At 39.9% G+C, this 57,671-nt stretch carries 58 protein-coding genes, 4 pseudogenes and 1 riboswitch (1 of these 63 running past the window's edge); of the genes and pseudogenes, 46 read left to right on the top strand and 16 right to left on the bottom strand.

Annotated features, from left to right (window positions below; all coding sequences use genetic code 11):
- The 6 genes and pseudogenes from ACFSBH_RS18955 to ACFSBH_RS18930 form a co-directional block, all read left to right on the top strand.
- Positions 1–952, top strand: partial view of a DUF6612 family protein gene (locus ACFSBH_RS18955; protein WP_251516021.1) — the 3' portion only. The gene continues 227 nt to the left of window position 1, outside the view; the window shows 952 of its 1,179 coding nt (coding positions 228–1,179); the start codon falls outside the window, past its left edge; its stop codon occupies positions 950–952.
- A 174-nt stretch (positions 953–1,126) separates the two neighbouring features.
- Positions 1,127–2,691: pseudogene (locus ACFSBH_RS18950) on the top strand (spore germination protein).
- Positions 2,692–2,734: 43 nt separating this feature from the next.
- Positions 2,735–3,844 (top strand): GerAB/ArcD/ProY family transporter, encoded by a 1,110-nt coding sequence (locus tag ACFSBH_RS18945; RefSeq protein ID WP_379599141.1) that lies wholly within the window; start codon positions 2,735–2,737, stop codon positions 3,842–3,844.
- On the top strand, positions 3,834–5,009 hold the full coding sequence (locus tag ACFSBH_RS18940) for a Ger(x)C family spore germination protein (RefSeq protein ID WP_379599139.1): 1,176 nt from the start codon (positions 3,834–3,836) through the stop codon (positions 5,007–5,009). Before ACFSBH_RS18945 ends, ACFSBH_RS18940 begins: the two co-directional genes overlap by 11 nt.
- A gap of 5 nt (positions 5,010–5,014) precedes the next feature.
- Positions 5,015–5,197 carry a hypothetical protein gene (locus ACFSBH_RS18935; RefSeq protein ID WP_379599137.1) on the top strand — a complete coding sequence of 61 codons (183 nt, stop codon included), beginning with the start codon at positions 5,015–5,017 and terminating at the stop codon, positions 5,195–5,197.
- A 386-nt stretch (positions 5,198–5,583) separates the two neighbouring features.
- Positions 5,584–8,940 (top strand): S8 family serine peptidase, encoded by a 3,357-nt coding sequence (locus ACFSBH_RS18930; protein WP_379599135.1) that lies wholly within the window; start codon positions 5,584–5,586, stop codon positions 8,938–8,940.
- Positions 8,941–9,000: 60 nt separating this feature from the next.
- Here ACFSBH_RS18930 and ACFSBH_RS18925 read toward each other — a convergent pair.
- Together ACFSBH_RS18925 and ACFSBH_RS18920 are read right to left on the bottom strand one after the other, a co-directional pair.
- Positions 9,001–9,168, bottom strand: a pseudogene (locus ACFSBH_RS18925) (universal stress protein); the annotation flags it as partial.
- Positions 9,164–9,481 (bottom strand): annotated as a pseudogene (locus ACFSBH_RS18920) (response regulator); the annotation flags it as partial. The pseudogenes ACFSBH_RS18925 and ACFSBH_RS18920, both read right to left, overlap by 5 nt.
- A gap of 187 nt (positions 9,482–9,668) precedes the next feature.
- Here ACFSBH_RS18920 and ACFSBH_RS18915 point away from each other — a divergent pair.
- The 6 genes from ACFSBH_RS18915 (at position 9,669) to ACFSBH_RS18890 (ending at position 15,344) form a co-directional block, all read left to right on the top strand.
- Positions 9,669–10,103, top strand: coding sequence for a hypothetical protein (locus ACFSBH_RS18915; RefSeq protein WP_379599133.1), 435 nt, complete (start codon positions 9,669–9,671; stop codon positions 10,101–10,103).
- A gap of 13 nt (positions 10,104–10,116) precedes the next feature.
- Complete coding sequence (locus ACFSBH_RS18910; protein WP_251515997.1) at positions 10,117–10,731, top strand: DUF2306 domain-containing protein; 615 nt, start codon at positions 10,117–10,119, stop codon at positions 10,729–10,731.
- Positions 10,732–10,830: 99 nt separating this feature from the next.
- Positions 10,831–11,024, top strand: a riboswitch (cobalamin riboswitch).
- Between the two features lie 134 nt (positions 11,025–11,158).
- Positions 11,159–13,393 carry a ribonucleoside-diphosphate reductase subunit alpha gene (locus tag ACFSBH_RS18905; protein ID WP_379599130.1) on the top strand — a complete coding sequence of 745 codons (2,235 nt, stop codon included), beginning with the start codon at positions 11,159–11,161 and terminating at the stop codon, positions 13,391–13,393.
- Positions 13,378–13,824, top strand: coding sequence for a flavodoxin (locus tag ACFSBH_RS18900; RefSeq protein ID WP_251515995.1), 447 nt, complete (start codon positions 13,378–13,380; stop codon positions 13,822–13,824). Before ACFSBH_RS18905 ends, ACFSBH_RS18900 begins: the two co-directional genes overlap by 16 nt.
- A complete protein-coding gene (locus ACFSBH_RS18895) occupies positions 13,805–14,848 on the top strand; it encodes a ribonucleotide-diphosphate reductase subunit beta (RefSeq protein WP_379599128.1) in 1,044 nt (347 codons plus the stop codon). Before ACFSBH_RS18900 ends, ACFSBH_RS18895 begins: the two co-directional genes overlap by 20 nt.
- 31 nt (positions 14,849–14,879) lie before the next feature.
- Positions 14,880–15,344: an acyl-CoA thioesterase gene (locus ACFSBH_RS18890; protein ID WP_251515993.1), complete on the top strand. Its 465-nt coding sequence runs from the start codon at positions 14,880–14,882 to the stop codon at positions 15,342–15,344.
- A 66-nt stretch (positions 15,345–15,410) separates the two neighbouring features.
- Here the strand turns inward: ACFSBH_RS18890 and crcB (ACFSBH_RS18885) are convergent, their stop codons facing one another.
- The 4 genes from crcB (ACFSBH_RS18885) to ACFSBH_RS18870 form a co-directional block, all read right to left on the bottom strand.
- Complete coding sequence (gene crcB / locus ACFSBH_RS18885) at positions 15,411–15,770, bottom strand: fluoride efflux transporter CrcB (RefSeq protein ID WP_251515992.1); 360 nt, start codon at positions 15,768–15,770, stop codon at positions 15,411–15,413.
- A gap of 1 nt (position 15,771) precedes the next feature.
- Positions 15,772–16,152 carry a fluoride efflux transporter CrcB gene (crcB, locus tag ACFSBH_RS18880; protein WP_379599126.1) on the bottom strand — a complete coding sequence of 127 codons (381 nt, stop codon included), beginning with the start codon at positions 16,150–16,152 and terminating at the stop codon, positions 15,772–15,774.
- Between the two features lie 147 nt (positions 16,153–16,299).
- Complete coding sequence (locus ACFSBH_RS18875; protein WP_379599125.1) at positions 16,300–17,703, bottom strand: M28 family peptidase; 1,404 nt, start codon at positions 17,701–17,703, stop codon at positions 16,300–16,302.
- A gap of 355 nt (positions 17,704–18,058) precedes the next feature.
- Positions 18,059–19,102 (bottom strand): M14 family zinc carboxypeptidase, encoded by a 1,044-nt coding sequence (locus ACFSBH_RS18870; RefSeq protein WP_251515988.1) that lies wholly within the window; start codon positions 19,100–19,102, stop codon positions 18,059–18,061.
- 387 nt (positions 19,103–19,489) lie between these two features.
- On the opposite strand from ACFSBH_RS18870, the pseudogene ACFSBH_RS18865 reads away from it, so the two are divergent.
- From ACFSBH_RS18865 to ACFSBH_RS18855, 3 genes and pseudogenes are all read left to right on the top strand, one after another.
- A pseudogene (locus tag ACFSBH_RS18865) lies at positions 19,490–19,929 on the top strand (MarR family winged helix-turn-helix transcriptional regulator).
- Between the two features lie 55 nt (positions 19,930–19,984).
- Entirely contained in the window at positions 19,985–20,926 is a 942-nt protein-coding gene (locus ACFSBH_RS18860; protein ID WP_379599123.1) for a ring-cleaving dioxygenase, read from the top strand.
- Between the two features lie 20 nt (positions 20,927–20,946).
- A complete protein-coding gene (locus tag ACFSBH_RS18855) occupies positions 20,947–21,168 on the top strand; it encodes a DUF896 domain-containing protein (protein WP_379599121.1) in 222 nt (73 codons plus the stop codon).
- A gap of 53 nt (positions 21,169–21,221) precedes the next feature.
- Here ACFSBH_RS18855 and ACFSBH_RS18850 read toward each other — a convergent pair whose 3' ends face one another.
- Together ACFSBH_RS18850 and ACFSBH_RS18845 are read right to left on the bottom strand one after the other, a co-directional pair.
- Complete coding sequence (locus ACFSBH_RS18850) at positions 21,222–21,692, bottom strand: DUF1648 domain-containing protein (RefSeq protein WP_379599119.1); 471 nt, start codon at positions 21,690–21,692, stop codon at positions 21,222–21,224.
- 482 nt (positions 21,693–22,174) lie between these two features.
- Positions 22,175–22,639: a VOC family protein gene (locus ACFSBH_RS18845; RefSeq protein ID WP_379599117.1), complete on the bottom strand. Its 465-nt coding sequence runs from the start codon at positions 22,637–22,639 to the stop codon at positions 22,175–22,177.
- Between the two features lie 538 nt (positions 22,640–23,177).
- Between ACFSBH_RS18845 and ACFSBH_RS18840 the strand changes: the two genes are divergently transcribed.
- Positions 23,178–24,272 carry a glycerol dehydrogenase gene (locus ACFSBH_RS18840; RefSeq protein WP_379599115.1) on the top strand — a complete coding sequence of 365 codons (1,095 nt, stop codon included), beginning with the start codon at positions 23,178–23,180 and terminating at the stop codon, positions 24,270–24,272.
- Between the two features lie 10 nt (positions 24,273–24,282).
- Here ACFSBH_RS18840 and ACFSBH_RS18835 read toward each other — a convergent pair whose 3' ends face one another.
- A complete protein-coding gene (locus tag ACFSBH_RS18835; RefSeq protein ID WP_379599113.1) occupies positions 24,283–26,130 on the bottom strand; it encodes a heavy metal translocating P-type ATPase in 1,848 nt (615 codons plus the stop codon).
- 291 nt (positions 26,131–26,421) lie between these two features.
- Here ACFSBH_RS18835 and ACFSBH_RS18830 point away from each other — a divergent pair, with 291 nt between their 5' ends.
- From ACFSBH_RS18830 to dnaB, 9 genes are all read left to right on the top strand, one after another.
- Positions 26,422–27,204 carry a MerR family transcriptional regulator gene (locus ACFSBH_RS18830; RefSeq protein ID WP_251515979.1) on the top strand — a complete coding sequence of 261 codons (783 nt, stop codon included), beginning with the start codon at positions 26,422–26,424 and terminating at the stop codon, positions 27,202–27,204.
- Positions 27,188–27,853: a DMT family transporter gene (locus ACFSBH_RS18825; protein ID WP_349774369.1), complete on the top strand. Its 666-nt coding sequence runs from the start codon at positions 27,188–27,190 to the stop codon at positions 27,851–27,853. The genes ACFSBH_RS18830 and ACFSBH_RS18825 overlap by 17 nt, the downstream gene beginning before the upstream one ends.
- On the top strand, positions 27,850–28,164 hold the full coding sequence (locus ACFSBH_RS18820) for a DMT family transporter (protein ID WP_251515978.1): 315 nt from the start codon (positions 27,850–27,852) through the stop codon (positions 28,162–28,164). The genes ACFSBH_RS18825 and ACFSBH_RS18820 overlap by 4 nt, the downstream gene beginning before the upstream one ends.
- An 89-nt stretch (positions 28,165–28,253) precedes the next feature.
- Positions 28,254–28,763 carry a type 1 glutamine amidotransferase domain-containing protein gene (locus ACFSBH_RS18815; protein ID WP_251515977.1) on the top strand — a complete coding sequence of 170 codons (510 nt, stop codon included), beginning with the start codon at positions 28,254–28,256 and terminating at the stop codon, positions 28,761–28,763.
- A 163-nt stretch (positions 28,764–28,926) separates the two neighbouring features.
- On the top strand, positions 28,927–29,430 hold the full coding sequence (locus ACFSBH_RS18810; protein WP_379599109.1) for a hypothetical protein: 504 nt from the start codon (positions 28,927–28,929) through the stop codon (positions 29,428–29,430).
- 132 nt (positions 29,431–29,562) lie between these two features.
- Positions 29,563–29,736: a helix-turn-helix domain-containing protein gene (locus ACFSBH_RS18805; protein ID WP_379599107.1), complete on the top strand. Its 174-nt coding sequence runs from the start codon at positions 29,563–29,565 to the stop codon at positions 29,734–29,736.
- Between the two features lie 74 nt (positions 29,737–29,810).
- A complete protein-coding gene (locus tag ACFSBH_RS18800) occupies positions 29,811–30,533 on the top strand; it encodes a DnaD domain-containing protein (RefSeq protein ID WP_379599105.1) in 723 nt (240 codons plus the stop codon).
- Complete coding sequence (locus tag ACFSBH_RS18795) at positions 30,530–30,865, top strand: hypothetical protein (RefSeq protein WP_379599103.1); 336 nt, start codon at positions 30,530–30,532, stop codon at positions 30,863–30,865. The genes ACFSBH_RS18800 and ACFSBH_RS18795 overlap by 4 nt, the downstream gene beginning before the upstream one ends.
- A complete protein-coding gene (gene dnaB, locus ACFSBH_RS18790) occupies positions 30,804–32,114 on the top strand; it encodes a replicative DNA helicase (RefSeq protein WP_379599101.1) in 1,311 nt (436 codons plus the stop codon). Before ACFSBH_RS18795 ends, dnaB begins: the two co-directional genes overlap by 62 nt.
- A 199-nt stretch (positions 32,115–32,313) precedes the next feature.
- On the opposite strand, the gene ACFSBH_RS18785 is transcribed toward dnaB, so the two are convergent.
- Positions 32,314–33,123 carry a BglII/BstYI family type II restriction endonuclease gene (locus ACFSBH_RS18785; RefSeq protein WP_379599099.1) on the bottom strand — a complete coding sequence of 270 codons (810 nt, stop codon included), beginning with the start codon at positions 33,121–33,123 and terminating at the stop codon, positions 32,314–32,316.
- Positions 33,124–33,166: 43 nt separating this feature from the next.
- The gene (locus ACFSBH_RS18780) at positions 33,167–34,555 is read right to left on the bottom strand and encodes a Sau3AI family type II restriction endonuclease (RefSeq protein WP_379599097.1); all 1,389 of its coding nucleotides are present in this window, start codon (positions 34,553–34,555) and stop codon (positions 33,167–33,169) included.
- Positions 34,556–34,852: 297 nt separating this feature from the next.
- Between ACFSBH_RS18780 and dcm the strand changes: the two genes are divergently transcribed.
- Both dcm and ACFSBH_RS18770 read left to right on the top strand, forming a co-directional pair.
- Positions 34,853–36,109 carry a DNA (cytosine-5-)-methyltransferase gene (gene dcm / locus ACFSBH_RS18775; protein WP_379599095.1) on the top strand — a complete coding sequence of 419 codons (1,257 nt, stop codon included), beginning with the start codon at positions 34,853–34,855 and terminating at the stop codon, positions 36,107–36,109.
- A 36-nt stretch (positions 36,110–36,145) separates the two neighbouring features.
- Positions 36,146–36,361, top strand: a complete 216-nt coding sequence (locus ACFSBH_RS18770; protein WP_379599093.1) for a hypothetical protein — start codon at positions 36,146–36,148, stop codon at positions 36,359–36,361.
- A gap of 109 nt (positions 36,362–36,470) precedes the next feature.
- Here the strand turns inward: ACFSBH_RS18770 and ACFSBH_RS18765 are convergent, their stop codons facing one another.
- Entirely contained in the window at positions 36,471–36,899 is a 429-nt protein-coding gene (locus ACFSBH_RS18765; RefSeq protein ID WP_379599091.1) for a very short patch repair endonuclease, read from the bottom strand.
- A 324-nt stretch (positions 36,900–37,223) separates the two neighbouring features.
- Here ACFSBH_RS18765 and ACFSBH_RS18760 point away from each other — a divergent pair, with 324 nt between their 5' ends.
- Genes ACFSBH_RS18760 through ACFSBH_RS18740 form a run of 5 tightly spaced genes read left to right on the top strand, consistent with a single transcriptional unit; the run spans position 37,224 to position 41,657 of the window.
- Positions 37,224–39,164: a hypothetical protein gene (locus ACFSBH_RS18760; RefSeq protein ID WP_379599089.1), complete on the top strand. Its 1,941-nt coding sequence runs from the start codon at positions 37,224–37,226 to the stop codon at positions 39,162–39,164.
- On the top strand, positions 39,154–40,005 hold the full coding sequence (locus tag ACFSBH_RS18755; protein ID WP_379599087.1) for a hypothetical protein: 852 nt from the start codon (positions 39,154–39,156) through the stop codon (positions 40,003–40,005). The genes ACFSBH_RS18760 and ACFSBH_RS18755 overlap by 11 nt, the downstream gene beginning before the upstream one ends.
- The gene (locus tag ACFSBH_RS18750; protein ID WP_379599085.1) at positions 40,002–40,775 is read left to right on the top strand and encodes a DUF6339 family protein; all 774 of its coding nucleotides are present in this window, start codon (positions 40,002–40,004) and stop codon (positions 40,773–40,775) included. The genes ACFSBH_RS18755 and ACFSBH_RS18750 overlap by 4 nt, the downstream gene beginning before the upstream one ends.
- A 48-nt stretch (positions 40,776–40,823) precedes the next feature.
- On the top strand, positions 40,824–41,270 hold the full coding sequence (locus ACFSBH_RS18745) for a hypothetical protein (protein WP_379599083.1): 447 nt from the start codon (positions 40,824–40,826) through the stop codon (positions 41,268–41,270).
- A 36-nt stretch (positions 41,271–41,306) separates the two neighbouring features.
- Positions 41,307–41,657 carry a nucleotidyltransferase domain-containing protein gene (locus ACFSBH_RS18740; protein ID WP_379599081.1) on the top strand — a complete coding sequence of 117 codons (351 nt, stop codon included), beginning with the start codon at positions 41,307–41,309 and terminating at the stop codon, positions 41,655–41,657.
- Between the two features lie 78 nt (positions 41,658–41,735).
- On the opposite strand, the gene ACFSBH_RS18735 is transcribed toward ACFSBH_RS18740, so the two are convergent.
- Entirely contained in the window at positions 41,736–42,392 is a 657-nt protein-coding gene (locus tag ACFSBH_RS18735; protein ID WP_251516775.1) for a hypothetical protein, read from the bottom strand.
- A gap of 212 nt (positions 42,393–42,604) precedes the next feature.
- Here ACFSBH_RS18735 and ACFSBH_RS18730 point away from each other — a divergent pair, with 212 nt between their 5' ends.
- Positions 42,605–43,684: an NAD(P)H-dependent flavin oxidoreductase gene (locus ACFSBH_RS18730; protein WP_379599078.1), complete on the top strand. Its 1,080-nt coding sequence runs from the start codon at positions 42,605–42,607 to the stop codon at positions 43,682–43,684.
- 45 nt (positions 43,685–43,729) lie between these two features.
- Here the strand turns inward: ACFSBH_RS18730 and ACFSBH_RS18725 are convergent, their stop codons facing one another.
- On the bottom strand, positions 43,730–44,269 hold the full coding sequence (locus ACFSBH_RS18725) for a hypothetical protein (RefSeq protein WP_251516770.1): 540 nt from the start codon (positions 44,267–44,269) through the stop codon (positions 43,730–43,732).
- 202 nt (positions 44,270–44,471) lie between these two features.
- On the opposite strand from ACFSBH_RS18725, the gene ACFSBH_RS18720 reads away from it, so the two are divergent.
- The 10 genes from ACFSBH_RS18720 to ACFSBH_RS18675 all read left to right on the top strand — a co-directional run bounded on the left by ACFSBH_RS18720 (position 44,472) and on the right by ACFSBH_RS18675 (position 53,806).
- Positions 44,472–44,621, top strand: a complete 150-nt coding sequence (locus ACFSBH_RS18720; protein ID WP_251516769.1) for a hypothetical protein — start codon at positions 44,472–44,474, stop codon at positions 44,619–44,621.
- Between the two features lie 192 nt (positions 44,622–44,813).
- Positions 44,814–45,449, top strand: coding sequence for a hypothetical protein (locus ACFSBH_RS18715; RefSeq protein WP_379599075.1), 636 nt, complete (start codon positions 44,814–44,816; stop codon positions 45,447–45,449).
- A gap of 13 nt (positions 45,450–45,462) precedes the next feature.
- Positions 45,463–46,176: an ABC transporter ATP-binding protein gene (locus tag ACFSBH_RS18710; protein WP_251516765.1), complete on the top strand. Its 714-nt coding sequence runs from the start codon at positions 45,463–45,465 to the stop codon at positions 46,174–46,176.
- Positions 46,145–48,607 carry an FtsX-like permease family protein gene (locus tag ACFSBH_RS18705; RefSeq protein WP_379599072.1) on the top strand — a complete coding sequence of 821 codons (2,463 nt, stop codon included), beginning with the start codon at positions 46,145–46,147 and terminating at the stop codon, positions 48,605–48,607. Before ACFSBH_RS18710 ends, ACFSBH_RS18705 begins: the two co-directional genes overlap by 32 nt.
- A gap of 14 nt (positions 48,608–48,621) precedes the next feature.
- A complete protein-coding gene (locus tag ACFSBH_RS18700; RefSeq protein ID WP_379599070.1) occupies positions 48,622–49,122 on the top strand; it encodes a PadR family transcriptional regulator in 501 nt (166 codons plus the stop codon).
- 155 nt (positions 49,123–49,277) lie between these two features.
- The gene (locus ACFSBH_RS18695; RefSeq protein WP_379599068.1) at positions 49,278–49,976 is read left to right on the top strand and encodes a response regulator transcription factor; all 699 of its coding nucleotides are present in this window, start codon (positions 49,278–49,280) and stop codon (positions 49,974–49,976) included.
- The gene (locus tag ACFSBH_RS18690; RefSeq protein ID WP_379599066.1) at positions 49,969–51,369 is read left to right on the top strand and encodes a sensor histidine kinase; all 1,401 of its coding nucleotides are present in this window, start codon (positions 49,969–49,971) and stop codon (positions 51,367–51,369) included. The genes ACFSBH_RS18695 and ACFSBH_RS18690 overlap by 8 nt, the downstream gene beginning before the upstream one ends.
- A gap of 99 nt (positions 51,370–51,468) precedes the next feature.
- Positions 51,469–51,927: a hypothetical protein gene (locus tag ACFSBH_RS18685; RefSeq protein WP_379599064.1), complete on the top strand. Its 459-nt coding sequence runs from the start codon at positions 51,469–51,471 to the stop codon at positions 51,925–51,927.
- A gap of 59 nt (positions 51,928–51,986) precedes the next feature.
- Positions 51,987–53,108 carry an ABC transporter permease gene (locus tag ACFSBH_RS18680; protein ID WP_379599062.1) on the top strand — a complete coding sequence of 374 codons (1,122 nt, stop codon included), beginning with the start codon at positions 51,987–51,989 and terminating at the stop codon, positions 53,106–53,108.
- The gene (locus ACFSBH_RS18675) at positions 53,108–53,806 is read left to right on the top strand and encodes an ABC transporter ATP-binding protein (RefSeq protein WP_379599060.1); all 699 of its coding nucleotides are present in this window, start codon (positions 53,108–53,110) and stop codon (positions 53,804–53,806) included. The genes ACFSBH_RS18680 and ACFSBH_RS18675 overlap by 1 nt, the downstream gene beginning before the upstream one ends.
- A 253-nt stretch (positions 53,807–54,059) precedes the next feature.
- Here the strand turns inward: ACFSBH_RS18675 and ACFSBH_RS18670 are convergent, their stop codons facing one another.
- Positions 54,060–54,383, bottom strand: coding sequence for a CHY zinc finger protein (locus ACFSBH_RS18670; RefSeq protein ID WP_379599058.1), 324 nt, complete (start codon positions 54,381–54,383; stop codon positions 54,060–54,062).
- A gap of 358 nt (positions 54,384–54,741) precedes the next feature.
- Between ACFSBH_RS18670 and ACFSBH_RS18665 the strand changes: the two genes are divergently transcribed.
- Complete coding sequence (locus ACFSBH_RS18665; RefSeq protein ID WP_379599056.1) at positions 54,742–54,894, top strand: small acid-soluble spore protein P; 153 nt, start codon at positions 54,742–54,744, stop codon at positions 54,892–54,894.
- A gap of 756 nt (positions 54,895–55,650) precedes the next feature.
- Positions 55,651–56,466 carry an N-acetylmuramoyl-L-alanine amidase gene (locus ACFSBH_RS18660; protein WP_379599054.1) on the top strand — a complete coding sequence of 272 codons (816 nt, stop codon included), beginning with the start codon at positions 55,651–55,653 and terminating at the stop codon, positions 56,464–56,466.
- Between the two features lie 67 nt (positions 56,467–56,533).
- Here the strand turns inward: ACFSBH_RS18660 and ACFSBH_RS18655 are convergent, their stop codons facing one another.
- Positions 56,534–56,902 (bottom strand): DoxX family protein, encoded by a 369-nt coding sequence (locus ACFSBH_RS18655; protein WP_379599052.1) that lies wholly within the window; start codon positions 56,900–56,902, stop codon positions 56,534–56,536.
- A gap of 209 nt (positions 56,903–57,111) precedes the next feature.
- Between ACFSBH_RS18655 and ACFSBH_RS18650 the strand changes: the two genes are divergently transcribed.
- Positions 57,112–57,384, top strand: coding sequence for a hypothetical protein (locus ACFSBH_RS18650; RefSeq protein WP_251517586.1), 273 nt, complete (start codon positions 57,112–57,114; stop codon positions 57,382–57,384).
- Positions 57,385–57,671 lie beyond the last annotated feature (287 nt).

Raw genomic sequence — 57,671 nt, 5'->3', positions numbered from 1 at the left:
TATGTCGATGGGGATGACAGGTTTCACGATGGATGTGGAAGTTTATGTCGTTGGTGAAGAGGCATATATGAAAATGTTTGGTGAATGGGTCATGATGGATGCAGAAGAAATCGTCGGTTTGGAAGGCTTTGACCAATTGAATCAAACAGAGCTAGAAAAGCTCAATGATTTCATCGACCATTTTGAAATGACGGAAGAAGATGGCATGTATGTCTTGACGTTAACCGGTGAGGGAGAAGAGTTCCAAACGTTGATTGACACTTATCTAGAGGCATCTATGGGTGACTTAGCTATGGATCCAAGCATTGAAGAAGATTTATATACAGATCTAGTCGTCAACAGTCTAAAAATGGAATTGAAAATCGATAAAAAGTCGATGATCATCCAAGAACAAAGTGTGGATGCAGATCTTAGTTTAGATGGGGAATCGTACGCCATCAAAGCAGATACAATCATCTCAAACGTGAATGAAGTGGAGCCAGTAGCAATACCAGATGAAGTAAAGGATAATGCAGTCACTGAAGATTCATTATTGGACTTCGGTTTTACAGAGGAATCCTTGCCACTGGAAGAAATTCGTGAGATTGTTGATTACACGGTTCCTGAAGCAACATTCGTACCTGAAGGATTTGAATTGACAGATTCCTCCTATTACGAGGATGAAATGATAGAAATGGTTTATCTTTCGTATGATAAAGACGGGGATAATTATTTTGGGTTGACTGTTTATCCTTCAAAGGAAGCATATGTTGAAGCTTTTGGGGAAGTTTATGAAGACGAATCGACTGAGACAATCTCTATCAACGGAAGTGAAGGTGTTCTGGAAGTGCTCGACGAGAGTTTCTTGTTTCTGACTTGGGAGCATGAAGATGGAGCATTTTTGGAATTGATTAGTGAAGGTACAGATATCACGAGAGAAATACTTATGGAGATCGCGGAAGGCATTCAATAAATCATGACATGAAAGCAATAGCTCGTAATGAGCTGTTGCTTTTTTATTTATTCTGGAAGCAGGCCGCGATTCCATGAGTTCGAAACATGGGAATAACGTGGAGAAGTTTGTATAAAAAGGAAGGTTTGGGGCAAAAGAAGGATAGAATTTAATTTACCTAAATGAGGGAATAAAATGGCGAGACGTTCCATCTTTAACCGGCTGATGAAGAGTACTAGTAATAGGAATGAAAAAAACGAACAACAAGGGGCATCCCATCCTGTTATAACGAAAAGTTTGGATGACAATATTCAAACAATCAAGCATACGCTTGGAAATCCAACTGATTTAGTTGTCCGTGAACTGATGATTGGCGGAATCGAAAAGCGTGCAGCAATCATTTATATTAGCGGAATTACGGACGAGAAAATGATAAATAGTAATATCTTACAGGCGATTCAGCTTAATCTAAAGAAGTTTGAGACAAATATTTTAGAGCATATACATAATGAAGTTGTGGCGATTACAGATATCGAGAGAGCAGAAACGTTTGACGATGTATCGGTCGGTATCTTAAACGGGAGTTCAGCTTTTTATTTAGATGGGCATAAAGAGGTATTGCTGATGGGGACGAGCGGTGGAGAAGACCGCAGTATAGGAGAACCGGAGTCTGAAACATTGATTCGTGGTCCGAGGGATGGTTTTGTAGAGAATATCCATACGAATATGGCACTGGTACGCCGCGATATTAAAGATACTAATTTGCGCTTTAAACAACATGTGGTAGGAAAAAGATCTAAACAAAAAGTGGTCGTCTGTTATGTTGAAGGTATCGTCAACCCTGAACTGGTGGATGAAATCAATCGGAGAATAGAATCCATTAATATCGGATATATTTCCGATTCGTCGTTTGTGGAGCAGTGGATAGAAGACAACATTTATTCCCCATTTCCCCAATTTATTGATACAGAAAGACCAGATATGGTTTCGGCAGCGGTGACGCAAGGAAAAATAGGGATTATTGTCGATGGGTCGCCCTTTGCACTAATTGCACCGATGACGTTCAGTGATGGTTTAGCTTCACCCGAAGATTATACCCAGCGCTGGATGTCTGCGACTCTTATTCGCATACTCCGTTACTTGGCCGCTCTCATTGCGGTGTTTTTGCCGGGGCTTTATGTGGCATTGGCATCCTTTCATCCAGGGATGATACCGAGTACACTGGCCTATTCCATTGCAGCTTCAAGAGAAGGGGTTCCTTTTCCGAGTGCCATCGAAGCGATCCTGATGGCGGTCACATTTGAACTGTTGCATGAGGCTGGAATCCGGCTTCCTAATGTAATTGGACAAACAATTGGTATAGTTGGTGGCTTAGTCATTGGTGAAGCAGCGGTCAGTGCGGGGATTGTCAGCCCGGTTATGGTAATTGTAACCGCACTAACTGCCATCGCTTCTTTCAGTATACCTTCCTATAGCATGAGCATTGCTTTTCGTTCCTTACGATTTGCTGTGTTGCTGGCAGGCGGATAGGGTTATACGGTATTATTCTCGTATTTATGATGATTACGATACATCTTGTCAACTTGAAAAGTATTGGTATGCCTTATTCCACTCCATTAGGACCGACGTTTTTAAAGGATTTGAGAGATGTTCTTATCCGGGCTCCTATTACAAGACTGAAGAATCGGCCAGCTTACATGAAAACACTTGATAAAGTTTCCAAGGATACATCGGTGAAACAGAAAAAAGCGGATAAATGAACCCATTTAGACATGCCCCCTCCATGGAAGGAGAAAGTGAATCATGTCCACCTTTAAATATGCAGATGAAAAGATCAAATCACAAGATATTATGATTGCTGTACCCTCTATGGTGATCGCGGTCGGTATTTTTAATTTTCCAGCCACTTTAGCAGAGTCGACGAGATATGCTGATGGATGGGTTGGCGTTCTCATAGGTGGCATCATTGTGATTTTATTTACATGGGTCGTCGCAAAACTCGCTTCTTTGTTTCCTAATCAGTCATTTCTATCTTACTCATCTTTCCTTGTCTCCAAACCTGTCGCTTCTGTATTGACCATACTGTTTGTCCTGCAAGGGATATTAATTGCTGCTTTTGAAGTTTCGACCATCAGTATTGTGTCTCATCTCTATTTATATGAGCGGACTCCTTATGAGGTTGTGGCAATCACCTTTTTACTGGTGGTTGTATATGCTGTTTCTGGCTCCCGGGCAGGAATCTTCCGCATTAATGTATTGTTCTTACCGCTCATTTTTCTCATATCGGGATTGTTGATGTTGTTCTCTATAAACTTTATGGAAATCAAAAATGTCTTACCAGTATTCACCACAGATATAAGAGGTCATGTTAGAGGGACGTTTGATAGTGCTTTAGCGTATTCGGGAGTTGGGATATTATTCTTTTATATCTCTTTAGTAAGGGACACTGAAAAAGTACCAAGTCGGGCAGTATTTGGAATGTCTTGGGTAGTTGTTTTATATCTCTTTGTTTATTTAACATGTATCGCGGTCTTCGGTCAGGAAACGACAGAGGTGATTCACTTTCCATTCATTGAATTGGCGCAATCGGTGGAAATCCCTGGAGGATTCTTTGAAAGAATGGAATCCATCTTCTTTGTCATTTGGATCACTGCGATCTTCACCACGGCGATGATGTCGTTTGATGTATCGATTATGGCATTGCAATCGCTTTTTCCGAAGTTAAATAAACACACCGCCGTCTTTATTCTGTCACCTATCATCTACTTCATTGCCATGGTCCCCAATAATTACCTCGATCAAATAAAATTCGGGAAGTTGTTGTCTTATGCTACTTGGATTTTACCGGGGTTTGTAGCTATCCTGTTATGGGTCATGTACGCAGTAAAAGGAGGGAATAGGCTTGAAAAATAAGTGTCTGCCACTCGTTGTTATTCTCTCCATCTCATTGTTTATTTTACCTGGCTGTTGGGATGAGGTAGAAATTGAGGATAGAGCATTTATAGCAGCTGTTGCAATTGACTTGGCTGAGGATACGGGAGATGAAACGATTATCGAAATGACGGAACAAATTGTAGTGCCTGCTGGTCTTGGTACATCTACCCATCCTGGAACCGGTAAAGCATATCGGAATATAACGAGATCGGGTAAAAGTATCTATGAAATAAATCGGGATATATCCAGGCAAGAAAGCAGGATATCGAATGTCGAGCATTTAGGATTGATTATCTTGTCTAAAGAATTTGCAGAGCAGGAAGGAATGCTTGCAAATATCCTTGATGTGTTTATTCGTCAGCAATATATGCGCAGAGGCGTTATGGTGGCAGTGACAGATACGAAAGCAAAAGACCTTTTAAGTGTTGAAGTGGAACATATGAAGCTGCCTTCGATAAATATTATCGACATGTTGGAGAAAGACCAGACTGCTGTAACGAAAGAGCCGGCACGGTCTGGGGACGTTCAGGAAAAGCTGTTGTCAAAAAGAAGCTATGCGTTACCCCTGCTTACCATCTTACCCGATCATACCGTAGAATATGAAGGAATTGGCGTCATGGCGGAGGAGCCAAGTAAATTAGTAGGAACATTAACAGATGGTGATGCGAAAGGGCGCCATTTTATTATTGGGAAAAGTCAGCGAGGTAGCGTAATTGCTGAAGTCGATGGAGAGCTCGTCACTTTTGATATTATACTGGGTAATAGTAAATATACGCTCACCAATTCCGATAAAAATTCACTGGCCTTTACCGTGGATATTGAGCTGACTGTTTCCATCAGGGAATATTTTGGCACGAAGAATTTATACAAGGAAGAAGTCAAGAAGGAATTCCAGAATGAATTGGAAAAAGAAGTGAAAAAGTTGACTCATCGGGCTCTCGTTAAAATAAAAGATGAATTCCAAGTGGATGTGTTGGAGTTCGATCGCTATCTCCAAATCCATCACAATAAACTATGGACAGAAATAAAAGATAACTGGGACTATGGGGAAAATTACTTTTCACAAAGCGAGGTAACCATTAACGTAAAAACGAACGTTAGGGAACCGGGAGCCTCTGTAAAAATAAAAGCGAAAGGAGAATGATGGTGATGTGGGGTACATTTGCGGAATGGTTGCCGTCAGGGTTGGGATTGTTCTGTACCTTTTTAGCATTTTTCATTCCATTTATCATCCACAAGATCTCCCGTAAACTAAATCAAAACTCCAACCCTCCATGGAAAAAGGAAGAACAACAGAAAGCATCTCCTTCGTATCCGGGAAAAAGTGAATGATAAAGAAATGAGTCAGATATACTTTTAATCAGTACGATTAGTAAAAAAGCCCTTGTTTTCTTCATTGGAGAAAATGAAGGGCTTTTTTATATTTTTCTGTAGTGCTAATGGTTTATTTTAAAGATTTATTCCGTTTGTTTAACTAAATGAAATATCCATGTACATATTGACAAAGAAGGATTTCTACATAAGAGAATGTGTTTTCATAGGTTTTTAACCTATGAAGGAACATAGGAAAAATTCATACAAATCTATCAAAATACATATCTGCAAGTTTATTCGACAATATTCGACATAAATCTACGGTATTGTCTACTATACTATCAAGTACAGCAGATGATATTTTGTAGCTTTAACGTTGAGAAATAAGAAAAGGGGGAGTAGATTTGCGGAAACATATCACAAACTTCTGGAGTCTAATGTTGGCGGTGCTGCTTGTTTTTTCACTGATCACACCAGGATTAGCACAAGGGACAGAAGAACAGAATGTGTTGCATGAAAAGAGCATCAACCCCATGACCAAGATGAGCAATCGACTCGTCGAACAATGGGATGATGAGGAGGAAAAAGTGACTTTCCTCGTTAAGTTTAAAGAAAAAGCGGATACGGAGAAAGCTGTTAAAAAGGTATTAAATAATGCCCAGACTAATCTGTTGTCAGCTCAAAAAGCGGAACTTCAACAACGTTCAGCTGTTGTTCATGCATTAAAAGAAACAGCAACAACCGAGCAGAAACATGTGCTTGCTTTATTGGGTAAAGAAGAAGCTAACGGGAACGTGGAAGTTGTCCGTTCTTACTTTATTGTAAATACGATGGCAGTAACTGCAACAAAGGAAGTGGCTGAGAAGATTGCCAGCTTCCCAGAAGTAGAGAAGCTGCTACCGAATGAAACAAGGTATTTGATTACACCTGCAATCAATATGGAGGAACGAACAACTTCAGAAAATGCTCCCAGCTATGTATTGGATGATATCGAGTGGAATGTGGACAGGGTGAATGCACCGGATGTATGGGAAAGAGGCTATGATGGTTCAGGAACCGTGGTAGCAAGCATCGATACGGGAGTCGAGTGGGACCACCCTGCTTTAAAAGCAAAGTATCGTGGGTACAATGAAACAACGGGTGAGGTGGATCATGATTTCAACTGGTTTGATGCAACCGAAGGAATTGCGGAGCCATTTGATGACCAAGGACATGGCACGCATGTGACAGGAACGATGGTAGGAAGTGAAAGCGATGGAACCAACCAGATCGGTGTGGCCCCGGGAGCGAAATGGATTGGAGTAAAAGCATTTGCACCTGATGGTACAGCAACAGATGCTGATTTGCTGGCTGCTGCGGAATGGATTTTAGCTCCGCAAGATCAAGAAGGAAATATTCGTGTCGATCTGACCCCGGATATTGTAAATAACTCCTGGGGAGGAGGACCTGGACTAAACGAATGGTATCGGGATGTCGTCAACGAATGGCGTCATGCGAATATTTTTCCGGTATTTGCCGCGGGTAATATAGATAATGATAATCGAGGTGGTCCTGGATCGATTGCGACTCCAGCCAATTACCCAGAGTCCTTCGCAGTCGGAGCGTTAGATGTTGGGGATGACTTGGCTAACTTTTCACTACGAGGTCCGTCCCCATATGATGAAATCAAGCCGGATATATCTGCACCAGGCCAAGGAATCCGTTCTTCCATCCCAGGTGGCGGTTATGCAGGAAATAGCGGTACATCCATGGCAGCGCCTGCAGTGGCTGGTGCAATTGCTTTATTGCTGCAAGCAAACAGTAATCTTACTGTGAATGAGATTGAAGAAATTTTAACAAGTACAGCGAAGCCTTTGACAGATCACGCGTATCCAGACAGCCCGAACAATGGGTATGGATACGGATTGATTGATGCGGAAAATGCAGTACTGGCTATAGAGCAAGGTGTCGCAACGGTTGAAGGCAACGTTGTCGAGGAAGGGACAGAGACTCCCCTCCAAGCGGAAATAAGTGTTCTCGGAACAAAGCGTTCGGTAAAAACAGACCCGGAGTATGGAAGCTATTTTCTTAGGTATGCTGCAGGTGAACATGTGCTGCGAGCGGAGTCCTATGGCTACTATCCAGTTGAGAAAAAAGTGGAACTTGATGAGGATGATATAACGGAAATAGACTTTTCCATGGAAAAAATTCCACAGACGCTCATTACCGGTGAGGTGGTCGATGCAAGGAATGGGAATCCGATAGAAGGGGCATACGTTTTATTGGCAGAGGATGCGAATATTGCTCCAGTTCAAACGAATGGGGACGGTTCATATGAACTTACAGCCCATGAAGGAGAATATACGCTGCGAATCTCTGCATCAGGCTTTAAAACGAAAGAATTAGCAGTAACTGTGTCCGAAGATAATCATACATTTCATGTCGATATGGAACCGTTTTTCAGCTATCCTGGCGGTGAGCTGGCTTATGATGATGGCGATGGTGAAGGGGGAAGCTGGTTCCTCGAAGCAGGAAATGGCTGGGGAGTAAGAATGTCTCTTGAAGACAGAAAGGAAAAGGCACTCGTAACGGAAGGGAAATTCCTTTTTGCTGCTGGTGGGGGTGACCAATTCCAAGTCGCCGTAATGGATGCAAACGGTCCAAACGGTGGACCAGGAAACTTGATAGCCGGGCCGTATGATGCCACCGCCGTAAAAGACGGTGGTTGGACAACCGTTGATTTGAGAGACTATGGGATTTTTGTCGAAGAGGAATTTTATATGGTATACATTCAGTCGGAAGGCAGGGAGACAGCGCCAAGACTGCAAAATGATAAAGATGAATTCACGTATCGAAGCTGGGAGTTGTATAAAGATTTCTGGTACCCGCTGGAGCCAAACTTTCTGACAGGAAATAAAATGATCCGTGCGGTAGTCGAGTATGAGATAGAAGAAGCGATCATCACCTCACCGGAAGATGGGTCACTTACAAATAAAGCCGAAGTAACCGTAAATGGGACGGCTGCACCTGGTACGACTATTAAATTACTGCAAAATGGAGAAGAAGTCGGCTCTGCTGATATTGATGATGATGGAAATTTTGCAATCGAAGCGGAACTGGCTGAAGGGAAAAATGAATTTGTCGCAGTAACGTATGTAAGTGGGGAGGAGGCAAGTGAATCTAATAAGGTAACGGTAAATCTGGATACCGAAGCCCCGGAATTAGAGATTATCAGTCCGAAAGATGGTGAACGGACAAACCGGGAAACAGCGACGATTAAAGGAACGGTGCAAGATGAGCATCTTGATACAGTTACTATAAACGGGAAAAAGATTGCTGTTGAAGATGGTGCGTTTTCACAACGAGTTCTGCTCCAAGAAGGTGAAAACATAATGGAAATTTTAGCTACGGATCTTACTGGAAATGAGACAAAAGAAACCATCACGATTTATGCAGATTATACCGCACCGGAAATTTTGAATGTAACACCGATGGAAGATCGATATGTGAAAACCGGACAGTCCGTGAAAATTGAGTTTCATAGTGAGCCGGGACTGCGTGCTAGTTATGTCGTGCATCTGCCTTTAACAAATTTGGGAGTGCAGACAACGAATGTAACGGAACTGCCTCTGATGGAGATCACACGAGGCAAATATGTAGGCTATTACACTGTAACGGACAATGTATATGCCGAAGGAGCAGTAATTGAAGTGAAGGCTGTTGATGAATTCGGAAATGAAACCCGCAAGCAGGCGGAAGGACGGCTGTTTATCAATAATTGATGATAGAAAAAAGTAAGGCTTTCCACTTTCTGGAGGGCCTTACTTTTTGATAAATCCATATTATTTAACAATCAATGCAGGGCAGTTTACTCTTTTCATTACTTTATGGCTTACACTGCCTAAGACCATTTCCTGCAAAGCATTTAATCCTCGGCTGCCAATTACTACAATATCAACACCCTGCTCGTTCGCATATTTTACGATTTCCGGACCGGGATCTCCTTGCTGTTTTTACGATATAATCATCGCCTCCCAGAGCAAGTCCCCGGATTTTGTCCACATCATCACTCCGCGCGCTCAAAAATAATATAGGAACGTTGCTTATTTCCCGCAGTTGCCGAGCTAATTCAAATCCATCCTGCCCCGGCATCATAATATCAAGAATCAAACAATCGATAGGATGACGTTGAAAAATGTCGAGAGCTTGGATAGCGTCTGAAGCTGTTTCTACTTGAAAGCCATCCATCTCTAAAAAATCTTGTAATAGTTCAACGATCGCTTGATCATCATCGACAACGAGAATTGTCTGTATGTCTTTCATAGGGAATTCCGCCCTTCCGTCAACAACTTACTGTTCATAATAGATATATTTTACCATCATTGCAATGCGGTACAAGGCATGGTGAGGGATTGTGATGGTTTTGTGATTCTTTTATTACTTATTTCGAGATATTTAGCCGGTATAGTTGAGGGAGTTCGAGATGTTATGACAAAGAGGAGGTAACAAAATGTATTGGTTTTTAGTATTTTTACACGTAATCAGTGCGGTTTTTCTCGGCAGTTTTCTTGCACTGCCTTTTACAATTCAATCACTAGCTGCAAGAACGGAAGATAAATTGAAAATGTCAGTAAACACTATCCTGTATTTTACACGGTTTGGCCACTATGCACTCATTCTATTATTTCTCTCAGGAGGAGGCATGGTGATAGGATACGGAAGCTACCCTTCGATGCTATGGGTAACGTTGTCGACGATTATTCTTATTGTTATTGGCGGTCTAATGGGAGTCATCAGTAAGCGGATGAAGCTTATGAAGCATACGGAAAGCTTAGAGGAGGCACTACAGGAAAATCTGCCGAAACTAAAAATACTGAGCTGGGTGACGTTTGTCCTGATTATTATTGCAGTTTTCATCATGACAAATCGCCAACTATTTTCTTGATAGGAGAAGTAGAATGAAAAAGTTTTATGCAGTGTCTATCCTATTTATCACAACTATGTGGGTACTCCACACATGGTCAAAGAATTTCATCGTAGACCCGAACTTTACAACTTTTCTTGCTAAAAAAGATCAAATTCTAGCAAATGAATCACTTTGGGTAATTATGATTCAAATTCACATTATCCTCGCTATCATTTCTCTGCTTACTGGTCCTTTAGGCATTATCAAGCCAATACGCAAGAGGTCCAGAAGGTTTCACCGCTGGAACGGTCGTTTGTATGTTTTATCCATCGTGTTGAATTTCATTCCTGGGATCTATGTCTCCTTCTTTGCTTCAGGTGGATGGCCAAGTACGATAGGGTTCCTAGTGTTAAATATATTATGGTTTGGAACTACATTTTTAGGATACCTATCTATCAAGAAGAAAAACGTGATCCTACACAGTCAGTGGATGACCCGAAGTTTCTTTCTCTGCTTTGCTAATATGACGATTTATGTCATTGTTGCAATCACGCATAGTGCAATGAATCTATCCTATGGTATTTCTTACACTATTGCCGTTTGGTTATGTTGGATGTTGAATTTAGGTATTGCTGAGTTCGTGATCAGGAAGAAAGTGTTTCTTTAATAGTTTTCTAGAGTCTTTCGATTTCACGCTTGTATTTCATTCTAATATATGCTAGTCTGAACACAACATATTGATAGACTAATAAATTTAAAAACTATATATAGTATTTTGGATTAAGGTGACAATATCTTGTCTTAAAAGGGAATCCAGTTGAAAGCTGGAACTGCCCCCGCAACTGTAAGTGTGTAGAGTTGGAAGTCCACTGTATCGTTTGCTTCACGGCGACTATATGGGAAGGATTCCAACAGATGATCAGCACGAGTCAGGAGACCTGCCTTAACTCTGAAGTTTCATTTCTCCGGGGTGAGAGATTATGAAACGATAGAAAAATATATATTCATGGGATATTTCTGTCGTTTTATAGTCGTTCAGCTCGAATAGGAGGGACGGCTTTTTTTGTTGTACATAAAAAAGGGAGGGATTTTCCATGATTACAGAGCTAACAGAGAATCAGAAATCAATCATGCGATTCATAGATGAAGTGACGACAGGACTTCGAGTGGATACCGAAAACTATAAGGAAAAGTTCTTAAAAACACTTCAACCCGAAATGGAAAGAGAAAAAATAACAGATATCTTGATTAAGCATGCTCTGGAAAATATCGATGAAGCAAATCCAGATTGGAAGTACGTTGCAGCAAGACTGTATTTACAGGAGCTTTACGAGCAAGCTGGGGAGAATAGAAAATATAATCCAGCTGATCGCTACGGTTCTTTTTATAAATTAATTCAAACGTTGACGGAGAAGGGAATTTATACACCGATATTATTAGAAAAGTATACGAAAGAGGAAATCGACTATTTTCAGGAAGTGATGGATCCGGAGAGGGATTTACTATTTGATTACTTAGCGTTGTATACACTGGCAACACGCTACCTTGCAACCGATCATGATAAAAATGTGTATGAATTACCGCAGGAACGTTGGATGGTCATCGCGATGTATCTGATGCAGGACGAGGATACAGAAAAGCGTAAAGAGCTCGTTAAAGAGGCGTATTGGGCATTAAGTAATCTCTACATGACGGTAGCTACGCCAACATTAAATAATGCGGGAAAAACACATGGTCAACTGTCCAGCTGCTTCATCGACACGGTAGAAGATAGCTTGCAAGGAATTTATGACAGTAATACCGATATCGCAAACTTGTCGAAAAACGGCGGGGGAATTGGTGTGTACATGGGGAAAGTGAGAGCCCGTGGAAGTTCGATAAAAGGTTTTAAAGGCATGTCCAGCGGTGTCGTGCCATGGATCAAGCAGTTGAATAATACGGCGGTCAGTGTCGATCAGCTTGGTACTAGGAAGGGAGCCATCGCGGTTTATTTGGATGTTTGGCATCAGGACATTGAGGCCTTCCTCGACTTGAAATTGAACAATGGGGATGACCGGATGCGAGCACATGATATTTTCCCGGGTGTCACATTACCAGATTTATTTATGGAAGCTGTCGAAAGGCGCGAAGACTGGTATTTATTCGATCCTCATGAAGTGAAACAAGTGATGGGCTTTGCGCTAGAGGACTTTTATGACGAAGAAAAAGGGAGCGGCTCCTTTAGAACCAAATATGAAGCTTGTGTCCAGAATGAAAATTTGAGTAAGAAGAAAGTAAAAGCAATCGATATCATGAAACGCATTATGCGTTCACAACTTGAATCTGGAACGCCATTCATGTTTTACCGGGACGAAGTAAACCGCCAAAACGTCAATACACATACGGGTATCATTTATTGTTCTAATCTTTGTACAGAGATCACCCAAAACCAATCACCAACACAATTAATCGAAGAATATATCGAAGATGAAGACGTGATTGTGAAAAAATATAAATCGGGAGACTTTGTTGTTTGTAACCTTAGCTCCATTAATTTGGGACGGGCAGTGACAGACAATGTGTTGGAACGTCTGATTACCATCCAAGTCCGCATGCTTGATAATGTCATTGATATTAACAATCTTCCGGTGAAACAAGCGCAAATCACAAATCAAAAGTATCGTGCAATCGGTCTTGGCACATTTGGTTGGCATCACTTGCTTGCACTGAAAAATATTGAATGGGAAACAGACGAAGCCGTTCAATATGCCGATGAATTATATGAAGAAATTGCGTATTACACGATTAAAACAAGTGCGGATTTGGCGAAGGAAAAAGGGAGTTATCCTTATTTCGAAGGCAGCAAGTGGAGCACAGGAAAATACTTTGACCAAAAAGGATATCACGATGAGAAGTGGACAGCTCTGAAAGAGGATATCAAGCAACATGGCATTAGAAACAGTTATCTTATGGCTGTGGCACCTAATTCATCCACGTCCATGATTGCTGGTTCCACTGCAAGCATTGATCCGGTGTTTAAGCCGTTTTACAGTGAAGAGAAAAAGGATTTCCGTATCCCGGTGACAGCACCAGATCTAGATCACAACACGTATCATATTTATCGCCGTTCTGCGTATATTGTCGATCAGCGTTGGTCGGTACGACAAAATGCGGCAAGACAAAAGCATATCGATCAAAGTATCTCCTTTAACTTTTATGTCCCAAATACGATTCGAGCATCGATCTTGCTTGATCTGCATCTTCAAGCTTGGAGAGAGGGCTTGAAGACAACGTATTATGTGAGGTCGACTTCCAATGACGTCGAAGAATGTGAGTGGTGTCAAAGTTGAAAGCAATCATCCCTTATTTATCTTATAGCGGAAATACGAAAGAGGTAGCAGAACTGATTGAGGAGCAGCTTTTAGAACATCGTATTGAGGTAGATATGCATCGCATTGGAATTAGTCCCCCTTTTCATCCTGAGGAATACGATGTCGTTTTTCTTGGAACATTCACTTGGGATTATGGACGGGTACCCGAAGAAACGAAAGAATTGATATGGGAAATCGGATATAAGCCGGATAACATCGCAGTCTTCGGTACAGGTGACACACAATTCGGTGGCGATGATTTATACTGTGCGGCAGTGGACAAGCTGACGAAATTTTATCAAAGCAAATGGCCTGGGTTGAAGATTGAACAATCCCCGCGTGGCAGTCAGGAAGAAAAAGTGAAAGCATGGGTGGAAGGAGTAGTGCAACATGACAAAGTCTTTGCTTGAAAAAGCGAAAACATTAGAGCCGCTGAATCCTAATAAATCGACGGCACTGTTTGGCGGAAAATCGAGCGGTATTTTAAACTGGAACGACATTGCTTATCCGCATTGGTATAAAATGTATAAGCGGTTATTAGGGAATTACTGGCAAGCCGATGAGGTGAATATGTCCAGTGATGTGAAGCAGTTTCCTGGATTGACAGCCGCTGAACAAGAGGCGTATTTAAAAATAATTGGACTGTTATCGACATTAGATGCACCACAGACAAGAACTGCGCTGCTTATCTCTTTATATGCAACCGATGCTTCGGTGCAATCGATTATGGCCGTCATTGCCCAGCAAGAGGCCGTTCATAATGAAAGTTATTCCTATGTGCTCTCGTCCGTTGTCTCTTTGGATGAGCAGAATGAAGCTTTTCAGCACGGAAGAAAGGACCCTGTGCTCTTAAAGCGTAATGAAGAGATTATGAAGCAATATAATGAATTTGTCGAAGAGCCGACCATAGATAATATCTTGAAGACATTAGTCTATACATCATTATTGGAAGGAATGTTCTTTTATTCCGGATTCGCATTCTTTTATAATTTGGCGAGGCAAAATAAAATGGTCGGTACGTCTACGATGATCAGCTATATCAATCGGGATGAATTGGAGCATGGCCGTTTTATTTCGGAGCTGTTCCGGGCAACCTTGGAAGAAAATCCAGAATATAATACGAAAGCATTCACCGATTGGGTTTATACGCATTTTCAAAAGTCTGTTGACTCGGAAATCGAATGGTCTCATTATGTGCTGGAAAATGTAGATGGGATTGATTTGGATGAAATGACAGGCTATATCAAATATCGGGCGAATAAAATGCTGCGGATGATGGGCCTCAGTGAAATTTATCCAGAACATATCGAAAACCCTATGAAATGGATTCGAGCTTATGTCGACAATTTTGATGGGACGAAAACAGATTTCTTTGAACAGAAGTCGAGACAATATACAAAAACTAGTGACTTGAATGGGTTTGATGATTTATAAGTGCAACTAATTTAGGAAACGAGGGGTCATCATGGGAGAAAAGATACCTGCAAGCATTTCCAGAACGATTCAAACGAAACTTGTTTTACCGCCCGATACGAATCATATGGGGACCATATTCGGTGGTACCGTTTTAGCTTATATTGATGAAATAGCCGCCATTACAGCAATGAAACATAGTGGAAAGATTGTTGTGACAGCTTCGATAGACACCGTGACTTTTTTATCTTCCGCTAAAGTGGGAGATATCTTAACTTTAGAAGGCGTGGTCATATCTACTGGCAGGACATCTATGGAAGTTTATGTGAAAGTGAAATGTCAACATTCCGAGACAGGTGTAGAAACACTTACTACTACAGCTATTTTAACGATGGTTGCGGTGGATAGTGAAGGCCTTCCGACAAAAGTTAATGGCGTTATCCCTGAAACCGAAGAAGAAAAAGTACTTTTTAAGGATGCGCAGGCAAGAAGAGAAAGAAGATTAATGATTCGTTAGCATTGGGGACCCCGCTGTATATGACGTAATTTCGTTTATATGGTGGGGTTCTTTTAGACATTTGATTTAACTCATGAGAGAAAAACCAATCATTGCCGAGATCAGCCCTACCGTAATTGAAGTGAAAACATAAATCACAGCTAATTTCACTTTGTTGGCTTGAAGTAGAGTCACCGTTTCATGTCCGAAGGTGGAGAAGGTCGTAAATGCTCCACAAAAACCAACTCCAACAAACAGCCATAACAATTCGCTGATATGATTAGTGAGGTGAAGTTGAGTCAGCAAACCCAATAAAAATGAACCTGTGATGTTTACTATCCAAGTAGCTAATGGGAAAGGTGTTTGTGTAGTTCCACTAATCCACTTTCCTATGATAAATCGTGCTGCTGCACCTAAAGCTCCGCCTATCCCGACAATCCAAATCATGCTACATCACTTCTCTTCTTCTAGTTAAAGCTAATTTATGACCTATATATACGAAAATAAATCCAATTAACGTTGATGCCAATATATAGATTATACCCAAGAAAACAAGACCATCTTGAAACAAGTCTAGAATTTCTACGGAAAACGTGGAGAAGGTTGTAAAGGAACCGATAAATCCAGTTCCAATGAGCAGTGTATATTCCGCTTTAAATTTTTTCTTCCTGTTGATGAATGTCAAAAACCATCCTAAACTAAAACAGCCAATGAGGTTGATTATAAAGGTGTCTAATGGGAATCCATAACTAGTTTGAATCCATTCCCCCATAGCAAATCTGCAAATTGCCCCAAAGAAACCGCCGATCATTACTAGTAATAAGCTCAATTCATTCACCTCATGTTCCGCAATGTAAATATATCCTCTTTACCTTTGACAGAAGTCATTAGCATTAGTCAGATAGCGAAGACTCAACAACCATATCATATCAGTGTACAAAAAGAAGAACCAGCTACTGTAGCTGGTTCTTATGTTTTAGTTAATGCTTTCTTCATAATAAAATTGTTCTGGTAGCTGCTGTTTCTTAAGCTGTTGCTTTGGTTTTGGATTTTGGTTGTCAAAGCGTGCATAGTCATAGATTGCTGTTGAAACGATTTGAGCTACATCTTTAAGCTTTTCTTTACTGATTTTATCGATTGTGTCTTCTGATGTGTGGTACCAAGGCTCCAATGGGCTATGGATGAACAGTGCTGCTGGAATACCAGCTTCCGCAAATGGGACGTGGTCACTGCTTCCACTACGTCCAAGTCTTGTAGGTTCACCATTTAGACGTAAGCTGGACGCTTGTGTTAACTCTGTTACTAAGTTAGGTTCTCCATCTACTGAATTCACAACTAAATCTCCCGCATCACGGCTTCCGACCATGTCGAGGTTGAAATTCGCAACAATGCGGTCCCGTTCCGCTTGTGATAAGTTGGCGACATAGTGTCTGGAACCAATCAAGCCTAACTCTTCTGCACCGAAAGTGATGAAGCGGAGTTCTGTATCGGTTGGCAGATTTTTAAATACACGTGCCAATTCTAGTACCATTGCCGTTCCTGAAGCATTATCATTCGCTCCTGGTGCACCTGGCACAGAGTCATGGTGAGACGTTACGGTGATGACTTTACCGGTGTCTTTCTTTTTATTGGTCGGTTTCTTAGAAGCAATGACGTTATGAGATGTACGCAGTCCGGCAGATGCTCCTACAACTTGTAAGGAAGCTTGCACAGCTTCACCATTCTCAAGCTTGGTGACAAGTTCTTCCCCTTGGGCTTGCGTAATGGAAACGACAGGAACGTAACGATCGTCCGTAGTACCGAGGGTTCCATTAATGACACCAGATGTATTATTGAAAATAATAACACCTACTGCTCCTTTTTCAGAAGCATTGACAACTTTTTCTGCAAAAGAATTGGAACCACGTTGAACGAGAGCGATTTTACCGCTTAGGTCTACCCCTTCCAACTCCTCTTCCGTTGCAAACCCAACATATTCCAACTCCGCCTGAACGTCTCCACTAGGAGTGTACGTAAATGGGAGGGTATCTACATTGGTACCGTCTATTGCCAGTTCGACTGTATGAGGCGCTGTATACCCGAAGTATTCAAACTCTTGGATTTCAGCATCATAGCCATAGGATTCAAATTGTTCCTTCACATACTGAACGGCCGCATATTCTTCCGGTGTAGAAGCAACCCTTGGCGTTTGTTGCAAATGGTCGATGTTGTCATAGATATTATCGACATTGATTTTATTGATGACCTTATTGTCGATCGGGTCTTTCAAAATTTGCTGTGGAGGTGTGATTGTTTGGTGTGCAAAGGCTGGTGCACTAAATCCTCCTACTACTAATAAAATGGCAAGAACGATGGATAATAGCTTGCTATTCTTCTTCAAATTAGTAACCTCCTAGTAAATTTTGGTAGTTTAGAATATTACTATAAATTCTATAATAGTTTAAATAGTATTACTAGGTGATTTCTTCCTAATGTTTATAGGCGTTAACTCCTGTTTTTTGTGAAAATACCTTATAATTATATTAAAGGTGGGTCTAACTGATTACTAGATTGTTTATTTACTATTATTGAGGACTTAATATTCAAAAGGATAAAATCAACGGAGTCGGCTCCATCCTCCTTAAAAGAATATAGGATAAACGACTCCAATGAATTTCCTTATCTTTTGTCAGAAAAAATGACACCTTCTTCAGGTGTCATTTTTCGTTTCTAATTTAGTATCTTCACTGTCAATATTATTCATTGGTTTTAGTAGTTTGCTCTGGTAATGTATCCCAAAAAGACACGTCTTGATTGTTTATAGATCCGTCTGCAACAGCTCTTAGTGTTGCATCTAGCGTATTAACAGTCTGTTTAATTAGATAACCATTACTCTTTTGCCCGATGACTCGCGATGGGTCGTTATGGTCAGACATCCCGCGCATTTCAAATAAAAGGGTAGCAATATCATATTGTACAGCAACTCCATTACGAGCAATTGTTTCCGCGCTTCCACCAGGGTATTTTCCTAAGAGAGCCCAACCTTTTGGACTCAGTTCATTGTAGACGACAGCACCCAATTGTTTGGACTTTTCCACTACATCTTCTTTGACATTAGGTGTGGTCGGGTAAAGAATGGACCCGGAGACTAATTCATCCCCATTGATTACTCTGTCAGCTCCTTGATGATGGAGGTCAATCATGTAATCAATATCATATTTCTGTAAAACATTTTCATGCAAAGCTTGTGTTTCAGGTTCTATTTTGTCAATATGGTCGCGATTTATATCTACACCATTCGCATTATATCTAGTTAGATGACGATCACCACTAGCGATATAATCCTCTAATGAAAAATTCACGTCCCCCATCGCACCATCCGCATTTAACATAGGTAATATTAGCACGTTAACATGATCCAATACTCCCTTTGTTTTTCCTGTTCCTAAATGCTTAATGAATTCTAGTGTTCCTTCTGTAGTTAATTGTTCATTTCCGTGTTGTTGAGTTAAGTATAGAATAGTTGGATTTTCTGGATTGGATATATATTTTACAAGGTGAATATCTCGTCCTTTTACGGTTTGGCCAATGACTTCTATTTCCATTCTTTCTTGTTTTGCTTCTTGTTTCTCTAGGAAATCAACCATTTCTTGGTAAGTAGAAAGAATAGAGGTGTTTATCGTTTCATTCCCTCCATAGTTAGGACCATTCCCAGCCGCATTGACAAGCGGGGAAGTGATAGATGTTCCACCGATTACTAGAGTTCCTGCAAGACAGAGTGTTAATAGTTTCTTTTTCATGAAAGTCCCTCCAAGTATGTAATTTAGTGCATATAATGCATTATAATTCAAAATATTTGGATCAACATGATTAACTAAGACTATTTATGTAAAAGATTTAGAACTTTTGGAACTGGCCGAATGGGATGGGTGAGTAAACGTTTGATAGAAGATTAACGGGACCTAAAATTCCCATGCAAGCCCCCATGATGACGAATGTTTTGCTGTTCATTATCAAGTGCTCCACGAAATGTTGCATTGTATTCCGGTGTTACTCAAAAAACTGGATCGCTTCACTTTTGCTTTGAAAAAAATAAGTTGAGTTAGGAATACTGAATTCAAAACTTATTAATTGCAAATTTATCAATTGAGTGGTAAAGTGATAGTAACGAAAGGAAGTGAGCATATATGAAGAAAAATACACTTGGCTCATTAATTTGGCTGAGGACTACCCGTTTCACACATCAAAGTAATAAACTATCAAATGAATATTTAAAGCTATTTGGCATCACTGTAGCCCAGTTTGATGTATTGAATCAGGTTGCGAGTTACCAACCGATTACGCAAAGTGAGCTTGCTGAGAAAGTTACCGTTTCAGAGGGGGAATATCCCGTATGCTCACTCGGCTCGATCAGGAAGGTTATATTCAACGCAAGAAAGATTGGAAAACAAATTGGGTATCCCTTACACAAAAAGGACAGGAGAAGGTGGAGGAAGTATTTGGCCATCAGTTAGCCTTCCAAACGTCTTTGCTGGATGACTGTTTAACAGAAGCAGAACAGAAAACATTGTACCAATTAATGACGAAACTTCAGAAACATACACATAGCAAATTGGAATCTCTATAAATTTATTTTTTTCAATTTCACTTGATTAGTAAAATGATAAAAAAGGAGAATCAATATGTATAATATTCCAGGACACCATCATATTTCGATGATAACTAAAAACGCCAATGATAATAACCATTTCTATAAAAATATTCTCGGTTTACGCCGAGTAAAGATGACGGTCAACCAAGATGATCCATCGATGTATCACTTGTTTTACGGAGATAAAACCGGAAGTCCTGGCACGGAGCTGACATTTTTCGAAATCCCTTTGGCAGGCTATACGTATCGTGGTACGAACGCCATTACGAGAATTGGATTGCTCGTTCCTTCAGAAGAAAGCCTTCATTACTGGAAAGAAAGATTTGAAGAGCATGAGGTATATCATGCAGAAATCGGAACGTATGCAAATCGTCCTGCCCTGAAATTTGAGGATCCGGATGGACTTCGACTAGTGTTACTTGTCGGCGAAGGGGAGAGACTCGATTTCTGGGAAACATGGGAAAAATCAAATGTCCCTGAGGAGCATCAAATACAGGGTATGGGACCTGTGGAAATGACTGTAAAAAGGCTTGATAAGTTGGCAAGAACTTTGACTGATATGTTTGGTTATACCGAAGTGAGCCGTAATGAAAGTGAAGCAATTTTTCAATCGATCGAGGGAGAGGTTTTTGGAGAAATCGTAGTGAAATATCAAGACGGACCATCCGAAAGACCAGGCCGAGGCAGTGTACATCATTTGGCAATTCGGGTTAAAACAGATGAGGAACTCGAATATTGGGCGGAACAGGTGAAACAAAGAGGATTCCATTCTTCTGGTATTGTTGACCGCCATTATTTCAAGAGTCTCTACTTCCGTGAGTCGAATGGAATACTGTTTGAAATTGCTACCGACGAACCGGGATTTTTAGTTGATGAGGATGTAGAAACACTAGGCGAAAAACTTGATTTACCACCGTTTTTAGAAGAGCGTCGTAAAGAGATTGAAGCAAAACTTGCACCTATAAAAGATTAGAAATGAGAGAGGTGGAAAAGGTGATAAATATCTTACCGAGAATTAATGAGTTAGCAAAAAAGCAACGTGAAATAGGATTAACAGTGGCGGAAAAAGTGGAACAAAAAAGACTTAGAAAAGAGTATCTAGGTGCCATCCGTGGACAAGTACTCGGTACTTTTTCTGGAATGAAGGTGGTAGACCCGCTCGGAAATGATGTCACACCTGATAAAGTACGTAAGTTGGAAATAAAAGATTCATAATCGGTTAGAACCCACTACGTTGGTTGAGCGTAGTGGGTTTATTAATTTGTTAACTAGTATTTCAAAGTTGCGGACCATATCAAAAGGTAAAAAGGAGCAACTACACAAATGGCAAGAAGAATAAGGGCGAGGTAAAAGGGAAGCTCAGATGCCATTCCAACTGCATTTCTCAGCATCGCTTCATTAATTAGGATAAAAGCGATAAAACTGACATTTTGCAGGAGCAGCATGACGATTTCCATTCGTTTGTACTGAATTTCTTTATTCGCCTCTGTTAGATTAATGTAGTTCATCTTTTCTGGGCGCTTTACTAGAAAACCAATAAATAGCCAAATGAGAATACTAAGTACTGGGATGGCTAATAGAAAGTATTTAGAACCCCAATTATCCGCTGTTCCACTACCGGTAAAATGAATTGCAATCCTCTCCGGGATATTAGGCCAAAGATAAAATAAGTGGAACATATGAAAACCAAAGATTGCGATGGAGATAGTGAAGAGAGTGATTTTCAGACGATTATTCATCTAAATCTCCTCCTGATTTATCTTGTTGAACCAAGATAATATTCTTGTGTTACCTCTTTCAGTAAAAAACTTGTATATAGGTTACGAGAGACCATCTCGCGTTCTCTCTTACTCTCGAAATGGAGCCACAAGGTAACGTGAGACTCTCTCGCGTTCTCTCTTACTCTCGAAATCGAGCCACAAGGTAACGTGAGACTGTCTCGCGTTCCTTCCTACTCTCAAAATTGAGGCACAAGGTAACGTAAGACTGTCTTGCGTTCCTTCTTACTCTCGAAATCAAGTTACAATGTAACGTGAGACCATCTTACGTTCTCTCTTACTCCCAAAATCGAGCCACAAGGTAACGTGAGACTGTCTCGCGTTCCTTCTTACTCTCGAAATCAAGTTACAATGTAACGTGAGAACTAAACTAGGCTTAACAACGTGCATCCTCAATTTGTAAAACCTTAATTTCCACGCTTCCACCTCTGTTCCAGGAGCACCTATTTTAACTCATCTAATAATTTTTCCCATTCATCAAAGGACAACTTATCCTCAATATGTTTCAATTCATCCGGAACATCGACATGACACATCAGCTCTAAGCTATTCCCATCCGGATCATCAAAATAGACGGAGGCATTGCCTTGATGTGGTCTGATGAATGGATCGACGGATGTTTGACTTCCAAATGGAACAGCTTCGATTTGGATTGATTCCAGCCATTTTAAGGATTCTTTCAAATCATCATATGTAACTCGGAAAGCGACATGTCTTAGTGCCGGGTGATAAGGGGTTTGGACCTCTTCGCCTTCCCATAATCCTAACCAACTTTTCCCTTTCTCTATCCAATAGAAGGCCGTATCTTCATCACGCCAAGCAAATTTCAATCCTAACTTTTCGTAAAATTTCATGGAAACTTCTAGGTCTTTTACTGGTAAATGTGCTTCATATAATCCTTGTAACATTACTATCACTCCTAGAATATCATTATTTTTTTGTAATAAATAAGTGTTGCCCGATTGTTCAACTTCTCATTAAAGCCTGTTAACTAGATGGTTCTTGCAATCATCCTTATGTTGATAGAAGCATACTAAATCTTTAAAGCCATAAAGTGTGTAGGGTCCAATTACTCACTCTCAAGTAATACAATAGCAGTTAACTGACCCCTTTTTGTCTCAAGCCATTCTCCGTTACCCCAAAATATGGGACCACTAGCTCCACCTCCATCGTTTCCTATTTTGGTTGCTGTTAAATTATTATTCAATGTTGTTATAGCTTTACCCTGCTTTATAGAAAATCTAGAAGAACATGTTGAGCATCATACTTTGGAGTATATTCAGAGGAAAAACTGAAGAAAAACTTCCCCATAAAAGGGTAGTAAAAAGGAAAAAATAGGGTATAGATAAGTTGAACTTAAAAAAGGCAGTCGAGCAAACAACTTAAGTGCGAATGGTTTATGTGTTTGATCGACAAAATTCATTTGAAAGAAGGGAGCAAGTCAACATGCAAAAGAGGGTATTTATTTCACCGAAAAAGTATATTCAAGGTGCTGGTGCTATTAGCCAACTTGGAGAAGAGGTCGGAAAAATAGGAACGACACCGCTTGTCCTATCTGACAGTGTTGTTTGGGGAATCACTGGCGACGCAGTGGAAGAAAGTTTTAAGGCGGCGGATATTTCCTACACATTCGAAGAATTCTCCGGCGAAGCCTCCAATACAGAAATCGATCGTCTTACCGGTGTAGGCAAAGATAAAAATACAGATGTCATTATTGGTCTAGGTGGCGGGAAAACAATTGACACGGCTAAAGCAGTAGCAGATGCACTCGATGTACCGGTTGTCATTGCACCGACTACAGCTTCAACCGACGCGCCAACGAGTGCACTGTCCGTCATTTATTCTGATGAAGGGGTTTTTGAAAGTTACAAGTTTTATAATAAGAATCCCGATTTAGTGTTGGTCGATTCCAAAGTTGTCGTTGGAGCACCGGTCCTCTTGTTAGCTTCAGGTATGGGAGATGCGATGGCGACCCTTGTGGAGGCCAGAGCTTCACAAAAAAGAAATTCGAACACGATGGCAGGTGGAAAGGCTACGCTTGCTGCGCAGGCAATTGCTGAAAAGGCGGAAGAAATTTTATTTGAACAAGGTCCTGCAGCATATAAAGCGGCTAAACAAGGGTTAGTGACTCCGCAAGTTGAAGCAGTTATTGAAGCGAATACATTGTTATCCGGATTAGGTTTTGAAAATGGTGGATTAGCAGCTGCCCACGCAGTCCATAATGGATTCACGGCATTGGAGGGAGAAGTCCACAATCTGACTCATGGCCAGAAAGTAGCCTATGGTATCCTGACTCAATTAGTATTGGAAGGGTATCCGGATACAGAAATTCTCCGCTATGCCCACTTCTTCCAAGCAATTGAACTGCCAACTACATTGAAAGAGCTTCATTTGGAAGATGCTTCCTATGAAGATTTACTGAAAATCGGTGAGCTGGCAACTGCGGAAGGTGAAACAGCCCGAAATATGGATTCAGATCTGACACCAGAACAAGTTGCAGATGCCATTTTGGCAGTAAATGAACTTACCAAAAACGGATAAGGAGTCAGCCTCAAACGCGGGGGGCCTGCTCCCCCGCTAATAATAAACGGAGGCCGTTCAAAATGACTAATATAGTAGAGCCTTCATGAAATACAACTGCCATCGGTAAATTCAATAAGCCAAACAGGTTCAGGATGATTAATGTAATAATGACAGCAATAGAAAATAAAATATTCCCTAGGATGATCCGGTTCAGTTTATAGCTCAGTTTAAAACTATAAAACAACTTTGCCAGGTTATTCTTGACGATGACGACATCAGCTGACTCCATTGCGACAGAAGAACCGCTACCCATTGCGATTCCTATATCTGCGTTCGCAAGTGCGGGAGCATCGTTAATGCCGTCTCCAATCATGCCAACTACTTTACCTTTTTTCTGACTATCATTAACATAGCTGATTTTGTCTTCTGGCAGACAAGAAGCGACATACTCATCTATGCCTACTTCTTCAGCAACTTTTTTCGCAACCAATTCATTATCCCCGGTTAATAGGGAAACATGAATTCCTTCCTTTTGGAAACCATCAATCGCTTGCTTCGATTCTTCGCGTACTTGGTCTGCGAGAGAGAAGTATCCGACAATCTCATTACCTTTCCCTACGAAAACCATCGTATTTCCTTCCATCACTTTACTGCGATAACCATTCACATCTTCAAAGGAATCGAAGACGGAAGGTTTGCCGACTATGATATCACCTTTCTGTACCCCGGAGCCGGCTACTTCTTCCACCGACTCCGTCTGGTCAACTGTATCCAAGTCCAATTCTGGAAATGTATTTACGATCGCTTCAGCAATCGGATGGCTGGATTGTTGTTCCATGTATACCACTTCTTTTAAAATATCTTCATCTACTTCATAATCAGTAACCTGGAACTCTCCATAGGTCAACGTTCCAGTTTTATCGCTGTACAATACATCCATCGTGCTCAGTGCTTCCATCGCTGCCCCGCCTTTGAATAGAACCCCATTCTTTGCTCCATTACTAATCGCACTTAATGTGGCCGGGGTTGCTGAAGCGACTAAGGCACAGGGACTTGCTACGGTCAGTAATACCATTCCTCGATAAAACGATTCTTGGAAAGTGAAATCTTGAAAAGCATAGAGGATGAAAATAAAAATCGGAACGGCAACTAATACACCAATAACGTATTTCGCTTCAATCCGATCAATGAATTTAGAAATTTTTGATGGCCGGTTTTGAGCTTCTTCCACCATCCGGATAATATTTGAAAAGACAGTTTCACTACTTAATTTATTTACTGTAAGATGAACGACATTTCCCTCATTGATGGTTCCTGCAAAAATTTCGTCGCCCTTATCTTTTTCTACAGGGACGGATTCTCCCGTTAACGCAGCTTCATTAACCAATGTTTTCCGGTCTGTGTAGCCGTCGATAGGGATTTGTTCTCCTTTTGTCACTACAACGGTATCGCCTACTCTCAATTCCTTCGTAGGCACTTCATGGATTTCTCCATTTTCTTTTAGTACTTGTGCTGTCGCTGGCACTTGAGCCATAAGCTCGGATATGGCGCTCGTTGATTTGTCAGATGCATAATCTTCCAGTACCTCGGCTCCGGCAAAGATGAGTAGCAATAAAGCCCCTTCGGATTCATAATCAATTAAAACTGCGCCTAATGCTGCCAATATCATCAGTAAATCCACATTGGGGGACTTGGATTGAATTGTATCCACTACAGCATCTTTTGCGGCATAAAATCCTAAAAAGAAGATGGCTACATAAAATGCGTATGTACTATACGTTTCGTTAATTTGTGTAAAGATGAACCCTAAAACAATAAATATAATACCAGTAAGTAAAAATTGACCAGGTCGTGTCTTCATTAAGTAAGTTAACATTTCACTCTCCCCTTTGACTTTTAATTATTAAATCAAATAACCATCTATAACTATTACTATTTTATAGTTATTATCGTTATGTAATGATTATAAAATAAGTGATGGGTTATGTCAAAGGGAGTGAATTCCTTTCTTTTCCAGATTTGAAAGATGATTTTAATCAAAAAAATACCCTTTTTATTTTTATGTGTACCTTTCCATTATTATTTCCAAAAAAACCTTGACCCTAACGTTTGCGTTAGAGTTTAATATAGGACTATACAAATTACCTTTAATAAAGGAGTGTAAGGAATGTACTTAGTCGGACAGCTTTCTAAAATAACAGATGTGAGTGTAAGAACGCTTCATTATTACGATGAAATAGGTTTGCTTACCCCTTCTAAAAAGTCGGATACAGGATACCGTTATTACACGAAGGACGATCTCATCAAGCTTCAACAAATCATCGTGTTGAAAAAGCTTGGCTTTAAACTATCCCAAATCAAACCGATGATACTCGAAAACACAAAAACGACCAAAGTCGAAACATGGAAACAAGTTTTTGAAATGGAGATTGGAAAAATACAAGAAGAAAAACAGAGGTTGGATGCACTGGAACAAAGTCTGCACGGTGTCTTGCATGCTCTGGAATTGACGGGGGACGTGTCGACACAGTTTATATTAGATATTATTCAATCCGTTCAATCCGACCATATCGATAGCTTCCTTCACCGTAATTTTACAGAAGAAGAACAAACCATTCTCATCAAACAAATGCCTAATCTAACGACACATGATGAAAAAACGAAAAAGTGGATGAATCTTTTGAAGAAAGTACATCAAACAAAAAGGGAGCCTGTTGACTCCAAGCCTTCGCAAGAGCTTGCCAAGGAAATGATGGAATTTATCCAGCAAGAGTTGCAGATTGATGACGCGATCATTGATAAATATTGGGAAAAAATTAAACCGGAAAATAGCGGACAATCGGAGAAAGTATTAGGTTTGGATAAAGAAACGATGGAATATATCGAACAGATTTTGGATCGGTACGAGCAAAACGGGAAGGAGGCTGAGGGACGTGGCGAGGCAAACTAGAAAAAAAGGTGCAAAATGGGATGTTTTCCTGTACCATCTCATTCTGTTTGTCGTAGTGCATATCGTGTTTGTGCTGATTGTTGGTGTTCTGCCGCTCTCAGAGTTAGGCAGCGATTCTTATATAGTTTTTATAAAAGAAAACTTCCTTAACAAAGGTGTAAATATTTATAAGATCCATACGGTAAATGTCATTAGTGGAATATGGAAAACCGTCTTAATCATTCATCTCATCATTGAGCTCATTGAAACATTATTTCCGAGCAAGAAAAAAGAGAGTATAGAAAAAACAAAGGAAAAACGTACGAAAGAGAAAAAGGAAAGTCCGAATCGTGCCTGGTTTTATTTAATCGTAGCTGGTTTACTGGAAATAATTTGGGCTACTGCCTTAAAAGTCGATATGCTTGCAGGGCCGTTATTGATTACGCTCATTGTCAGTTTTGATTTACTCATTCGGGCGGTGAAACAGTTGGGAGTTGGGACTGCTTATGCTGTGTTCACTGGAATAGGTACAGCTGGCTTAGTCATCGTTGACACATTCGTTTTTCAAGAACCGTTAAGTTTTCTAAAAATATTTTTCATCATACTGCTTGTCATTTTTATTGTCGGTCTGAAATGGACGTCAGAAGCTGAAGGGGATGTGAGTAAATGAGTTGGCTCTATTTGATTCTTGCAGGCTCCACAGAAATTATAGGAGTCGTCGGTTTGAAAAAAGTATCAGAGAAAAGCAGTTGGTTCGGCTATTTACTTGTCATTGGTGGTTTTATCATCAGTCTTATGCTATTGCGTCTCGCCTTGGAAGAAATCCCTTTATCCATTGCCTATGCGGTATGGATGGGTATTGGGACTGTAGGTGCAACGCTGGTCGGTATCCTGTTTTTTAACGAGTCGAGAAGTCCTTGGCGCGTGGTCTGTATGATAGGGATTATTGTAAGTGTAATTGGCTTGAGGGTAGTCGCCTGATGATACTCGTTCATCAAGCACTTGTTTTGCTATTTTGTCAGACGTAAATTATAATTATTCTGAATACATTTAGTACTGGAGGTATTTAAATGGCGAAAGTAGCATTTCTTTTAGCAAGTGGATTTGAAGATTCTGAGATGAAAAATCCTTATGAAGCGGTGAAAGAAGCAGGACATGAAACAGTTATTATCGGTTTGGAAAAAGGAGCAACATGTGACGGGAAAAAGGGCACGGTCTCCTATACAGCTGACATCGGAGCGGCTGAAGCGAAGGCTGAGGACTTCGATGCTGTCATCATCCCTGGTGGAGGAGCTCCAGAAGCTTTACGTGTGAATGATGACGTCGTTCGCTTCGTAAAAGAAATCAACCAAGAAGATAAATTAGTCGCTGGAATTTGTCATGGACCACAGGTAATGATCAGTGCGGATATCTTAAAAGGAAAGCAAGCAACATGCTATATCGGTATCCGTGATGACGTGAAATTGGCAGGTGCAGAATACAAAGATGAAGAAGTAATAGTCAGTGAAAATGTGATCACTTCACGCACACCGAAAGACGAACCTGCATTTATCCGTGAAATCCTTGCTAAATTAGCATAAATACGTATTCAAAAATCGGTTTCCACACGTGGGGACCGGTTTTTTTGTCGTTATATGTAAATTTGAGATGTTAATTGGGGTTCTAAAGATACAACCCTCCTACCCTTTATTCTGCATCAGACGAGCCGAGGTTGCATGTAATGTAAAGGGGAGGAGGTTCACAGTGAAAAAAATATTATATGCGCTGGTGGCGTTATCTTCCATATGGATGCTTGCAGCGTGCAGTTCAGCGGAAGCGGATGAAGTGCTGGAGTTCCATAATGATATGGTTGATTATGTGAATCCTAGGATGGATGATTTGCTTGAATTGAATGATGAAATACTCTGGATGACATCGGAAGAGGATGCATTGGAGTTGCAAAAAAATGAGATCATTCCAGCTCTGAAGGAAATCCAAGATTACATCCATTCCAAAGATCCGAAATATGAAATAACTAAAGAATATCATGAATTAATCCGTAATTGGATGGATGCATTAAGTGAAGCGGTACATTTAGAAACGGAAGCCGTCGAAGGACTCTTAGCTGGCACATTGACAGAAGATGAAGCATGGGAGCTTATTCGGCTTTCTGAAGAAGCAGTGGATGAATCTTTGAAATATGATAAACAAGTTTATGATAAGTGGGAGGAGATTAAAGAAGAGTATAGTTTTGAGGATGTGGAGTGAATGAATCCCTAATAAATGAAACAAAAAATGCTCCAAAATATAATTAAATAAAATAATTTAACAAAAAACGCCCCCAAATTATCTTCTCATTCGATTATAGATATGAAGGGATAAAAGGGAGGTGTTTTTTGTATGGAGAAAAAGGTCTTGACTGTGAAGGAAGTGGCGGAGTATCTAGGAGTACATGTAGATACGGTGCATAGGATGGTAGAGGCAGATGAGATTCCTCACTCTTGCTGGTGGGGTGAAATCTTATTTGTGAAAGAAATGGTAGATCTTTGGATTGATAATCTTCACCTGAATTAAATAGATTTACGTTAATTATGATGGAGGCCTACATAGTAGATATGTCGGCTTCACTAGAAAAAAGGAGAATTTCAATGAATTATATAAAACAATTAAATATGTTCAAACAGTATTTGGAACATCATGAACTGCCGTCAGTCGCAATCCTTTTATGGCATACATTAATGCTGATCAACAATCGGACAGGGTGGAAGAAAAGCTTTAATGCCCCACAAATTCTAATTCAGCAATATAGTGGTCTAACGAAACAGCGTTTGTCGGATGCAAGGAAGGTTCTTGTAGAACATGGACTGATCCGTTATGCAAAAGGCAACAAAGGTCGCGCACCGGTTTATGAAATGATTATCCTGTACGACTCGTTTTTATTTGATAAGACGGACCTTTCACCGGACTTATCCGCGGACCTATACGAGGACGAATCGCGGAACATACCTAAACTAAAACATAAACAAAAGAGTAGTAGTGGTGGAGAGCAAGCGACTCAATTCTACGAGGAAAACTTTTCCCAGTTGACACCTGCAGTAGGTAACATCATTGAAAAATGGTGTGAACTATTCAAAGAGGAGGTCGTCCTCGAAGCGATGCGCATGACTGTGATGCAAGGCGGCAAGACATTGAAATATATCGAAAAGATTCTAACCGCCTGGTCTCGTGCCGGTCTCCGAACCGTCAAGGAAGTACGGGTATATGAGGAAGAAAAAGAAAGTCTTCGTATAGAGACAGGGACCGTAAGAAAGCAGGAACATGCCGGAAGTAAGTCATTGTTTGATGAATTAAGGGAGGAGATGATCGTATGAATAGGGAACAAGCAATTGATGTGTTGGAAACGATTCAGGCATTTTATCCGAAAGTGAATATGGACAAGCGGAAAGCAAGGATTCTCATTCCTGAGCTGGAGAAGATGGATTATGACGGTGTGATGAAGAATCTTTCAGCACATGTCGCTGCCCACCCCTATGCTCCGACGTTATCCGAAATAGCTGCGTATCCCACCGAACAGAATGATTACATAGCAGAGTCGATTGGCTGGGAGGAAGAGGCGAAGAAAGTGCCTGAGGAAGTGAAACGTGAATTTTTCGAGGCGTTCAGGAAGTTGGTGGAAAGGTTTGATGGTGATCGAGAATTATGAAGCGGAGACAGCAGTACTTGGCTCGGTGTTGCTCGACGGTTCTCTTTTTAAGGATCTGGAAGTGCAGGAAGAGCACTTCCATGATTCCCGCCACAAGCTTATATTTCGGGCGATGAAACTAGTAGCTGATCAAGGAGAATCTATTGATGTTATCACTGTAACAGCAAGGCTTGGAGATAATATCTATCAAGCCGGAAATACTTCCTATCTCGTTTCGCTTGGGGAATCTGTACCAACGACTGCTACCTTGAAGCATTATGAAAAGCTTGTTTATGAAGCATATCGAATGAGAAAGTCTAGAGAATATGTCATTGATTACTTGGAAAACCCATCAGAAAAAGGAATTGAAAAGCTTATTGCTAATCTCGAGGCCATTCAAGAGATCGGTACGGTAAACAGTGAAAAGTCTGTTTACGACCATCTCGTGGAAATTGCGGAGGAAATCTCCTATCCGGAACAGAGGAATCCTGGCTTATCTACATCGTACGAGCAGTTGGATTATATGACAGGTGGTTTACAACGAGGAGATTTACTAATACTCGCGGCACGTCCATCCGTCGGGAAGACGGCCTTCGCACTTAACCTTGCTGCGGGGCATGCGAAACAAGGTGGCATGACGACTGTGATTAGCCTAGAGATGGGAACGAAGCAGTTGTTGAAGCGGATGATTTCTACAGAAGGGAAGGTGAACGGTCGAAAATGGCGTTCGCTGGCATTTAGCGCAGATGATTATGATAAAGCCCTTTATGCAATTGGGGAGATTGCCAATTGGAAGCTCGAAGTCACGGATACGAAACGCACATTGCTTGAAATCCGTTCGGCGATACGCAAAATGGTACACGACCATCCACATGAAAATCACCTCATCATCATTGACTACCTGCAGTTAATTACCCCAGCTACCCGACGAGAACGAAGAGATATCGAAGTGGGGGAGATCACCAGGGAACTGAAGTTGTTGGCAGTCGAGCTGAACATTCCAATTCTATTAATTTCTCAGCTGTCCCGAAATGTGGAAACCCGTCCAAATAAACGCCCAATGTTATCCGACTTACGCGAATCAGGCAATATCGAACAAGATGCAGATGTAATATTTTTTCTATATCGAGAGGATTATTATGACAAGGATAGTGACAAAGGCAACGAGGTCGAGGTGATTATTTCCAAGCACAGAAATGGACCGACGGGGACGGTGAAGTTGGTGTTTGAGAGGGAGTATGGGTGGTTTGGGGAGGTGTCTGGTGGCTAGGGAATTCCAGGCTCTTTTCTCTTGGTTATAAAAACTATAGGTTCAAATAGATTGAAAGTCAGAATTATTACTGAGAATAGTAAAGGCATTATTAGAAAGTAGGGTGGTAGCTTATGTGTTTGATAGGGATTTTAAAGGAGGAGTTATTTGGGGAGTCAGGTTACTCCCCGAAGGAGGCGTGTTAAATGTCTCGTATTAGCTATTTAAAATCCACACCTATTAACCAGATGGGGAATTTTATGAGGCTTTCAATATCCTCTAAGTCCTTCCTTGTCTTGTCAAAGTTAACGGTACCATCACTAATATATTTTGAAAGGTTTCCTGAAGCGGTAATATACACTAAGAAATCCATATCAACAAGTTGTTCTATTTGGATGGTTTTTAGCAAATCATAATATAATAATGCCCAGTTACCGAATTGAATTTCACCAATAATTGTAGGTTCGTTCTTGGGATAGTCCATATCTATCCCTTCTGTAATAGATTCTAATTCATGAACATCCGCTAGTTTCCTCCAGTCGGCTCTTTTGAAAAGTTCTCTATTCCAACGACTTTTCCCATCAAAAATAGCCCTTCTTCCAAAGCAGTAGTTTCTAAAATTAACTAAGTTATATAATTCGTCAAACAAAGCAAAATCAAATCCACCAATTTTAGTTGAATCGTAAAAGACCCCTTCTTTGAAGTCAACCTCATATTTCATTTCAGGGATATTAATTTTAAAGTTATCTCTTATTGAGGTGTTCAACGAGTCCGCTTTTATTCGTCTCGCATATCTTATTCCATCCTTATATTGCCTCTTTTCAGTAGAAAACTCCAATCCTTTTAATTCAATTTGAAGTGTTTCTAATATCTGTTCGTAAATATTGTTATGTCTCCTTAAAAACAGATCTGCGTGTCTGAAAAACACTTGGCTTTCTTTAGTGACTATAAGATTTCCTGTACTCCGATTAACCCAATCTTCTGCTTCTTGTTCATTCATATCAAAAACCTTACGTATATTTTGTGTCAAAGATATCCCTCCGTGTTTGCTCCGTTAACAGTGAGCCTGATTATCATTCAAGATTCCTAACAATTTCAGCTATATAATTGTTATTTAACCAATAACATTGCTTGGTAATGGTTTGCCCATTTGGCAGTAACACCTTATCTTTACCATCTGCACCTTTCGGACGAACATGAGCGACCCCGTTAAATCCACTTTTTGGTAAATCATTCATTTCAACAAGTTTCTTTCCCCGCATTTTATATTGAATATTTATTCCTTCACGGATTTTTAAGTTTATCTCTTCCCATAACTCCCTGATTTCTTTTTCTATGGTCTGTATTGGCATATTCCATAGTTTAATTCCTTTAAAGAAAAGCTCTCTTTCAGGATTTTCTCTCTTACTTTCTTTGTATTCAAAAACAACGAAAAGAAATTTTGTCTCTAAAAATCGATTGCGGACATAACTTTCTTCCCAGGATTCATTGGTCCATAGCTGAAAATCTATGTTCTCAAACGACATGGATTCCTTTGGCTTTCCATTTGGTTCAAGCCGTATGGTTTTAAATTCGATATTAGCTTTTGCGAATTCTTCAATGTCATTTAATCTAGTACCCTTTATACCAAGAAAGGAACTGATTATACTAGGGACAAAGCTTTTTGAACGCGGATTGTATTTGATGTCGAATTCCCTTGCTATTTCCTTGATTGTTTTCCCGATATGGGGAGAAAACTTATCAGATAGAATATCGTTTAGAGATTTTTCTTTTAATTCGTCAGAATCTGCGAACCTTACTAGTTTTTCTTTATTGATATATTTACGGACTAATACTGTCATATAGGATTGTTTTAAGGAAAATGCTCTTTGCATAGCAGGTATGTCAGAATATGGTTGTTGCCTTAGTTGCTTTCTATTAGCTCCTTTAGTGCAGGCCCCAAGGTAATTGGTGTCACCTTCAGAGAGTTCATGTGCTTTTCCCGCTTTAATCTTTGATACAATTGTTTGCCAATCTTGCTTAATTATTTCCAAATCTTCCTCGGGATAAGTGAAAAGGATACTTTTTACAATTCTATAGTCCTTGCGATTAATATCCGGCAACCATTCATAGAACATAAGCAATAATTTCTCATTTTTTCGCCAAAAGCTGGAGGTGTTAAAATTGTAGTGCACCTCTTCCATATAGTTTATAATGTTTAAGACAAGACGTTCTTTAGCGGATAACGTCCCATTTTTATTATGTTTAAATGGTGTCACTTTCAACTCTACATTTAAATGCTCAAAGTCAGGTTTGGCATTAGAATTCACTTGATAACCGAAATAGCTTTCCTCAACAACTTGCCCAAGGCCACCTTTTGCTTTTCGATTATCGAGGCGATTCGTCAAATCAATATCTCCAAAAGTTTTTCCTTCAGCAGCATATGCTTTTTCCATCAATTCATCCATTGTCAGATATTCCATGGCAACCTCCTGCTTTAAACTCTATAAAAATAGCTAATGACTATTTTAAATATCCTAGGGTACAATTCTAGTATATAGGAACTAGTTTTCCTTGTGTTAGTTTTCATTCTTTTTGTTCCGAAAAAAAATGGTAAAACTAGTAGATAGAAATCAAATAAATTTTATGCTAGAATTAACTGTTATAAAATTTATTTTAAAATGGTACAAGTATAATAAAACTTGTCGAATTCAAACAAAGATCTTGATCTTTTGTCGAATATAGTGTATAATGGTAGAAAAGCGAAAGGATGTTCGTATATGACGCAACAAAAAAAGCTTCGGGTAATGGAATTGTTTGCGGGTGTAGGTGGATTTCGATTAGGATTAGAAAAAGCGAATAAGGATTTATTTGATGTAACTTGGGCTAATCAATGGGAACCTTCTCGTAAAGTTCAACATGCCTTTGAATGTTATATACGAAATTTCCCTAACGGAACACATAGCAATGAAGATATAAGTGAGGTCCCTGATGAAGTGTTTCAAGACTATGCTTCAGACTTGGTCGTAGGTGGTTTCCCATGTCAGGATTACTCGGTAGCCAGATCACTTTCTGGGGAACAGGGTATTCAAGGAAAAAAAGGAGTTCTGTTTTGGGAGATTGAACGGGTACTGAGAAATACTCATCCTAAGTATGTACTTCTTGAAAATGTTGATAGGTTACTGAAGTCCCCTTCCAAGCAAAGAGGTAGAGACTTTGCAGTAATGCTTGCTACATTCAACCATTTAGATTATGTTGTGGAGTGGCGAGTCATTAATGCAGCTGATTATGGACATGCACAGAGAAGACGTCGGGTATTCATTTTTGCATATAAAAAGGATATCGTTTTTGATAAAGAGCAACGTGAATTAAGTATGGAAGATATTGTCTTTAAAAAAGGATTCTTTGCTAAACCTTTTCCTGTAAAAGAAGAGCCTTATCAGGGAAGAGTGAGTGAGATAGAGGATTTACCGAATGATAGAGTTTTTATAACGGATAACTATTCATATGGTTTCCATACCGCGGGTGTCATGAGGGACGGTAAATTCTACACCGCCCATACAGAGCCTGTAGCTATTGATCCTACACCGTTAAGAGATATTCTTCTTGATGAAGCGGAAGTTGACGATAAATATTACCTCTCAGAAGAAGAAGAAAAGAAGTTTGAATATCTGCGGGGAGCAAAAAAGGTTGAGAGAACTTCGGCTAGTGGTCATAAATACTTTTTCTCAGAAGGTGGAATGTCACCAACAGATTCGTTGGATTTACCGGGCCGAACAATGTTGACTAGCGAAGGTACAAAGAACAGAAGTACTCACATAGTTGAGGTGAACGGTAGAAAAAGATACTTGACACCTATTGAATGTGAAAGATTAAATGGATTTAATGATAATTGGACAGAAGGCATGCCCGATAGAATGAGATATTTTTGTATGGGGAATGCTCTAGTTGTTAATCTTATAGAAACAATGGGGAGACGCATTGAAGAAATCGATAAAGCAAACACTCTGGAAGCAGTTCAATTAGAGTTGCTTTAAGATACTGAATTAATCTCATTCAGTGGGGGATAGAACATGTTTAAATGTGAATGTGGTGGACTCTTGCTTCCGATTGCAATGGAGGAATTCCCATCAAATATTAAAGGTGACGAACAACTACATTATGAACGTGTCTGCGATGTGGCATGCCAAGATTGCGGAAAGGTTTACTATTCACAGCCCTATGATAGCGATAAAAAGCAACTTAGAGTAGTGAAGGAAACAAAACAATTAAATCTAAAGAATGACTAGATTAAAGTAACTAATAGAATACTGGATTATTTAAGGCAGGGGTTGAGAGGCTCCTGCTTTTTGCTGTTTTAAAAGAATCTAAGGTTGAATCTGCATAAGTGTAGAGTACTTAATTGGATAAATTACTTTTTTTTGCAAGTTCAATAAAGTCAACGATTGTATCTACGACAGATTCTAAATCCTCCCTAATTTCATGCTCCCAAATCCTCATGATATTCCACCCTTTATCCAAATAATATTCGGTCACTTCTTTATCCCTTTCCTGATTACGTTCAAGTTTTTTCTTCCAAAAAGGAATGTTGCTTTTCGGCATTTTCCCATGGATGGGGCAGAAGTGCCAAAAGCAGGAGTCTATAAATATCACCACTTTGTATTTCTTTATTGCAATATCGGGAGTGCCAACCATACCACGAACATTTTTTCGGAATCTTACACCTCTTGCCCAAAGTCTCCTTGTAACGGAGTCTTCAAGCTTTGATTTGGCCTTGATAGCCTGCATCGTCTTTCTTCTCTGTTCTTTCGTCATCTTGTCTACCATGGAACACCGCATCCTTTCCTGTAGGGGATCCTATAGTAAAGGGATTTTCACTATAATTACTATTCCCTATATAAAATTTTCAAATCTAACAGGATGGCGAAATAATGTATGAGCGACTCTGTTTCATGTACAAGATACAAGGTTATTTAATTAGGTAATCTTTTCATGAGATTATCCTATAAATATAAGCAGTGATGTAGTAAAACAGCTTCAATTTTATGTATAATAAGTAATAAAGAACTAAATATTATTCTTAACCCCAAACTATTTAACCGATTCAAAACTCATGTGTTTATATAATCGAATATTAGGAGGAGATAAATTGTGCAGAGGTATTGGAATTTTCCTGCGACCATTGGGGGAGCAATCAACTCATATAGTAACGCAGGTTTAGAGACGTTCAGAGGAAACCCATTGAAATCATTAACAAGAGAAATCATTCAAAATTCATTGGATGCGGCCAAAAATCCATCCGAACCTGTCAAAATTGAGTTTAGTCAATTCAAGGTGAAAGCGGTTGACTTCCCTGGACGTGTTGAGTTAGTGGAAAGCTTTCAGCTTTGTGAGCGAACATGGCGTGGAAATAACCCTAAAACAGAGAGGTTTATAGACGAAGGGTTGTCTATGTTGTCTAATGAAGAAATTAACTTCCTAAGGGTAAGTGATTTCAATACGAGAGGGCTAGAAGGGGCGGACACTGGAAAGCTAGGATCTCCATGGTCATCTTTGGTGAAAGAAGCCGGCTCTTCCAATAAGCAAGAGAGTTCGGGAGGCAGCTTCGGGATAGGAAAGGCAGCACCGTTTTTAAATTCACAATTAAGAACACTTTTTTATTCTTCATACGACATCAAAGGTTATGAGTCCCATATCGGAGTTTCGAACATCATGTCATTTAGGAAGTCTGATAATTATGTCGCTACTGGAAATGGGTTCTATACATATGATGAACACTCGCCGGCGATACCTGGTCAACTTAGGTTGGATCCCGAGTTTCAAAGAAATGAAAGTGGTACTGATATATTTATATCGGCATTTGAGCCTCGTGCTAATAACTGGGAGGAAGAAGTGAAAAATGCTGTCTTGTTTGATTTCTTTATCCCTGTATATAGACAAGACCTTGTCGTTAAAATCAATGGTTACGAAATTAATCATCAGAATGTTGGGGACCTGATAAATGAATTGGAAGAGACTGAAGACAGTAGGATATTAAAAGAATACTATAATCTATTAATCTCTGATCAAACCATCAAGAAGGAATATCCAGCAAAAAAATATAGAGGGGGCATCACTTTTAGGGAAGGAGAGGCCACGTTTTATTTGACTAGCGGTGAGAATTTGAATCGAAGAGTATTAATGACAAGAAAAACTGGTATGAGGTTGTTTGAACAGACTCATGTCAGTGGTACCATATCCTTCACTGGAATACTCATGATTACAGGTCCGAACATGAATGATATTTTCAAAGAGATGGAGAATCCTGAGCACAATCAATGGAGTCACGATCGTTATGAGGAGGATCCTAATCTGGCTAAGAAGATTTATTCTGATTTGCGCAAATTCTTGAGGGATACGGTCAAGGAAGAGTTTCAAGAGGAAATCACAAAAGAAACGGATGCTTACGGATTAAGCGACTTTTTACCGAATACAATTGAACTGTCGGAGGAATCGAAGGCTAAACAAGAATCTCTAGGTGGCAGAGTAAAGTCGATTATAAAAAAAGCAAAAGAACATAAGCCTGAAGAGAAGAAGAGACGTAAAGGTAAGGATATCAAGGAAATGGAAAAAGAATTGGTGGGTGAATTCGGCATTTCTCCAGGAGACTTAGGGGGGAATGGATTTGGAGAACACCAAGGTGGTGGAGATGATGGGGCTGGCTTAACTGATTCGGGAGGCAACAACGAGCTGGATCGGGACAAAGATGGCACACAAGATAAAGAAAAAGTTGCAAAGCCAAGCAAACACCCTGTAAGGATGGAACAACGTTATATGTGTATGGATAGGATGAAAGGTCAGTATCGATTTAACATATCTCCAAAGAAATCACTTAATCAAGGTAAGCTTGTTTTCCGTGTAATAGGTGAGCAATCGGATTATGATGTACCAATAGTATCTGCAGAGACATCTGATCCTGATTTTACTGTGGAAAGAATAGATTCCAATGTAGTGGTTGTAAATACACTTACAAAAAATAAAAGGTTCATTCTCGATGTAGGTATTGACTACCCAAATTATTGTGTATTGGAGGTTGAACTCTATGAAAATTAGTACGTCATACCCTTATCCCGTTCTCTTTATGAATAATGACGATTATGTAGACTCTTCCTTCCACGCGGAAATTGATGTTAAGGAATTATTTGGAGAAGTAGTTATATATGTTACTTATCACCTTGATAATAAGGAGATGCTCGGCTTAATTGAGGAAGAAGCATGTACTTTCATCCTGCATGTTGAATATGGTCAAACGAGTTATCGGAGGATTTTTCCAACGACTAAGGTGAATCAGGAAATACATATTCCTTCTGATAAATTGCGTGGAAAGGTTGAATTGTTTTCTTTTGTAACAGCCAATACAACAATTGAGAACTATACAAATTCAAATTTAAACGATTTCTATAAAGGTGCACCTATTGTATTTGAAAAAGGTAATATAATGGCTATTGGTGATGCAATTGAAACGACATTATTTGAAGATGATGTAGATCTTCTGAACCTGCCATCCATCATTAAAGTGACGCAATCAGAACGTAGTGAATATATGGAAGTTGATATAACCCAGGATTTACTTATTGTTTCTCTGCCGAAGTACGAGTATGAGCAGTACATACATAATCGTAAATCTGTGCTGAAGCAAACAATTCTCTCGAATGTGTTCCTTCCCTCATTAGTGCAGGTATTCTCAAAGCTTGATGAAAGCTATGATTTTGAAGACTCGACATGGTACCAAGTCCTGGAGAAGATTTTTGCAGAAAACAATATTCGTATTGAGGAAGTTGGTACGGATAGTTTGTCGGCGTTAAAAGCTGCTCAGATGGTGTTAAGAAAGCCGATTAAGACAAGTTTTGAAGAGATAGAGAAAGAAAGTTCTCATAGGGAGGGTGAAGCATGAAACTGAGATTTCTATCAGAGGAAACGTTAATAGATTTGAGGACCAATTTGGAAGCATATAAAGAACATTACTATAATAGAGATGACGAATGGTTTGATGATTATTTCAATCAAAAAGGAAAGGTAATCGAATCCAAAATAGATTTCAAGAAACCCGCTATGAGTTTCAATGAAGACTATTCTATTAGTGATGCAGAAAATGTAAAAATCTTATATGAATCATTGAAACATCTTACAATCAACCAGGCCACACAAGAGAGGGTCTGGGCTGGCCTTTTGCATCTGCAAATGAGGGATTTCTTTTATTATAGAATGAAAAATGAACTTGATGGTAAAAATGACAAGCGCATAGAATCTGGGGTCTTCTTCAAATATAATAGTAAAAGATCATTGTTTATCCACGTTTTATCCCGATTATGGTGGGTTGGCCATATGACTTATGATGAAAATAATGAAGAAAACCCATTCTGGTTGACTGATTTCTTTACTGAGAAGGATTTTTCAGCAAGAGCAACGTTATTTTTCTCAAGTAACTTTACATCCAATAAGAATATTACGATTGGAATCTTAACTGTGTTATATAATTGGCAGCAGCAGGGTATTCCAGTTAAGCGTGAGCACTTTGTTCAAGCGACCAAGTATTTGAATGTTGTAGGCGGAGCTATGATATTGGATGTGCTGAGTATTGAGGAAGTTTCGGATATGGTGGAAGAGTATCTGAGTAAGTTGTATGGTATAGAATCGGTAGGGGGCAAATCCCCAGTGTACTAGTTGGTTAGGAAGTAAAAATATATTATCAAAGTTTAAAAAGGAGAAATCATGGGCAGACACAAGGGGCAACCAAGACAGTACTATTTTAATCTATTTAAAACTCCAGAAGCTAAGACACTTGCGGAGCAGATTGATTACTATCTTTATCATCAAAGCCCTTATAAAGATGATGTGGAAGATTATCATGAGAGATATAACAACGGGATTCATACGGATTGTGTTGGTTATATTAGTAAGAAGGGATCTTATAAGTTTGCAACGATGACTTCTGCACGTGGAGTGTGTTTTGTCCTTCATCTTGGTAAAAAACTCCACACTGAAACTGCAAAAGTGATGCAGAAGGAAATTGATGAATTACTAGGGTTTCCCTATAAAAGTACAGACAGAATTAAATTGACGCCAGGTGAAGTATACATCCGTCTAGAAAAGGTTAGTAGTCTCGAACAAATTAAAGCATACATAGACAAAGCATATGAATTGAGGTTGCAAAAGTGATTTTTATGCCTACCAATGCACTTAGGGGGACTATACATGCACGTGGCGGCAAAAGGATTAGAAAGTTACACTGTACATGAATTATCATATATTGTAATGGACTACATCACTCATCGGCTGGATTATGTAGATGATGACTTTGATATTATTCGCATGGCGGTTATTGGGAGTAGGGTGAAGGAAACTCATCGACATAATAGTGATGTCGATATTGCCTTTACTTACGAGGGGAAATATCGATCGGATTCTATGAATGATGTTTTGAATATGAATCCACTCTTTATTAACGGAATTCGGGTGGACTTTATCCCGTTTTCAGTGAATAAAGGCGAGGTGTTTGACAACAATGAGAAACATCAGGACTTACCAATTATCTCCCTCGAGTAAAAAAAGAAGTTTAGCACTATTCCTATAGGAAAATGCGCTAAACTTCTTTTTTACTTCTCTTCTAGAGGTAGACCACTTTTAATCATCCCACCACGTCTCCATATCAATCAACCAATGACTCCTTAGCGTAATAGCCCGCTCCAATGCAGCCAATGTACCACCAACCACCAGCGTCATGTTCAACCAATCCGATAGAACAATCGGCGACTCAAACGTTCCAAATCTATCTGATATAAAGTCAATTTGAGAAATTAATGCGACAAGTTGGGGAAGGCCAAGTACTAAGGAAACTAATAAGATAATAATAGCGGCAATACCTATCAACTTACTTATACCAGGAAAACGCTGATCAAATTTCATCCGTAAGCCTTCCATTGATCGGGGATGGGGTGCCAGCTGTTGTTCGGTCCCGTCAGCGGTGACATAATGCATTCGTTTCAGCCCAAATGTCGTCGTGGCAACTTCAATATAGCCATCTGCAACGGGGAAAGTTGCTGGAAGGTTTGAGGTGGCATGATGCTTGCCGTTGAGGTATAATTCCGTCGTTTCATCTTCGTTGAAATAGTCGACGTTCACTGCATAAACGTTTTCGATGTCTTCTTCAACAATCCTCATATAAAACACCGAACGGGTGAAAATTTCCCACCAGCGGTACTCTTTCAGTGGATGGCCGTCTCCAGGTTTAACTTTATTAATTGCTCGTTTTCTTTTCCAATGACGATACTTACGAAGCATCGTTTTTCCACTCCTTTAAAATTCACAACTACTTATGTAATAGGTAATAGTATTACGGAAAAACGGTGAAATATGTTTCATTATTCCTGCTTAGGTAGGGATAAAACATGGGTTGAAACAATGATGTTCGGTCTTCTGCCGATTTTAAAGGAGGATTGGCACTTTTTTTGTTGAAATACATAATAAGGCAGGTTAAGGAAAAGGAGTATCTTATGCTAAACAATAAAATGACAGAGCTATTGCAAATCCAATATCCGATTATACAGGCGCCTATGGCGGGAGGAATCACTACTTCGGAATTAGTGGCTGAGGTTTCAAATGCTGGAGGTCTAGGATCGATTGGGGCGGGCTATATGACCCCTGTCCAAATCCGTGAGCAAATAATAGAGATTAAACAATTAACGTCGAATCCTTTTAGTATCAATCTATTTGTTCCTAATGAATTCTTTGTTATCCAAGATGAGATTGATTCAGCTAACCAAGTATTACAGCCTTTACGTGATGAATTAGGTATACGAGATGAAGATCGCATGGAAATTCCGCAATTTGAAGATGAATTAGATACATTCCATGAACAGATCAAGGTAGTAATCGAAGAAAAGGTACCTGTTTGTTCATTCACTTTCGGTATTCCTTCCGCTGAAGTGATTAGAGAGTTAAAGCAGCACAACATTATTTTAATGGGAACAGCTACTACGGTAGAAGAGGCGATTGAAGTTGAAAAAGCAGGAATGGATATCGTCATCGTTCAAGGCAGTGAGGCTGGGGGACATCGGGGAAGCTTTCTTCTTCATGCTCAAGAAAGTTTAATTGGTTTAATGTCGCTCATTCCGCAGACAGTTGACCAAGTAAATATTCCTGTTGTTGCTGCTGGAGGGATTATGGATGGCAGAGGATTAATGGCCTCTGTTTGTTTAGGTGCAAGTGGTGTCCAAATGGGGACAGCATTTTTAACAACTTCGGAAAGCGGGGCTCCGGCTATCCAAAAGGAAGAAATACTATATGCTCACGAAGACCAAACCGTATTAACGCGGGCTTTTTCAGGGAAATGGGCAAGAGGAATAAAAAATAAATACATTTCAGAGATGCAGCAGCATGAAGCAACATTACCGGAGTTTCCCGTTCAAAATGCTTTAACAAAAGGAATTAGAAGTGCTTCTTCCTCACAAAAAAATCCGGATTTTATGTCTCTTTGGTCTGGTCAGAGTCCAAGGTTAGCTGAAAAGCAAACTGTGAGCAAGTTAATAAAGAAAATGATAGCAGAAGCGAAACATTTGAAAGAAACGTTATAAAATTAAATCCGTTGATTGCCGCAGAGTGCAGTTCATGCTCTGCGGTTAGCTCTGTCGCTTGATGAATTCCAAAGGCAATTTTTTATTTAATTTATAAAATAGATTTTGAAAATGGCTGATATCATCCGGATTCTTCTTTTCAAAATCAACATCACGAATGACCGCTGAATACTCGCTGAAATCTTGTTCGCTTTCTTTAAGACTAAATTCTATCTGTAACGATTCGTTTTCATTCTCAAATTGAAGAGTGAGAACATCACCGTTTAATTCATATGTCCCATCACCGTCTTGGATAGATGGTGTGGCTGCTTCCCCGTCTGAAAACTCTACTGTCATGAGCGAGTCATATCCATTCGGATCATCATTTCGTGCATCTGGTGTTGGATAGGAGATGTTAAAGGTGCTTCCTGACAATTCGTCAGTGGCTGTCTGAGCATAGTGATTATTGAATAACGGGATTGCTACTAGCAAAAGAAGAAAAACGGAAGCAAGATAATATTTACGTTTTGAGGATTTCTCGATCTTGGCGCCTTCATTCTTATGAACTTTACTGCCCATCTTTCTATTTTTCTTGAATGTTTTCATGCGTATCATCCCCTTTTTAGATTCTTTCTCCTCTTACTTTACTAACGAATGAAAAGTAAAAAGGTTACAGTTATTTTCGGAAAATTTCATTTCTTGAAGTAAATACCTCCGGATGTATGATTCCAAGTGTATTTTTGCATACCTCAAAAGAAATTGGACAGTAATAATAATGAATTAAATTTAGTTAGGTGAGGTGAATAACATGAAGTTCAAAAAAATCTTCGGAAGTGCTTTTGTAGCGATTCTCTCTACGGGATTATTGTTCGGATGTGGTACAGCAAATGATGAACAAGAACCTGATCCGACCGAAGAACCTTCTGAACAAATGGAAGATAGGCAAGATAATCAATAAGAAGCTGCATTTTTTACTTAAAGGATTGTTATAGAAAAAAGGATTTGTTTTCATGACAAATCCTTTTTTTATTGGTTAAAAGATGAATTTTCCATCAACCAAAATAAAAATGGCAATATCCTATTGACATATATACTCGGTATCTATATACTCAGTAAATAGTTACTCAGTATATAAAAAGGTGGAAAGCGTATGAATTTTTTATTGGATTACCAATGGGAGATATTTATCCTTGCTGAAATACTGTCCATCGTCTCCTTATTGCTGTTTGGTGTTGTTCGTTATTTATTCAGAAAGAGAAAAATGAGCCTCCTCTTCTTGTTCCTCTTCCTAGTTCTGCTCATTTTAGAAGCTGCACTTGCCCTCGTGATTTATCGTGAAACCGGTGAGATTTCTACATTTCAAATTGTGATTATGATTTTCGTCGTTTACGCATGTACTTTCGGAATAAATGATTTTAAAAAGCTCGACCGCTGGATGAAGATGAAAATTGGCCAATGGCGAGGAGTTGATTTGCTGACAGAGAAGGACAGAAGGATTATGGCGAGGCAAAAAGATCCGAAATATATTGCCAAAGTGAATCGCTATAGCGCGATGATCCATCTGCTCATTTTTGTTGTTGTGCAGGCTGTCTTTTGGAGTTATGGATTGAATGGTTTCGATGAAGCGATGAACTATATTACTGATTTATCGTGGATCGGCACAGAAAATTATCAGGATACACCTTATCCAAATGATGTGATTTATGGAATTTCCATGATTTGGGTACTCGTCTTTATCATTGATTTTATCTACTCATGGTCTTACAAGATTTTCCCATCAAAATAAAGAGGTGAATAACATGATTAACGTTTCAGGCTTAACAAAGGAGTACAAAACCGGGAAGGAAGTTGTACCTGTTTTAAAAGGGGTTGACCTCTCGATTGAAGAGGGGGAGTTTGTTTGTATTATCGGTCCGAGTGGCTCTGGTAAAACAACTCTGTTGCATTTGCTCGGTGGTTTGGACACTGCAAATTCAGGAAGTATTTATTTGAAGAATACAGACCTTACATCGAAAACGGAAAAAGAACGGACGATATTAAGAAGGAAAGAAATTGGTCTTGTGTTTCAGAACTATCAATTGCTGCCGACGCTCACCGTGTACGAGAATATCGTTTTTCCGATGCATGCAGATGGAAAGAATGTGTCAGCAACCGATGTCGAGAATCTGTTGAAGGCAGTAGACTTGGCAGGCTATGAAAATCGTTTTCCCTATGAATTAAGTGGTGGACAGCAACAGCGGGTGGCGATTGCCCGGTCGCTGATCCACAAGCCGTCCCTTTTACTGGCAGATGAGCCAACCGGGAACTTGGATAGAAAGCGTAGTGGAGATATTTTGGATTTATTGGCGAAGTTCCATTATGAGCAAAAGCAAACCATCGTCATGGTTACACATGATATGTTTGCGGCAGGATATGCAGATCGGATTATATTGTTTAAAGATGGAGTAATTGAAGCGGAAGTGAAGAGGGAGGATGACGACTATGCTAAGTTCTTGGCGCGTTTCATGGCGTAACCTGACTCGGCATAAGAAACGTTTCCTTTTCACCTTGATTGCCCTCACGCTAGGCGTCACGGTCATGACGAGTATGCTGATTGCAAAATATACCTTCTCCAACATGATGGATGAGCAGGAGCAGTTATATGCAGGAGAAGCAGATTTTTGGATTCAAAGTAATGAAGGGTTTTTCGATGACTCTGAAATTGCCTGGTTGGAAGAGCGGGAAGAAATCGACGAAGGTGTCACTGCTTTAGTGAAACAAGGACTGGTTGAGCTCGAGACAGACGTCCCTGCCCAACGCACGGTACGATTTACAGGACTCTCGGATTTCCAATCAAGTATTGTGCCGTTACCTGTCAAAGCTGGTGATACGACCGAAGAAGGTTTAATTATAACGGAAAACGCGGCAGAACTTTGGGGAAAAGAAGTGGGAGACACAGTCACTTTTGAGGATATCGGCACGCTTGAAGTTACTGCAATCGTATATGAGGGGCCGATGTTGAACAGTCCACAGACATTTGAAGCGGCCTTCTATCAGGATTTTCGGGTGATGGTGCCGTTAGAAACCCTCCAATCGCAAAATGGTCTTGAAGGTCAAATATCGAATTTCCGGTTCAGTGTCGAGGAAGGCGCCGATCATCAGGAATTACTGACTGCTTATGATAATGAATTCGAAGGAGCCTCCCTATTTGTTCAGCCGATTGTAGTAGATAATCAGCAAAACAATGATATAGACAGTATCTATTATGTCTTTGATCTCATTGCCATATTAGCTGTTTTCATCAGTGCGTTTATCGCTTTTAACATGATTCATACAAGCATCGTGGAGAGGAAACGGGAAATCGGGATCATGAAAAGTCTCGGTTACACCGATGGCAATGTCATTCGCCTGCTTGCACAGGAAATCAGTATCCTTGCAATTTTAGGAACGGTGTTTGGTGTCAGCCTCGGTGCTTGGTTAGGGGATACTATACAGGAAGTATTAATAACAGCCATCGCTACGCAAAATATTGAGTATGATGTTGTATTTTTTGTTCCGATTATAATATCCATCATCATCGGCTTCTTATTTCCTTTTGTCGCTGCTTCACTACCGGTGTACAAAGCAGGAAAGGTTCCTATATTAGAAGCAATGTTTGAGAAGGATCCGTCCATCCGAATTGATCGGTTGAGTAAAATTCGAATCGTGCTAGGTATCGTCTTTACAGGGATTGGTCTCATTGATAATGTATGGGCATTTCTCTCTTTATTTATCGGACTTGTCCTGTTGTTCCCATTATGGATGAGGTTGCTGCAGTTGATTATTGGTCCGTTGTTATCCCTGTTGTTCGGCTTTTCAGGTAAACAAGCGTCGAACTCCATAAAGCAGTTTTTAAGGAGAAATGCTAACACGGCTGCCATGCTTGCTATCGGGGTAAGCTTAGCTTTATTCATGAGTGCGGCATTACAAGATTTGCCTAAAGGAATGGAGGAAGAGGTTCAACAGACCTTTGGGGGAGATATTCATGTGGAGAAAGAAACCCCGTGGTCAGAGGAAGAACTCCATGCTCTGGAAGAAATTCCTGGGGTAGAAATGGTTTATTCTGCATATGAAATTCCGAATATCACTTGGTATACGAGCAACGATAAGCTTAGGGAATTTTCCATCATGTCCTTTTCGGAAACGACCCCACAGCAGTTTTCAATTGAGGAAGAGACGACAGATTCCAGTGAACTCCCAGAAATTTATTTAGGGAATCGTGCTTTAGCGGAAGCAGGCGTGGAGGTAGGTGATGTTTGGACACTTCAAACACCGGCAGGAGCGCAGGATGTTTTCATCAAAGGACGTGTGCTCACCTCCCATTATTCCAATTATGTTGCTTTTGCTGAAGAAAGCACGATAAAGGATAGGTTGAACTGGCCATTTAGTTATAAAGTGATGATGGATGTGGCAAGTGAGGGAGATGTCCCAACTATCCTCGCAGTAGTTTGGGAACAGTTTGGTGCATCTATTTCAGGTGTAAATACATTGCCGCTAACAATTGAAAAGACAACTGGCGGAGTGAAGGGTATTGATGATTTGTTTCAGTTTCTACTCTTACTCATTATCGGAATAGCTGCAGTAGGGATAAGTAATACGTTATTTATGAATACGATGGAGCGAGTAAAGGAAATAGGAACGATACGGGCGCTTGGTTTTACAAAAGGGCAAGTGAGATTTATGATTATTGCAGAGGGTCTGTTTATTGGTATTGCAGGGGTAGTGGTTGGAACAGCTTATGGAATTCTAGTCATCTATTTGAATTCCATCTCTGCAGATGCTCAAGGACTATTGGATTTCGCCATTCCTTGGGTCAGCCTGATCCTTGCCATTGCAGGTGGTATCCTATTTACACTTCTCGCTTCCTGGTTACCTAGTTACACTGCATCACGAATTTCCGTCAAAGAGGCGATTCAATATGAGTAAATGGGGATATTGATATGTCAGTTAAACATTCATTACTTGCTCTAATCTATGAGAAACCAAGACATGGCTATGAATTGAAAACCGGATTTGAATCTTTAGTTGAAGGGTTATGGCCGCTAAATGCCGGTCAAGTCTACACGACACTCGACCGGCTGGAGCGGGATTCTTTTGTAGAATCACCAGGTCATGATAAAAAGGACCGGAAACTATATACGATCACTCAGGCAGGGAAGGAAGAACTCTGGTCTTGGCTCAATGAGCCTGTTGGAAGATCGTTGTTCAAAGAGGAATTTTATATAAAATTTCTTTGTGCAAGTCACGTATCGTATGAGAACAAAAAAACGATGATCCGAAATCAAAAGGAAACGATATTAAAGGATATTTTGCATCTTACCCAATTAAGAAAACAAATGTCCCTATCTGGAAATGATACGATGAAATTGTTGATTGAAGGGGCTTTGCTGCATTTAGAGGCGGATATGAAGTGGTTGGAACGGATAGAGGAAGAGTTGTAGTATATCATCATAACGAAGAATGAGCTGTTCATACAGCTCATTTTTTAATGAACTTTGGGCGCTTGCTGTACCATGCAAGTGCCCAGGTTTTAATGTATGATTTATTAACATCACGTTCATATTACTCAGAGATAATAGACAAGAGGGGTGATGACATGAAGCGACCGATAAAAGTTTTAATCATAGAAGATGATTCGAATATTGTGGAGTTAATCCAGTTGTATATGGATAAAATCGGTTTTTCCTCTATTTCTGCTTCCGATGGAGAAGAAGGGTTGGAGTTATTTTACAATGAATCCCCTGACTGTATCCTTCTAGATATTATGCTGCCTAAAATGAATGGTTGGGAAGTTTGTAAGGAAATTCGATTGATAGATAAACAAGTTCCGATCATCATGTTGACTGGCAAAGGGGAAACGTATGATATTATCCAAGGATTGGACATTGGAGCGGATGACTATGTTGTTAAACCATTTGATCCGAATGAATTAACCGCGCGTATCAAAACTGTATTACGGCGAACGATACTGTCGGATAGTGAAAAGGATGAGCTACATTTTGATAACATCGTTATAAATATGAAAGAATATCGTGTGTTAATCAATAAGAAACAAGTATTGATGGCGCCAAAAGAAATGGAATTGTTTTATTACTTGGCAATGAACCCGAATCAAGTGCTGACAAGGCAGCAGTTATTGGACCGGGTATGGGGCTATGAGTTTGATGGGGATCCGCGTACCGTCGATGTCCATATAAAACGAATCCGGGATAAGCTGGCTGCGCATCAAGCGGATTGGTCTGTAGCTACTATTCGAGGAGTCGGTTATCGGTTTGAGGTGAAATCTTTTGCTTAAGAAAAACTCAATCTTTTCCAGGATGTTTCTCAGCTATTCATTCATTATTGTTATTTCCTTTTTATTCTTTATTGCTGTCTTTTTTTATTTATTTCACTTGAATTTCTACAAAGAATTTGAAGATATCTATCAACATCAATATGAACAGGTTGAAAATCAGCTGCAGAATCAACAGCGATTCAATTGGAGTGACAGTGAAACGGCTAAAATATTTGCCCAATCCCTTAATCAGCCAGACTATCTTATTTATCTCGTCGATGAAACAGGCGAGCAGATTTATGGTCCCGGTTTAACAGAAGCTTCTCCATTTATACCAATTCCCGAAGATATTTTGGAACAAGTCATTGCAGGAGAAAAAGTGTCCGAGGGAGGGTTTGTGGATGGAGAACTTCGTTATACGATTGCGAGCACGCTCCATACGAATATAGATGATGTGGAGCGGCCAATTATGGTGATGATCTTTCATGAATTACACCATGAATATAAACAAATCATTTTCATGATTCTTTTTACATTTATCATTGGAATTCTGTTTGCAGGGATTATTTTATGGTTTATGTCAAAAAGAATCTCTGCCCCATTGAGAGAAATGAGCGAGATTGCAAGGCACTATGCGACTGGTGACTTTTCGAAGTCTGTACAATATGAGTTAAACGATGAAATTGGTCAGTTGGCGAAATCTTTTACGTATATGGCTGATGAACTAAACCATTTAGAAAAGACTCGACGGCAATTCATCTCAAACGTCTCTCATGAATTACGTTCCCCATTAACATCTATAAAGGGGTTTATCATTGCTTTGATGGATGGGACAATTCCAGCCCATAAACAAGCGCATTATTATGGACTGATGAAAGATGAGACAGAACGGATGATTAAGCTTGTAAATGATACGTTGGATATGAACCAGTTGGAAGAAGGTCACCAAAAGCTTTTCCGGACGGATTATAACTTAACGGAACAAATCAATGCCATCATTCATAAGTTTGAACCACATTCCAAGGAAAAGCAGCTGAAAATAAGTTTTCAAGCGGACCAAGATTACGTAGTTAATGCAGATAAAGAACGAATGGAACAGGTACTTGTTAATCTCATTCATAATGCTATTCAGTTTTCAAATATGTATGAGCGCATTGATATCAAGTTGATCAGGGAAGGACGTCATGTCCGCGTGCTGATAAAGGATTATGGAATCGGCATGGAAGAGAAACAATTAGATCTGATTTGGAGAAGGTTTTACAAGGTGGACGAGGCTCGTTCAAGTAAAACCGGAGCAGGGCTTGGATTGGCAATTGTTAAATCTATTTTGGACTTGCATGAAACGGAAGTCGAAGTCGAGACAAAACCAGGAGAAGGGACGGCCTTTTCTTTTAAGCTTCCGTTAAGCCATTAATTTTACTACATTCTAAGCAGGAGGCAAGTTTGTTAACATGTTGTTCATATTCGATTGCTACGATAAACCCAGGTAAACAATGTAGAAAGGATGTAAACGATGTATTCTTTAAGTTATATTTTCCACATTGCTGGTGTTGCAATCTGGGTAGGTTCATTTTTGGCGCTTGGCTATCTTTTAAGAGGTATTGCCAAGAATGAAAGAGCATTAACAAACTTTGCTCCCGTTATCAAGCGAATTCAAAAATGGGTAATGTGGGGAGTTCTTCCTAGCTTAACATTAATACTGTTATCTGGGGTTTATATGATTTTACAGTTTAATCGGGAATCAATGCCGCTCTATCTTACCATCATGGAACAAGGCGGTACAATGATCATCCTGTTAACGATTATTTTTGTGTCCATTTATAGTGTGAGGTTGACTAGAAAACTGGAAGGTATTCCTTTAAAGAAAGAGAAAACACTTGTTGGACTTACAAAAATGTATGCCAACTACCTATTAATCTCTACTCTATTAGGCATAGGTATTGTTATTATTGTTGGATTGCGGTTGAGCTGATGAAGCTGGATTAAAAATTTGTAGATTACGAGTTACCATTACAACATAGAGGTGAAATTATGTTTCTTGCATTAAGAGAATTTAAGCATGCCAAATTACGTTTTATCATGATTGGCATGATTTTAGTATTAATATCTTGGCTTGTTTTTATATTATCAGGTCTCGGAAATGGTTTGTCTTCCCTAAGTGCCGCGACGTTTAAAAACATGGATGCTGATTTTGTTGTTTTTGAAGAAGGCTCCCGCCATTCCATGTTAAGATCGGTCATTTCAGAGGATTTATCTGAAGAGCTTATGGAACAGGAACATGTGAACGACGCTGCACCAATGGGTTCCCAAACGGCAGTAATTCTTAAAGAGGATGCCACTTCAGATGATGGAAAAATTGATGCCTCCCTTTTAGGAATCAATCCTGGTACATTTTTAGAACCTGAAGTCATTGAAGGACAAGCCCTGACTGAGGGTAAAAATCAGGAAGTTATTGTAAATGATGTATTAAAAAATGAAGGCATTAAACTTGGGGATACGCTTGAAATTGAAGGTACAGATAAAGTCATTAAAGTTGTCGGGTTTGTAGAAAATGAATCTTTTAACCATTTGCCGGCTATTTTTATGACCATGGACGCTTGGCGCGACATTCATTTTGCTGCACCTGGTTCTGATATGGGCGTAAGCAATCCAGTTAATGCCATTATGCTTCAAGGTAATGAAATTATTCCGGAAGAAGTCGATCAAGCAATACAAGGGATAGAAACAGCAACGAAACAAGAAGCCATCAATGGAATTCCAGGCTATACAGCTGAAAATGGAACGATTATGATGATGCTCGGTTTTCTTTTAGCGATATCCGCATTTGTGATTACTGTTTTCTTCTATGTGATGACATTACAAAAATCAAATCAATTTGGAATTATGAAGGCTATTGGAGCAAGTGATGGTTTTCTTGGACGAGCAGTGGTTTCCCAAATATTCCTGCTTGCTGTCGTAAGTATTGGATTGGGAATATTACTGACTTATGGAACGGCGGCAATTTTCCCAGAAGGGATGCCTTTTGAACTGAACCCTACTCTCGTAATCAGTTATGCACTCGTATTGCTTGTCGTGTCAGTACTAAGCTCACTTCTGTCCGTACGGAAAATAACGAAAATTGATCCACTGCAAGCAATAGGGAGGGTTGAATAATGAAAGGAATTAAGTTTGAAAAAGTATCTAAACATTATCAAGAAGGAGATAGAAAGTTCACAGCTCTGAATAATGTCTCCATTTCAGTCCAACCTGGAGAATTCGTTGCGGTGATCGGTCCATCTGGTTCTGGAAAGAGTACATTCTTATCCATTGCAGGTGCGCTTCTGCAGCCTTCGGAAGGTAATGTGACGATTAATGGGACTAGTCTAGCGAATCTTAAGCCAAAAGAGCTTGCGAAACTACGTCTGGAACAAATCGGCTTTATCCTGCAAACATCGAATCTTGTCCCTTACTTGACCGTGCTTGACCAACTTCTAGTCGTTAAGAAAATGAAGGGCTCCATTACGGAGGAAGATAAACGATTTGCAAAAGAGTTGCTGACAGAAGTAGGCTTAGGTGATAAATTAAAAAAATATCCTGATCAGCTTTCAGGCGGAGAACGTCAACGGACAGCAATTGCTCGGGCGTTAATGAATGATCCGGATATTATTCTTGCCGACGAACCTACAGCAAGTCTTGATACACAGCGTGCCTTTGAAATCGTGGAGTTATTGTCTACTGGATTGAAAGCACGAAACAAGGCAGCGATTATGGTTACACATGATGAACGTTTATTAAAATATTGTGATAAAGTATATCAAATGATTGACGGAGAACTTAAATTGCTTGAAGAAGTACAGTCCGCAGTTCGCTAATGATAAAATTCAGTACCTTCATGTCTATAATGGATGGGTTGGAAGACATATTAAACTAAATGAACAAACTGTTGTACTAGCTTATCGTTTTGATGTATCAATATAATTATTCAATAGTTCATGCTCCCTTTAGTAGAATCTACTTTAGGGAGTTTTTTGAAAGTCAGAAGTTTATATAAGCTGCAGAAGGGCTGAGATATAATAGTCTATGACCACCAATACGTCTGCTTCGGTTTATCGTCAGCGCTGCCTGTTATTTAGTCTGTAGTTCAAAATAAATTGGGTAATGCGCAGTACATCCCGCATTGAAGGAAGCCTGGCAGTTTGGGCAGTTTGTGGTACGCATGTATTGGTGAATCGTCAACTTTGTGTGACAGCGGCCGCAAAGGATGGCCGATTCGTCAAACTGCTGTTCAGGCCAAGGTTTGATGCGGTGATCCGCATGCTCTTCATGGCATTTGTAGCAAGGATAATAGCGATTGCAGCATTTAAATTTAATAGCAATAATATCTTTTTCTGAATGATAATGTGTACAACGTGTCTCGTCGTCCACAATAGACCCATAAATTTTCATCAACAAACTCCTTATCTAAATAATAGCCTGTTCACTGTAACAAACATTTTCTACCGATAAAGTTGTTATTTAGAAAACATTCATCAACAATCTCTGAACAAGAAAGATTACTGCTATGGATGACCCGCCTAGTATAGTATGTTTGGAGATCTCTATCATTACCCATTAAACAAGAAATCGACTATTTCAATATCTTCACTTCCATTTTAATTACGATTAAAGAACTAAAAGTTTCATTAACATTTTCTTGAAAAAGCCTGCTATCGTGACAATCTCAATTTGAACAACACTTTACAATCCTCTTTAGAATAACCAACCCAATTTTATCAAAAGATACTCCTAGAAGGAAGGAGGGGTAGCCATGGCACCGAGACCTAAAGGACCGAAACAAAAGAAAAACCCGGATATTCCACAAAGCCCGGACCAACCATACGGCGAGCCGATGCAAGGTTCCAAAAAAGTGAAAACAAGAAATCATTCGAGACAAAACCGCAACCCGGGTCACGGGTTGTAATCTCTCGGATAAAAGCATTCCTTGTAGCATAGAGCAACAGGGAATGTTTTTTATTTTCGTTTTTATCTGGAATTAAGTAGCTCTCTGCATGAAGATAGTGAGAAAGAATGTGCTCATGACGATAGAGTGCTTCTTAGTGCATGAAGGCAGAGGAGAAAAGTGTGTTCATGACGCTAGAAGGCTTCTCAGAACACGAAGCAAGAAAGAAATTGTGCGTTCATGATGTTAGTGTGTTTCTCAGTGCAAGAATACAAAGAAAAAAAGTTCGTTCATGATGTTAGAGCGCTTCTCAGAACACGAATGCAGAGAAAAATTGGTCGTTCGTGATGTTAGAGTGCTTCTCAGTGCACGAATGCAGAGAAAAATGATTCGTTCGAGTTGATAGAGTGCTTCTCAGAGCACAAATGCAGAGGAAAATTGTTCGTTCGTGTTGATAGAGTGCTTCTCAGTGCACGAATGCAGAGAAAAATCATTTGTTCGTGTTGATAGAGTGCTTCTCAGTACACGAAGGCAGAAAATACTCGTTCGTTCGTGCTGATAGAATGCTTCTCAGCGCACGAAGGCAGAAAAAAATCCTACTTCATGACAATATGGACCGTTTCCGTACACCAAAACTAAATTCAATTGTGCCATATACACCTCTCCTCAGTATAAAATCCCCACGCCCCTCTTTTATCAACTTTTTTTCCCAGTTAGGTATTTAAAAGTTTCTTCTTTGTCTTTTTTTCATATTGTAACTATAAAGGAGGTGTTATCATGCCAACGATTATGTTGGATCCTGGACATGGCGGAAGCGATCCAGGTGCCTCTCAAAGGGGCAATTTAGAAAAGGACCTCAATCTAAGTATCGCGTTGCGAACTCGTGATTATTTACGGAAAAACTATGATGTCAAGGTTAGTATGACAAGGACTACAGACACAACAGTCAGCTTGGCGGCCCGTACCAACCGCGCGAATCGAGAAAATGTTGACTATTATTGTTCGATTCATATTAATGCGGGTGGTGGTAGAGGCTGGGAGAGCTATATTTATAACGGCCCCGTATCATCGCAAACCGTACGAGCGCAGCAGACACTTCATAAATATGTCATGAGCGTAATTTCAAAATATGGAGCTCGTGATCGTGGAATAAAACGGGCAAATTTCCACGTCTTGCGTGAAACGAAGATGCCCGCGATTTTATTGGAAAATTTATTCGTAGATACGACTGCTGACCTTAATCTTCTAAGAGATAAATCATTCTTAAATATTCTGGGAGATGCCATCGGTGAGGGATTGGCTAGGGCACTGTCGTTGAAAAAGCTGGCGAAACCAAAAGACCCTGAGAAGCCGGATACAGGTATGTATTATGTCATTGCAGGAAGTTTTGCATCCCGTAAAAATGCCGAGACACGTAGTAACATGCTGAAAAAGAATAATGTGGAAGCGATAATTAAGACAACTAAAGCGGGAAATGCAACAAGATACAGAGTCCAAGCGGGGGCATTTCGCAATAAAAAATCAGCAGAGCAACGGAGGAATTTTATCCGTAACTTAGGCATTAAAGATGCGTATGTTACGGCAGATTCATAACTTGAATCTCAAAAAAGCGGGTTAATTTAAGATTAATCCGCTTTTTTGAGACCCACAAAACGGTATTCTACACTCCATGTTTCCCATGCTTCCAAATAAGAAATAGAAGAATTAACATCACGATATCAAGTCTTGCCTCAAAAGCGAAAGATAGAAATCCGGAATGTGTGAGAGTGGGAATCTTTGTAAGAATAATTGCTATGGCCATAATGAGAATGAGTGGGGGAGCGGCGAATCTAATATACATTCTTCCTGCAATCAACATGCCGCATGCAATTTCAATAACAGCAACTAAAAATAAAGTTAACTCAGGATACGGCAATCCAAGACCGGCGAATAGTCCTTTAAAGTCGGGAACAATTAATTTGATGACACCGGACGTGATAAATACATAGCCGACAGCATAGCAAATCCACCTCATCAATTGTCCATGCACAGCGGACACCTCCAATTTGTACTCCTAACTATTCCTATGCTTGAAGGGAGACAAGCTTGACGGTTATTTTAATTAGAGGTTGATATTAGGCAAAACCCAAATTTAATGCGGAAATTAGGGTTTTGCCTAGCTCGTTTTCAGGGCGAATACCATAGGCTGTAGAGAGTGAGGAAATAGTACCTTCGAATTTTTTGAAAAGGAGCAGGCAAATGAATGGATATGTAGAACATATACCGATGATGTATCATCCGGGACTGCAGCGAAACGGTGGCCCGTATGGTTACGAATACGGTTCTGGTGAGTTTATTGCCCCATTGACTGCTGGTCTGATCGGAGCCGGGTTGGGATTCATAGGAGGAGGATTACTTGCTGGTCGTCCACCGGGGTTTGGCTATGGTCCAGGGCCGTTTTATGGTCCGGGATACGGGTATGGACCAGGATTTTATCCATACGGAGGATATGGACCTTACGGATATTACTAAAATATAGCAGTAAAAAAAGAAGGGTGCTTGCAATTATCTTGCAGCACCTTTTTTGTTGATATTTTATAAGTTCTTCAGAAAGGGATACAAATGATTCGTGCATTTATGAGGTATTTAAGAACACGAATGCAAAGAAATTTCCTTCGTTCGTGCAGTTACAAGGCATCTAGGAATACGAATGCAGTCAAGTCCATAATTCTGTGTAAAAGCATATTTTCGACCAGTAGTAATATTATTTGAAATCATAGTGTGAGAGCAGCCACAGCTTTGCTGCTTGCCATTGACTG

Source organism: Oceanobacillus luteolus (assembly GCF_042678205.1).
Lineage (GTDB): Bacteria > Bacillota > Bacilli > Bacillales > Amphibacillaceae > Oceanobacillus > Oceanobacillus luteolus.
The sequence above is the reverse complement of the archived record's forward strand: the minus strand, read 5'-3'. Positions and strand labels throughout refer to the sequence as shown.

Excerpts from the sequence above, each read along its gene's own strand:
- ACFSBH_RS18860 (WP_379599123.1), top strand. The coding sequence starts at position 19,985 with ATGTATAATATTCCAGGACACCATCATATTTCGATGATAACTAAAAAC.
- ACFSBH_RS18740 (WP_379599081.1), top strand. The coding sequence starts at position 41,307 with ATGCACGTGGCGGCAAAAGGATTAGAAAGTTACACTGTACATGAATTA.
- ACFSBH_RS18715 (WP_379599075.1), top strand. The coding sequence starts at position 44,814 with ATGAATTTTTTATTGGATTACCAATGGGAGATATTTATCCTTGCTGAA.
- ACFSBH_RS18745 (WP_379599083.1), top strand. The coding sequence starts at position 40,824 with ATGGGCAGACACAAGGGGCAACCAAGACAGTACTATTTTAATCTATTT.
- ACFSBH_RS18710 (WP_251516765.1), top strand. The coding sequence starts at position 45,463 with ATGATTAACGTTTCAGGCTTAACAAAGGAGTACAAAACCGGGAAGGAA.
- ACFSBH_RS18895 (WP_379599128.1), top strand. The coding sequence starts at position 13,805 with ATGACAAAGTCTTTGCTTGAAAAAGCGAAAACATTAGAGCCGCTGAAT.
- ACFSBH_RS18730 (WP_379599078.1), top strand. The coding sequence starts at position 42,605 with ATGCTAAACAATAAAATGACAGAGCTATTGCAAATCCAATATCCGATT.
- ACFSBH_RS18890 (WP_251515993.1), top strand. The coding sequence starts at position 14,880 with ATGGGAGAAAAGATACCTGCAAGCATTTCCAGAACGATTCAAACGAAA.
- ACFSBH_RS18915 (WP_379599133.1), top strand. The coding sequence starts at position 9,669 with ATGTATTGGTTTTTAGTATTTTTACACGTAATCAGTGCGGTTTTTCTC.
- ACFSBH_RS18935 (WP_379599137.1), top strand. The coding sequence starts at position 5,015 with ATGTGGGGTACATTTGCGGAATGGTTGCCGTCAGGGTTGGGATTGTTC.
- ACFSBH_RS18735 (WP_251516775.1), bottom strand. The coding sequence starts at position 42,392 with ATGCTTCGTAAGTATCGTCATTGGAAAAGAAAACGAGCAATTAATAAA.
- ACFSBH_RS18835 (WP_379599113.1), bottom strand. The coding sequence starts at position 26,130 with ATGTTAACTTACTTAATGAAGACACGACCTGGTCAATTTTTACTTACT.
- ACFSBH_RS18750 (WP_379599085.1), top strand. The coding sequence starts at position 40,002 with ATGAAACTGAGATTTCTATCAGAGGAAACGTTAATAGATTTGAGGACC.
- ACFSBH_RS18665 (WP_379599056.1), top strand. The coding sequence starts at position 54,742 with ATGGCACCGAGACCTAAAGGACCGAAACAAAAGAAAAACCCGGATATT.
- ACFSBH_RS18910 (WP_251515997.1), top strand. The coding sequence starts at position 10,117 with ATGAAAAAGTTTTATGCAGTGTCTATCCTATTTATCACAACTATGTGG.
- ACFSBH_RS18695 (WP_379599068.1), top strand. The coding sequence starts at position 49,278 with ATGAAGCGACCGATAAAAGTTTTAATCATAGAAGATGATTCGAATATT.
- ACFSBH_RS18780 (WP_379599097.1), bottom strand. The coding sequence starts at position 34,555 with ATGGAATATCTGACAATGGATGAATTGATGGAAAAAGCATATGCTGCT.
- ACFSBH_RS18700 (WP_379599070.1), top strand. The coding sequence starts at position 48,622 with ATGTCAGTTAAACATTCATTACTTGCTCTAATCTATGAGAAACCAAGA.
- ACFSBH_RS18795 (WP_379599103.1), top strand. The coding sequence starts at position 30,530 with ATGAATAGGGAACAAGCAATTGATGTGTTGGAAACGATTCAGGCATTT.
- ACFSBH_RS18820 (WP_251515978.1), top strand. The coding sequence starts at position 27,850 with ATGAGTTGGCTCTATTTGATTCTTGCAGGCTCCACAGAAATTATAGGA.
- ACFSBH_RS18905 (WP_379599130.1), top strand. The coding sequence starts at position 11,159 with ATGATTACAGAGCTAACAGAGAATCAGAAATCAATCATGCGATTCATA.
- ACFSBH_RS18720 (WP_251516769.1), top strand. The coding sequence starts at position 44,472 with ATGAAGTTCAAAAAAATCTTCGGAAGTGCTTTTGTAGCGATTCTCTCT.
- ACFSBH_RS18830 (WP_251515979.1), top strand. The coding sequence starts at position 26,422 with ATGTACTTAGTCGGACAGCTTTCTAAAATAACAGATGTGAGTGTAAGA.
- ACFSBH_RS18680 (WP_379599062.1), top strand. The coding sequence starts at position 51,987 with ATGTTTCTTGCATTAAGAGAATTTAAGCATGCCAAATTACGTTTTATC.
- ACFSBH_RS18845 (WP_379599117.1), bottom strand. The coding sequence starts at position 22,639 with ATGTTACAAGGATTATATGAAGCACATTTACCAGTAAAAGACCTAGAA.
- ACFSBH_RS18725 (WP_251516770.1), bottom strand. The coding sequence starts at position 44,269 with ATGAAAACATTCAAGAAAAATAGAAAGATGGGCAGTAAAGTTCATAAG.
- dcm (WP_379599095.1), top strand. The coding sequence starts at position 34,853 with ATGACGCAACAAAAAAAGCTTCGGGTAATGGAATTGTTTGCGGGTGTA.
- ACFSBH_RS18685 (WP_379599064.1), top strand. The coding sequence starts at position 51,469 with ATGTATTCTTTAAGTTATATTTTCCACATTGCTGGTGTTGCAATCTGG.
- ACFSBH_RS18770 (WP_379599093.1), top strand. The coding sequence starts at position 36,146 with ATGTTTAAATGTGAATGTGGTGGACTCTTGCTTCCGATTGCAATGGAG.
- ACFSBH_RS18815 (WP_251515977.1), top strand. The coding sequence starts at position 28,254 with ATGGCGAAAGTAGCATTTCTTTTAGCAAGTGGATTTGAAGATTCTGAG.
- ACFSBH_RS18675 (WP_379599060.1), top strand. The coding sequence starts at position 53,108 with ATGAAAGGAATTAAGTTTGAAAAAGTATCTAAACATTATCAAGAAGGA.
- ACFSBH_RS18800 (WP_379599105.1), top strand. The coding sequence starts at position 29,811 with ATGAATTATATAAAACAATTAAATATGTTCAAACAGTATTTGGAACAT.
- ACFSBH_RS18765 (WP_379599091.1), bottom strand. The coding sequence starts at position 36,899 with ATGGTAGACAAGATGACGAAAGAACAGAGAAGAAAGACGATGCAGGCT.
- ACFSBH_RS18840 (WP_379599115.1), top strand. The coding sequence starts at position 23,178 with ATGCAAAAGAGGGTATTTATTTCACCGAAAAAGTATATTCAAGGTGCT.
- ACFSBH_RS18705 (WP_379599072.1), top strand. The coding sequence starts at position 46,145 with ATGCTAAGTTCTTGGCGCGTTTCATGGCGTAACCTGACTCGGCATAAG.
- crcB (WP_251515992.1), bottom strand. The coding sequence starts at position 15,770 with ATGATTTGGATTGTCGGGATAGGCGGAGCTTTAGGTGCAGCAGCACGA.
- ACFSBH_RS18650 (WP_251517586.1), top strand. The coding sequence starts at position 57,112 with ATGAATGGATATGTAGAACATATACCGATGATGTATCATCCGGGACTG.
- ACFSBH_RS18850 (WP_379599119.1), bottom strand. The coding sequence starts at position 21,692 with ATGAATAATCGTCTGAAAATCACTCTCTTCACTATCTCCATCGCAATC.
- ACFSBH_RS18660 (WP_379599054.1), top strand. The coding sequence starts at position 55,651 with ATGCCAACGATTATGTTGGATCCTGGACATGGCGGAAGCGATCCAGGT.
- ACFSBH_RS18945 (WP_379599141.1), top strand. The coding sequence starts at position 2,735 with ATGTCCACCTTTAAATATGCAGATGAAAAGATCAAATCACAAGATATT.
- ACFSBH_RS18805 (WP_379599107.1), top strand. The coding sequence starts at position 29,563 with ATGGAGAAAAAGGTCTTGACTGTGAAGGAAGTGGCGGAGTATCTAGGA.
- ACFSBH_RS18755 (WP_379599087.1), top strand. The coding sequence starts at position 39,154 with ATGAAAATTAGTACGTCATACCCTTATCCCGTTCTCTTTATGAATAAT.
- ACFSBH_RS18870 (WP_251515988.1), bottom strand. The coding sequence starts at position 19,102 with ATGAAAAAGAAACTATTAACACTCTGTCTTGCAGGAACTCTAGTAATC.